The sequence below is a fragment of the Methylobacterium sp. 190mf genome, assembly GCF_900107945.1.
Lineage (GTDB): Bacteria > Pseudomonadota > Alphaproteobacteria > Rhizobiales > Beijerinckiaceae > Methylobacterium.
In genome coordinates, this window is sequence record NZ_FNVI01000002.1 from 226,850 (window position 1) to 283,504 (window position 56,655).

General features: G+C 71.0%; 50 protein-coding genes and 1 tRNA gene (1 of these 51 running past the window's edge). 27 read left to right on the top strand and 24 right to left on the bottom strand.

The features are described from left to right. Positions 1-144 precede the first annotated feature (144 nt). The 3 genes from galE (at position 145) to C4T42_RS03625 (ending at position 3,853) form a co-directional block, all read left to right on the top strand. Entirely contained in the window at positions 145-1,137 is a 993-nt protein-coding gene (gene galE / locus C4T42_RS03615; protein ID WP_020091419.1) for a UDP-glucose 4-epimerase GalE, read from the top strand. A 4-nt stretch (positions 1,138-1,141) separates the two neighbouring features. Then, the gene (locus C4T42_RS03620) at positions 1,142-2,329 is read left to right on the top strand and encodes a lytic murein transglycosylase (RefSeq protein ID WP_103984718.1); all 1,188 of its coding nucleotides are present in this window, start codon (positions 1,142-1,144) and stop codon (positions 2,327-2,329) included. A gap of 87 nt (positions 2,330-2,416) precedes the next feature. Further along, positions 2,417-3,853 carry an SGNH family hydrolase gene (locus C4T42_RS03625; RefSeq protein WP_026604665.1) on the top strand — a complete coding sequence of 479 codons (1,437 nt, stop codon included), beginning with the start codon at positions 2,417-2,419 and terminating at the stop codon, positions 3,851-3,853. Between the two features lie 35 nt (positions 3,854-3,888). Here the strand turns inward: C4T42_RS03625 and C4T42_RS03630 are convergent, their stop codons facing one another. Continuing rightward, a complete protein-coding gene (locus C4T42_RS03630; RefSeq protein ID WP_020091416.1) occupies positions 3,889-5,322 on the bottom strand; it encodes a glutamate synthase subunit beta in 1,434 nt (477 codons plus the stop codon). Between the two features lie 102 nt (positions 5,323-5,424). Then, positions 5,425-10,140, bottom strand: a complete 4,716-nt coding sequence (gltB, locus tag C4T42_RS03635; RefSeq protein ID WP_103984719.1) for a glutamate synthase large subunit — start codon at positions 10,138-10,140, stop codon at positions 5,425-5,427. A 549-nt stretch (positions 10,141-10,689) separates the two neighbouring features. Between gltB and C4T42_RS03640 the strand changes: the two genes are divergently transcribed. After that, complete coding sequence (locus tag C4T42_RS03640) at positions 10,690-11,550, top strand: hypothetical protein (protein ID WP_244435389.1); 861 nt, start codon at positions 10,690-10,692, stop codon at positions 11,548-11,550. A gap of 23 nt (positions 11,551-11,573) precedes the next feature. Here C4T42_RS03640 and fdhD read toward each other — a convergent pair whose 3' ends face one another. Next, a complete protein-coding gene (gene fdhD, locus C4T42_RS03645; protein WP_234083048.1) occupies positions 11,574-12,356 on the bottom strand; it encodes a formate dehydrogenase accessory sulfurtransferase FdhD in 783 nt (260 codons plus the stop codon). A 361-nt stretch (positions 12,357-12,717) separates the two neighbouring features. Between fdhD and coxB the strand changes: the two genes are divergently transcribed. The 10 genes from coxB to C4T42_RS03690 all read left to right on the top strand — a co-directional run bounded on the left by coxB (position 12,718) and on the right by C4T42_RS03690 (position 22,119). Continuing rightward, positions 12,718-13,557 (top strand): cytochrome c oxidase subunit II, encoded by an 840-nt coding sequence (gene coxB / locus C4T42_RS03650; protein WP_056522032.1) that lies wholly within the window; start codon positions 12,718-12,720, stop codon positions 13,555-13,557. A gap of 50 nt (positions 13,558-13,607) precedes the next feature. Then, a complete protein-coding gene (gene ctaD, locus C4T42_RS03655; protein ID WP_020091411.1) occupies positions 13,608-15,236 on the top strand; it encodes a cytochrome c oxidase subunit I in 1,629 nt (542 codons plus the stop codon). 215 nt (positions 15,237-15,451) lie between these two features. Then, positions 15,452-16,402, top strand: a complete 951-nt coding sequence (locus tag C4T42_RS03660; protein ID WP_020091410.1) for a heme o synthase — start codon at positions 15,452-15,454, stop codon at positions 16,400-16,402. A 5-nt stretch (positions 16,403-16,407) separates the two neighbouring features. Next, positions 16,408-16,572, top strand: coding sequence for a hypothetical protein (locus C4T42_RS31860; protein ID WP_020091409.1), 165 nt, complete (start codon positions 16,408-16,410; stop codon positions 16,570-16,572). Positions 16,573-16,582: 10 nt separating this feature from the next. Further along, positions 16,583-17,194, top strand: a complete 612-nt coding sequence (locus C4T42_RS03665) for a cytochrome c oxidase assembly protein (protein WP_026604661.1) — start codon at positions 16,583-16,585, stop codon at positions 17,192-17,194. Positions 17,195-17,341: 147 nt separating this feature from the next. Next, on the top strand, positions 17,342-18,205 hold the full coding sequence (locus C4T42_RS03670; RefSeq protein ID WP_020091407.1) for a cytochrome c oxidase subunit 3: 864 nt from the start codon (positions 17,342-17,344) through the stop codon (positions 18,203-18,205). Between the two features lie 115 nt (positions 18,206-18,320). Then, positions 18,321-18,731: a DUF983 domain-containing protein gene (locus C4T42_RS03675; RefSeq protein ID WP_170855114.1), complete on the top strand. Its 411-nt coding sequence runs from the start codon at positions 18,321-18,323 to the stop codon at positions 18,729-18,731. Beyond that, positions 18,728-19,492 (top strand): SURF1 family protein, encoded by a 765-nt coding sequence (locus tag C4T42_RS03680; RefSeq protein WP_020091405.1) that lies wholly within the window; start codon positions 18,728-18,730, stop codon positions 19,490-19,492. Before C4T42_RS03675 ends, C4T42_RS03680 begins: the two co-directional genes overlap by 4 nt. A 212-nt stretch (positions 19,493-19,704) precedes the next feature. Beyond that, positions 19,705-20,820 carry a dimethylsulfone monooxygenase SfnG gene (gene sfnG, locus C4T42_RS03685; protein ID WP_020091404.1) on the top strand — a complete coding sequence of 372 codons (1,116 nt, stop codon included), beginning with the start codon at positions 19,705-19,707 and terminating at the stop codon, positions 20,818-20,820. Positions 20,821-20,862: 42 nt separating this feature from the next. Then, complete coding sequence (locus C4T42_RS03690) at positions 20,863-22,119, top strand: SfnB family sulfur acquisition oxidoreductase (RefSeq protein WP_020091403.1); 1,257 nt, start codon at positions 20,863-20,865, stop codon at positions 22,117-22,119. A gap of 8 nt (positions 22,120-22,127) precedes the next feature. Here C4T42_RS03690 and C4T42_RS03695 read toward each other — a convergent pair whose 3' ends face one another. From C4T42_RS03695 to C4T42_RS03705, 3 genes are all read right to left on the bottom strand, one after another. After that, positions 22,128-23,015 (bottom strand): cation diffusion facilitator family transporter, encoded by an 888-nt coding sequence (locus C4T42_RS03695; protein WP_020091402.1) that lies wholly within the window; start codon positions 23,013-23,015, stop codon positions 22,128-22,130. Between the two features lie 97 nt (positions 23,016-23,112). After that, entirely contained in the window at positions 23,113-23,331 is a 219-nt protein-coding gene (locus C4T42_RS03700; protein WP_020091401.1) for a hypothetical protein, read from the bottom strand. Continuing rightward, positions 23,328-23,585, bottom strand: coding sequence for a hypothetical protein (locus C4T42_RS03705; RefSeq protein WP_020091400.1), 258 nt, complete (start codon positions 23,583-23,585; stop codon positions 23,328-23,330). The genes C4T42_RS03700 and C4T42_RS03705 overlap by 4 nt, the downstream gene beginning before the upstream one ends. A 98-nt stretch (positions 23,586-23,683) precedes the next feature. Between C4T42_RS03705 and queA the strand changes: the two genes are divergently transcribed. Both queA and tgt read left to right on the top strand, forming a co-directional pair. Next, positions 23,684-24,748, top strand: coding sequence for a tRNA preQ1(34) S-adenosylmethionine ribosyltransferase-isomerase QueA (gene queA, locus C4T42_RS03710; protein ID WP_020091399.1), 1,065 nt, complete (start codon positions 23,684-23,686; stop codon positions 24,746-24,748). Continuing rightward, the gene (tgt, locus tag C4T42_RS03715) at positions 24,745-25,881 is read left to right on the top strand and encodes a tRNA guanosine(34) transglycosylase Tgt (protein ID WP_020091398.1); all 1,137 of its coding nucleotides are present in this window, start codon (positions 24,745-24,747) and stop codon (positions 25,879-25,881) included. Before queA ends, tgt begins: the two co-directional genes overlap by 4 nt. Before the next feature lie 7 nt (positions 25,882-25,888). Here the strand turns inward: tgt and C4T42_RS03720 are convergent, their stop codons facing one another. After that, positions 25,889-26,845, bottom strand: a complete 957-nt coding sequence (locus C4T42_RS03720) for a hypothetical protein (RefSeq protein ID WP_103984746.1) — start codon at positions 26,843-26,845, stop codon at positions 25,889-25,891. 298 nt (positions 26,846-27,143) lie between these two features. Here C4T42_RS03720 and C4T42_RS03725 point away from each other — a divergent pair, with 298 nt between their 5' ends. Continuing rightward, on the top strand, positions 27,144-27,896 hold the full coding sequence (locus C4T42_RS03725) for a methyltransferase domain-containing protein (RefSeq protein WP_020091396.1): 753 nt from the start codon (positions 27,144-27,146) through the stop codon (positions 27,894-27,896). A 148-nt stretch (positions 27,897-28,044) separates the two neighbouring features. Next, complete coding sequence (locus C4T42_RS03730; RefSeq protein WP_020091395.1) at positions 28,045-28,755, top strand: restriction endonuclease; 711 nt, start codon at positions 28,045-28,047, stop codon at positions 28,753-28,755. A gap of 784 nt (positions 28,756-29,539) precedes the next feature. Here the strand turns inward: C4T42_RS03730 and C4T42_RS03740 are convergent. Together C4T42_RS03740 and C4T42_RS03745 are read right to left on the bottom strand one after the other, a co-directional pair. Further along, positions 29,540-29,616, bottom strand: a tRNA-Pro gene (locus C4T42_RS03740). 85 nt (positions 29,617-29,701) lie between these two features. Beyond that, positions 29,702-30,418, bottom strand: coding sequence for a 4'-phosphopantetheinyl transferase superfamily protein (locus tag C4T42_RS03745; protein ID WP_020091393.1), 717 nt, complete (start codon positions 30,416-30,418; stop codon positions 29,702-29,704). A gap of 130 nt (positions 30,419-30,548) precedes the next feature. Between C4T42_RS03745 and C4T42_RS03750 the strand changes: the two genes are divergently transcribed. The 3 genes from C4T42_RS03750 to C4T42_RS03760 all read left to right on the top strand — a co-directional run bounded on the left by C4T42_RS03750 (position 30,549) and on the right by C4T42_RS03760 (position 35,280). Further along, positions 30,549-31,841 carry an MFS transporter gene (locus tag C4T42_RS03750; RefSeq protein WP_103984721.1) on the top strand — a complete coding sequence of 431 codons (1,293 nt, stop codon included), beginning with the start codon at positions 30,549-30,551 and terminating at the stop codon, positions 31,839-31,841. Between the two features lie 64 nt (positions 31,842-31,905). Next, positions 31,906-34,338, top strand: coding sequence for an NAD-dependent DNA ligase LigA (gene ligA, locus C4T42_RS03755; protein ID WP_103984722.1), 2,433 nt, complete (start codon positions 31,906-31,908; stop codon positions 34,336-34,338). Positions 34,339-34,410: 72 nt separating this feature from the next. After that, a complete protein-coding gene (locus C4T42_RS03760; protein ID WP_042674654.1) occupies positions 34,411-35,280 on the top strand; it encodes a 3'-5' exonuclease in 870 nt (289 codons plus the stop codon). Positions 35,281-35,286: 6 nt separating this feature from the next. Here C4T42_RS03760 and C4T42_RS03765 read toward each other — a convergent pair whose 3' ends face one another. After that, positions 35,287-36,345 (bottom strand): GntG family PLP-dependent aldolase, encoded by a 1,059-nt coding sequence (locus C4T42_RS03765; protein ID WP_103984723.1) that lies wholly within the window; start codon positions 36,343-36,345, stop codon positions 35,287-35,289. Between the two features lie 15 nt (positions 36,346-36,360). Next, the gene (locus C4T42_RS03770) at positions 36,361-37,245 is read right to left on the bottom strand and encodes an amino acid ABC transporter substrate-binding protein (RefSeq protein WP_056522091.1); all 885 of its coding nucleotides are present in this window, start codon (positions 37,243-37,245) and stop codon (positions 36,361-36,363) included. Between the two features lie 185 nt (positions 37,246-37,430). Here C4T42_RS03770 and C4T42_RS03775 point away from each other — a divergent pair, with 185 nt between their 5' ends. Further along, positions 37,431-38,393, top strand: coding sequence for a LysR substrate-binding domain-containing protein (locus C4T42_RS03775; protein ID WP_244603160.1), 963 nt, complete (start codon positions 37,431-37,433; stop codon positions 38,391-38,393). Here the strand turns inward: C4T42_RS03775 and C4T42_RS03780 are convergent. After that, positions 38,363-40,564: a 3-hydroxyacyl-CoA dehydrogenase NAD-binding domain-containing protein gene (locus C4T42_RS03780; RefSeq protein WP_103984725.1), complete on the bottom strand. Its 2,202-nt coding sequence runs from the start codon at positions 40,562-40,564 to the stop codon at positions 38,363-38,365. The genes C4T42_RS03775 and C4T42_RS03780 overlap by 31 nt on opposite strands. 113 nt (positions 40,565-40,677) lie before the next feature. On the opposite strand from C4T42_RS03780, the gene C4T42_RS03785 reads away from it, so the two are divergent. Further along, positions 40,678-41,457 carry an EAL domain-containing protein gene (locus C4T42_RS03785; RefSeq protein ID WP_020091385.1) on the top strand — a complete coding sequence of 260 codons (780 nt, stop codon included), beginning with the start codon at positions 40,678-40,680 and terminating at the stop codon, positions 41,455-41,457. A gap of 30 nt (positions 41,458-41,487) precedes the next feature. Here the strand turns inward: C4T42_RS03785 and C4T42_RS03790 are convergent, their stop codons facing one another. From C4T42_RS03790 to ccmA, 6 genes are all read right to left on the bottom strand, one after another. Then, complete coding sequence (locus C4T42_RS03790; protein WP_056522105.1) at positions 41,488-42,003, bottom strand: hypothetical protein; 516 nt, start codon at positions 42,001-42,003, stop codon at positions 41,488-41,490. Positions 42,004-42,123: 120 nt separating this feature from the next. Beyond that, positions 42,124-43,332 carry an acetyl-CoA C-acetyltransferase gene (locus C4T42_RS03795; RefSeq protein WP_026604659.1) on the bottom strand — a complete coding sequence of 403 codons (1,209 nt, stop codon included), beginning with the start codon at positions 43,330-43,332 and terminating at the stop codon, positions 42,124-42,126. A gap of 279 nt (positions 43,333-43,611) precedes the next feature. Then, entirely contained in the window at positions 43,612-45,108 is a 1,497-nt protein-coding gene (gene dnaA, locus C4T42_RS03800; RefSeq protein ID WP_020091382.1) for a chromosomal replication initiator protein DnaA, read from the bottom strand. Positions 45,109-45,596: 488 nt separating this feature from the next. Continuing rightward, positions 45,597-45,863: a 30S ribosomal protein S20 gene (gene rpsT / locus C4T42_RS03805; protein WP_103984726.1), complete on the bottom strand. Its 267-nt coding sequence runs from the start codon at positions 45,861-45,863 to the stop codon at positions 45,597-45,599. A 311-nt stretch (positions 45,864-46,174) separates the two neighbouring features. Next, positions 46,175-46,843 (bottom strand): heme exporter protein CcmB, encoded by a 669-nt coding sequence (gene ccmB, locus C4T42_RS03810; RefSeq protein ID WP_012322650.1) that lies wholly within the window; start codon positions 46,841-46,843, stop codon positions 46,175-46,177. Then, positions 46,840-47,478: a heme ABC exporter ATP-binding protein CcmA gene (gene ccmA / locus C4T42_RS03815; protein ID WP_091980482.1), complete on the bottom strand. Its 639-nt coding sequence runs from the start codon at positions 47,476-47,478 to the stop codon at positions 46,840-46,842. The genes ccmB and ccmA overlap by 4 nt, the downstream gene beginning before the upstream one ends. A gap of 127 nt (positions 47,479-47,605) precedes the next feature. Between ccmA and C4T42_RS03820 the strand changes: the two genes are divergently transcribed. Then, positions 47,606-47,791 carry a hypothetical protein gene (locus C4T42_RS03820; RefSeq protein WP_020091379.1) on the top strand — a complete coding sequence of 62 codons (186 nt, stop codon included), beginning with the start codon at positions 47,606-47,608 and terminating at the stop codon, positions 47,789-47,791. On the opposite strand, the gene C4T42_RS03825 is transcribed toward C4T42_RS03820, so the two are convergent. Continuing rightward, positions 47,792-48,577: an RNA methyltransferase gene (locus tag C4T42_RS03825; protein WP_091980480.1), complete on the bottom strand. Its 786-nt coding sequence runs from the start codon at positions 48,575-48,577 to the stop codon at positions 47,792-47,794. A 206-nt stretch (positions 48,578-48,783) separates the two neighbouring features. On the opposite strand from C4T42_RS03825, the gene C4T42_RS03830 reads away from it, so the two are divergent. Continuing rightward, positions 48,784-49,998, top strand: coding sequence for an NADP-dependent isocitrate dehydrogenase (locus C4T42_RS03830; RefSeq protein ID WP_020091377.1), 1,215 nt, complete (start codon positions 48,784-48,786; stop codon positions 49,996-49,998). A 78-nt stretch (positions 49,999-50,076) separates the two neighbouring features. On the opposite strand, the gene C4T42_RS03835 is transcribed toward C4T42_RS03830, so the two are convergent. From C4T42_RS03835 to C4T42_RS03845, 3 genes are all read right to left on the bottom strand, one after another. After that, positions 50,077-50,256, bottom strand: a complete 180-nt coding sequence (locus tag C4T42_RS03835) for a hypothetical protein (protein ID WP_020091376.1) — start codon at positions 50,254-50,256, stop codon at positions 50,077-50,079. A 2-nt stretch (positions 50,257-50,258) separates the two neighbouring features. After that, a complete protein-coding gene (locus C4T42_RS03840; protein ID WP_026604656.1) occupies positions 50,259-50,882 on the bottom strand; it encodes an acyl-homoserine-lactone synthase in 624 nt (207 codons plus the stop codon). A 175-nt stretch (positions 50,883-51,057) separates the two neighbouring features. Next, positions 51,058-51,786, bottom strand: coding sequence for an autoinducer binding domain-containing protein (locus C4T42_RS03845; protein WP_020091374.1), 729 nt, complete (start codon positions 51,784-51,786; stop codon positions 51,058-51,060). A gap of 150 nt (positions 51,787-51,936) precedes the next feature. Here C4T42_RS03845 and C4T42_RS03850 point away from each other — a divergent pair, with 150 nt between their 5' ends. Further along, a complete protein-coding gene (locus C4T42_RS03850; protein ID WP_020091373.1) occupies positions 51,937-52,167 on the top strand; it encodes a hypothetical protein in 231 nt (76 codons plus the stop codon). Positions 52,168-52,198: 31 nt separating this feature from the next. Here the strand turns inward: C4T42_RS03850 and C4T42_RS03855 are convergent, their stop codons facing one another. Together C4T42_RS03855 and C4T42_RS03860 are read right to left on the bottom strand one after the other, a co-directional pair. Next, on the bottom strand, positions 52,199-52,636 hold the full coding sequence (locus C4T42_RS03855) for a DUF3429 domain-containing protein (protein WP_020091372.1): 438 nt from the start codon (positions 52,634-52,636) through the stop codon (positions 52,199-52,201). A gap of 138 nt (positions 52,637-52,774) precedes the next feature. After that, positions 52,775-56,044: a tetratricopeptide repeat protein gene (locus C4T42_RS03860; protein WP_020091371.1), complete on the bottom strand. Its 3,270-nt coding sequence runs from the start codon at positions 56,042-56,044 to the stop codon at positions 52,775-52,777. 301 nt (positions 56,045-56,345) lie between these two features. Between C4T42_RS03860 and C4T42_RS03865 the strand changes: the two genes are divergently transcribed. Beyond that, positions 56,346-56,655, top strand: the 5' end (the start) of a protein-coding gene (locus C4T42_RS03865) for an acyl-CoA dehydrogenase C-terminal domain-containing protein (protein WP_020091370.1). It continues 1,478 nt past the right edge of the window; only the first 310 of its 1,788 coding nucleotides appear in the window; the start codon lies at positions 56,346-56,348; its stop codon lies beyond the right edge, outside the window.

Consider the following 56,655-nt stretch of genomic DNA (forward strand, 5'->3'; position numbering starts at 1 on the left):
ACGACGTGGTCAGCTGTGCGGTCAGTGAGATAGCTTAACGCGAGCCGTCGCAAGCATGTACATCGTTAGTATGAGGCGGCGGGGCGTAAATTTCCCGTCTGCAAAGGCGTAAGCAGTTGCCGGGATGGCGGCAGTGAGGGCGAGATGGCGGTTCTGGTGACGGGGGGTGCCGGCTACATCGGCAGCCACATGGTGCTGGCGCTCCTCGACGCCGGCCATGAGGAGGTCGTCGTCCTCGACGATCTCTCCACCGGCTTCGACTGGGCGGTCCCAGAGGGTGTGAAGCTCGTCGTCGGCGACGTGGCCGACCAGGCCCTCGTGACACAGACCATCCTGCAGCACCGCATCGATGCCCTGGCCCACTTCGCCGCCAAGATCGTCGTGCCCGAATCCGTAGCCGACCCCCTGGGCTACTACCTCGCCAACACGGTGAAGACCCGCGCGCTGATCGAGGCGTCGGTGCGTGCCGGCGTCAAGAATGTCATCTTCTCCTCGACCGCGGCCGTCTACGGTGAGCCCGAGGCCTCGCCGGTTCCCGAGGACCTGCCGCTGAAGCCGATCAATCCCTACGGCCGCTCGAAGCTGATGAGCGAGTGGATGATCGCCGACGCCGCCGCGGCGCACGGCTTCTCCTACGTGGTCCTGCGCTACTTCAACGTCGCCGGCGCGGATCCGGAGGGACGGTCCGGCCAGTCGACGCCCAACGCCACGCACCTGATCAAGGTGGCCACGCAGGCAGCGCTCGGCCAGCGCGCCCGGCTCGACGTCTTCGGGACCGACTACCCGACCCCGGACGGGTCGTGCCTGCGCGACTACATCCAGGTCTCGGACCTCGCGGAGGCGCATCGCCTCGCCCTCGACCATCTGCGCTCCGGTGGCGAGAGCCTGACGCTGAACTGCGGCTACGGGCGCGGTTATTCGGTCCTCGAGGTCGTCGAGGTCGTGAAGCGGATCTCGGGCCGCGACTTCGAAGTGCGGCTGTGCCCGCGCCGGCCCGGCGATCCGGCCCAAATCGTCGCCGAGGCGGCGCGCATCCGCGATCGCCTGGGCTGGCAGCCCCGGCACGACGACCTCGACGCCATCGTCGGCCAAGCCCTCGCCTGGGAAGAACGCCTGGAGAAGCGCAATCGGATCTGACCGGATGCATTCCCGTCGATGGATCCTGGCCGCGGCGGCGTGCCTCGCGACCGGCCCGGCCCGCGCCGAGGACGCCTTCCGGGCGTTCGTCGAGGCCCTGCGTCCGGACGCGGCGGCGCGGGGCGTCTCCGCCGCGACCTTCGACGCGGCGTTCCGCGGGATCACAGGACCTGATCCCGGTATCCTGGCGCGAACCCGCCGCCAGAGCGAGTTCAGCCGGCCTGTCTGGGAGTACCTCGTCGGCGCGGTCTCGGCCGGCCGCATCGCGCGCGGTCGCGACCGCGCCGCCACCCTCGCGTCGACCCTGACGGCGATCGAGGCCCGCTACGGCGTTCCGGGTCCGGTGGTGATGGCGTTCTGGGGCGTCGAGTCGGATTTCGGAGCGAGTGCGGGCAGCGTCCCGACCGTCCGGGCGCTGGCGACGCTCGCCGAGGCGCGGCACCGCGGCAGCCTGTTCCGCGACGAGCTCCTCGCCGCCCTCACGATCCTGCAGCGCGGCGACATCGCGCCCGACCGGATGAGCGGCAGCTGGGCTGGCGCGATGGGTCAGGTGCAATTCCTGCCCTCCACCTACCTGGCCCACGCGGTCGACTTCGACGGCGACGGCCGGCGCGACATCTGGACCAGCGCGGCGGATTCGCTGGCCTCGATCGCCGCCTATCTCAAGGATCTCGGCTGGAATCCGACCTTTTCCTGGGGCTACGAGGTGCGCCTGCCGAAGGAGTTCGACCTGAGCCGCTACGCGGGCGATCTCGCGAGCTTCGCCGAGCGCGGCGTTCGCCGCACCGACGGGCAGCCGCTGCCGGGGGCCGGGCGCGCCAGCCTGTTCCTGCCCGGAGGCCTCGGCGGGCCGGTCTTCCTGATCACCGATAATTTCGAGGTGGTCCGGGGCTACAACACATCGGATTCCTACGCGCTGGCAGTGGGTCACCTTGCCGACCGCCTCGCCGGCGGTCCGCCGCTGGCCGCGCCGTGGCCCGCCGGAGCCCGCCTCGACGGGCCGGGCCTCCGCGCCCTGCAGACCGGCCTCGCGGCTTCCGGCTTCTCCGACGGGCCGACGGATGGACGCGCGGGCCCGAAGCTGCGCGAGGCGGTGCGGCGCTATCAGATCAGCGTCGGATTGCCGGCCGACGGGTACGCGACGCCGGCCCTGCTCGCCCGCGTGGCCGGGAAGGCAGCGCCGCGACGCTGAGCCCGGCGAGAGGTTTAGACCCGCGCGCGGCTTCCACCTATAGTGGCCGCGGTCCGAACGGGCCCGGTTCGGCGTAAAGCGTACGGGATGCGCATGGTCCTCGCTCGTCGGCGTCCTTCGGAACGCCCCCTCATCCTCGGGCTCTCGGTCCTGTTGGGGCTCGCGGAGGTGTCGACCTTCGGGGGCGGTCCGGCCTGCGCGCAGTGGGGCGACAGCTACCAGCAGCAGCAGGGCGGCACCTATTACCAGGCGCCGCCGCGCCGGCGGCCGCGGGACGCCTATTACCGCGACGACGGGACGTCCGGGCGCCAGCCCCGCTACGCACCGCAGCAGGAGGCGCCGCGCCAGTTCTACTGGCCCTGGGAGGACAGGCCGCAGCCGGTGGCGCCGCAGCCGGAGCGCACCTACCGGGCCCCGCGCCAGCGAACCAATCCCTACGCGACCGGAGAGGCGCAGCGTCCGCCTCCCGCGGTGAAGCGGCGGGTCCGTCCGGCCCGGGCGCCGACACCGCCGAAGCCCGCGGTCGCCAAGACCGAGCCGAACGTCCAGATCGCCGTCTTTGGCGATTCCCTCGCCGACCATCTCGCCAAGGGCCTCGACGACGTGTTCGAGGACAATGCCGACGTCGCCGTGATCGACCGCGCGAAGGGCGACAGCGGTCTGGTGCGCAAGGACGTGGTCGACTGGCCGAAGGTCGCGCAGGACTACCTCCAGAGCAACGCGAAGGTGCGCTACGCCCTGGTGATGTTGGGCGCCAACGATCGGCAGCCGATCCGCGAGGGCGACGAGACGGCCGATCCCCTCACGGACCGCTGGCGCGCCCTCTACCGCGCCCGGGTGGAGGCGCTGGCGAAAGTCTTCACCGACCGCAAGATCCCGCTGATCTGGGTCGGGCTGCCGCCGGTCCAGAGCGAGTCCCTGAGCCGGGACCTCGCTTCCCTGAACGACATCGTCCGGGACACCGTTACCAAGGCCGGCGGGACCTACGTCGATATCTGGCCGGGCTTCGTCGACGACCGGGACCGGTACGCCGCGTCGGGCCCGGATCCGGAAGGCCAGATCGCCAAGCTCCGTACCGCGGACGGTGTCCATTTCACCAAGGCGGGCGATCGGAAGCTGGCCCACTTCGCCGATGTCGAGCTGAAGCGGCTGATGGGCGCGGTGCCGGGCACGGCCGAGCCGTCGCCGACCGCGACCGTGGCGCCGACCGCACCGCCCGCGACACCCGGGCCGAGCCTCGACGGTACCGCGCCGGCCACCGATACCGCAGCGATCGATCGTCAGATCACCGCGATGCTGCCGAGCCTGCCGGAGCCGCCCGGCGTGCCGGCGCTCCCGGTGAAGCCCGCGGCCGGCCCCGTGGTACCGTTGAGCCGGAGCGAGGTGTCGCCCGGCGGCGCGCTGCTGAATGGGCGTCCGCGCGATCCGGACAATTCCGGGACCGTGGAGCGGACGCTGCTGCGCGGCAACGCGCCGATGCCGCAGCCCGGCCGAGCCGACGATTTCCGCTGGCCGCCGGGCTGAGCCGGGCGGGCCCTTCGCGCGCGCTCAGCAGGCCGTCAGCGCGGCAGGACGCTCGCGCCCATCAGCATCTCGTCGATGGCGCGCGCCGCCTGACGGCCCTCGCGGATCGCCCAGACCACCAGGGACTGGCCGCGCCGCATGTCGCCGGCGGCCCAGATCTTCGCGTCCGACGTGCGGTAGTCGTCCTCGTTCGCCTCGACATTGCCACGCTTGTCGACGCCGACCCCGGACTGCTCCAGCAGACCCTTCTGGACCGAGCCCGCGAAGCCGATCGCCATGAAGACGAGGTCGGCCGGCAGCACGAACTCGGTGCCGGCGATCGGCTGGCGCTTGGCATCGACGCGGGCGCAGACCACGCCGGTGAGCTGGCCCTTCTTGTTCCCCTCGAGCCGCAGGGTCGCGGCCTGGAACTCGCGCTCCGCGCCCTCCGCCTGGCTGGACGAGGTCCGCATCTTGGTCGGCCAGTAGGGCCACACGGTGAGCTTGTCCTCCCGCTCCGGCGGGCGCGGGCGGATGTCGAGCTGCGTCACCGACAGGGCCCCCTGGCGGAACGCGGTGCCGACGCAGTCGGAGGCGGTGTCGCCGCCGCCGATGACCACCACGTTCTTGCCGGCGGCCAGGATCGGCTGCTCGCCGTTGCCGCGCATCGGCTCGGCGCTCACGCGCCGGTTCGACTGGACGAGGTAGGGCATCGCGTAGTGGACGCCCTCGAGGTCCTGGCCGGGAAGCTGCGGGTTGCGCGGATCCTCGGCGCCACCGCAGAACATCACGGCGTCGAACTCGGCCTTGAGCTCGTCGACCGACTTCGTCACACCGATGTTCTGGTTGTAGTGGAAGACGACGCCCTCGGCCTCCATCTGGCGCACGCGCCGGTCGATGTGGCGCTTCTCCATCTTGAAGTCCGGGATGCCGTAGCGGAGAAGGCCACCCGCCTTCGGCTCGCGCTCGAACACGTGGACGTCGTGCCCGACGCGGGCGAGCTGCTGCGCCGCCGCCATACCGGCCGGTCCGGAGCCCACGATCGCGACGCGCTTGCCGGTGCGGGTCTGCGCCGGCTCGGGCTTCACCCAGCCCATGTTCCAGGCGCGGTCGGCGATCGCCTGCTCGATCGTCTTGATGGCGACCGGCTGGTTCTCGAGGTTGAGCGTGCACGCCTCCTCGCAGGGCGCGGGGCAGACGCGGCCGGTAAACTCCGGGAAGTTGTTCGTGGAGTGGAGGTTGCGGGACGCCTCCTCCCAATCCGACTGGAAGACGAGGTCGTTCCAGTCCGGGATCTGGTTGTGGACCGGGCAGCCCGTCGGCCCGTGGCAGAACGGGATGCCGCAATCCATGCAGCGCGCGGCCTGTTTCGTCAGGTCGTGCTCGTCGAGCGGGAGCGTGAACTCGCGGAAGTGCCGGACCCGGTCGGCGGCGAGCTGGTACTTCTGCTCCTGCCGGTCGAACTCGAGGAAGCCTGTGATCTTGCCCATTGGTCAGCCCCTGGGCCGGCCAGTCTCTGACTGCGCTGCCCGCGTCGTCGTCTCGTGTGGGTGCGTGACCGGGCGGGAGCCCGCCCGGTCTCAGGAAGTCGCCTACTCGGCGGCCACCGGCATCCGCGCCATCTCCATCTCGCGAAGCGCCCGGCGGTACTCCACCGGCATCACCTTCACGAACTTGGTGCGGTAACCGCTCCAGTCGTCGAGGATCGCCTTGGCGCGGGGGCTGCCCGTGTACTTGAGATGGTTGGTGATGAGCTGCGTCAGCCGCTCCTCGTCGTGCCCGGACATGTCGGCCAGGATGTCGACCCGCCCCTTGGTCTCCAGGTCGCCGTCCTGATGGAAGCGACGCATCAGGTCGTCCTCCTCCTCGACCGGCTCCAGGTCGACCATCGACAGGTTGCAGCGCGCCGAGAAGGAGCCGTCCTCATCGAGCACGTAGGCGATGCCGCCCGACATGCCGGCCGCGAAGTTGCGCCCGGTCTCGCCGATCGACACGACCACGCCGCCGGTCATGTACTCGCAGCCATGGTCGCCCATGCCCTCGACCACCGTGATCGCGCCGGAGTTCCTGACCGCGAAGCGCTCGCCCGCGGAGCCGCGGATGTAGCACTCGCCCGCGATCGCCCCGTACAGCACGGTGTTGCCGACCATGATCGTCCGGTCCTGCGGCGACTTCAGCGCGTCGCTCGGCCGGATGATCAGCTTGCCGCCCGACAGGCCCTTGCCGACGTAGTCGTTGCCGTGGCCAGTCAGCTCGACGGTCACGCCGGCCGCCACCCAGGCGCCGAAGCTCTGGCCCGCCGTGCCGGCGAGCTTCACCACGATCGTGTCGTCGGGCAGGCCCTCGTGGCCGTGCGCCTTGGCGACCATGCCGGAGAGCATCGCGCCCGCGGCCCGGTCCGAGTTCCGGATGGTGTCGGTGATGACCACCGGCTCCCCGGTCTCGATCGCGTGCTGCGCCTTCTCGATGAGGCGCCGGTCGAGGACCGTGTCGATCGGGTGGTGCTGCACCTCCACGTGGCGGATCGCCGTGCCCTCGGCCACCTTCGGCCGGTGGAACAGCTTGGTGAAGTCGAGCCCGCGCGCCTTCCAATGGGCGATGGCCTCGACCTTGTCGAGCACGTCGGAGCGGCCGACCGCCTCCTCCAGCTTCGTGAAGCCGAGCGAGGCGAGGATCTCCCGCACCTCCTCGGCCACGAAGAAGAAGTAGTTCACCACGTGCTCGGGCGTGCCCTTGAAGCGCTTGCGCAGCACCGGATCCTGGGTGGCGACCCCCACCGGGCAGGTGTTCAGGTGGCACTTGCGCATCATGATGCAGCCGGCGGCGATCAGCGGGGCCGTCGAGAAGCCCATCTGGTCGGCGCCGAGGAGCGCCGCGATGATCACGTCGCGCCCCGTCCGGATGCCGCCGTCGGCCTGCAGGGCGACGCGCCCGCGCAGGTTGTTGAGCACCAGCGTCTGCTGGGTCTCGGCCAGCCCGGTCTCCCAGGGTCCGCCCGCGTGCTTGAGCGAGGTCAGCGGCGCCGCACCCGTGCCGCCGTCGAAGCCCGAGATCGTGATGTGGTCGGCGCGCGCCTTGGCGACACCGGCCGCGACCGTGCCGACGCCGACCTCGGAGACGAGCTTCACCGACACGTCCGCCGACGGGTTCACGTTCTTCAGGTCGAAGATCAGCTGGGCCAGATCCTCGATCGAGTAGATGTCGTGGTGCGGCGGCGGCGAGATCAGGCCCACGCCCGGGGTGGCGTAGCGGACCTTGGCGATCTTGGCGTCGACCTTGTGGCCGGGCAACTGGCCGCCCTCGCCGGGCTTGGCGCCCTGCGCGACCTTGATCTGCATCATGTCGGAATTGACGAGGTACTCCGTCGTGACGCCGAAGCGCCCGGAGGCGACCTGCTTGATCGCGGACCGGCGCGAGCGCCCGTCCGGCAGCGGCTTGAACCGCTCGACCTCCTCGCCGCCCTCGCCCGAGTTCGAGCGGCCGCCGAACGAGTTCAGCGCGATGGCGAGCGTCTCGTGCGCCTCCTTGGAGATGGAGCCGTACGACATGGCGCCCGTGGCGAAGCGCTTGACGATCTCGGAGGCCGGCTCGACCGAGTCCAGCGGGACCGGCGCGCGACCGAGCTCGGCGGCGGACTTGATGCGGAACAGGCCGCGGAGCGTCTTAAGCTGGTGCTCCTGGCGGTTCACCAGCTCGGCGTATTCGCGGTAGCGCTCCGGCACGTTGAGGCGCACCGCGTGCTGCAGCGTCGCCACCGTGTCGGGCGTCCAGGTGTGGGTCTCGCCGCGCAGGCGGTAGGCGTACTCGCCGCCGACATCCAGGGCGTTCCGGTAGACCGGCGCGTCGCCGAAGGCGTCGCGGTGTCGGCGCGCGGTCTCCTCGGCGATCTCCGCCATGCCGACGCCCTCGATGGTCGTCGCCGTGCCGAAGAAGTCGCGGCCGACGAAGGTCGAGTTCAGGCCGACCGCGTCGAAGATCTGCGCGCCGCAATAGGACTGGTAGGTGGAGATGCCCATCTTGGACATCACCTTCAGCAGGCCCTTATCGATCGCCTTGATGTAGCGGTAGATGATCTCGTCGTCGGTGAGGTCCGGCGGGAACTCGTCCTTCATGTCGAGCAGCGTCTCGAAGGCGAGGTACGGGTTCACCGCTTCGGCGCCGTAGCCGGCGAGACAGGCGAAGTGGTGCACCTCGCGCGGCTCGCCCGACTCGACCACGAGGCCGACCGAGGTCCGGAGCCCCTTGCGGATCAGGTAATTGTGCACGGACGCCGTGGCCAGCAGCGCCGGGATCGGGATCCGATCCGGCCCGACCGCCCGGTCGGTGAGCACGATGATGTTGTAGCCGCCGCGCACCGCCGCCTCGGCGCGGTCGCAGAGGCGGTCGAGCGCCCCGTCCATGGCCGCCGCGCCGGTCTCGGCCGGGTAGGTCATGTCGAGGGTCTTGGTGTCGAACCGATCCTCGAAATGGCCGATCGAGCGGATCTTCTCCAGATCGGCGTTGGTGAGGATCGGCTGGCGGACCTCCAGGCGCTTGCGCCGGGACGCACCCTCCATGTCGAGCAGGTTCGGCCGCGGCCCGATGAACGAGACGAGGCTCATCACGGCCTCCTCGCGGATCGGGTCGATCGGTGGGTTCGTGACCTGCGCGAAGTTCTGCTTGAAGTAGGTGTAGAGGAGCTTCGACTTCTCGGAGAGGGCCGAGAGCGGCGTGTCCGTGCCCATGGAGCCGACCGCCTCCTGGCCGGTGACGGCCATGGGCTGCATCAGCAGCTTGAGATCCTCCTGCGTGTAGCCGAAGGCCTGCTGGCGATCGAGCAGGCTCACGTCGCCGCGGGACTCGCGCGGCTGAACCGGTCGCAGGTCCTCCAGGACGATCTGGGTGTTCTTCACCCACTCGGCGTAGGGATGCGCGGCGGCGAGCTCGCCCTTGATCTCCTCGTCGGAGACGATGCGGCCCTTCTGCAGGTCGATCAGCAGCATGCGGCCCGGCTGCAGGCGCCAGGACTGGACGATCTTCTCGTCCGGGATCGGCAGGGTGCCCATCTCGGAGGCGAGCACCACGAGGCCGTCGTCGGTGACGATGTAGCGCGCCGGGCGCAGGCCGTTGCGGTCGAGGGTGGCGCCGATCTGGCGGCCGTCGGTGAAGGCCACGGCGGCGGGACCGTCCCACGGCTCCATCAGGGCGGCGTGGTACTCGTAGAAGGCGCGCCGCTCCTCGCTCATGAGCGGGTTGCCGGCCCAGGCCTCCGGGATGAGCATCATCATCGCGTGGGCCAGCGGGTAGCCGCCCTGCACGAGGAACTCGAGGGCGTTGTCGAAGCAGGCCGTGTCGGATTGGCCCTCGTAGGAGATCGGCCACAGCTTCGAGATGTCGTTGCCGAACAGGTCGGAATCGACGCTCGCCTGGCGGGCCGCCATCCAGTTGACGTTGCCGCGCAGCGTGTTGATCTCGCCGTTATGCGCGACCATCCGGTAGGGGTGCGAGAGCCGCCAAGTCGGGAAGGTGTTGGTGGCGAAGCGCTGGTGGACGAGGGCGATCGCCGAGACGAAGCGGTCGTCCTTCAGGTCCAGGAAGTAGCCGCCGAGCTGCGTGACCAGCACCATGCCCTTGTAGACGATGGTCCGGGTCGAAACGGAGACCGGGTAGAACTCCTTCACCCGCGGGTCGTCGAGGCCGTAGACCTTGTTGGAGATCACCTTGCGGGCGACGTAGACCCGGCGCTCGAACGCGTCCTGGTCGGTGACCGAGGCGGGCCGGCCGATGAAGACCTGACGGTGGTGCGGCTCGGTCGCCTTCACGGCGTCGCCGAGATCCTCCGGATCCACCGGCACGTCGCGCCAGCCGAGGAGCGGCAGGCCCTCGGCGGCCAGGGACGATTCGACGATCTCCTGGATGATCGCCCGCGGCTCCTCCGCCTTCGGCGTGAAGAACTGTCCGATGGCGTACGAGCCCGCCGGCGGCAGCTCGAAGCCGAGGCGCGAGCACTCCTCGGCGAAGAAGCCGTGCGGGATCTGCGTGAGGATGCCGCAGCCGTCGCCCATCTTGGGATCGGCGCCCACCGCGCCGCGATGATCGAGGTTCTCCAGGATCTTCAGACCCTGCTCGACGATCGCGTGGGTCCGGCGGTCGTGCATGTCGGCGATGAAGCCGACGCCGCAGGCGTCGCGCTCGTGGGCCGGATCGTAGGAACCCTGGGCTTTCGGGAGGGCGGGGTCGCGCACGATGAGCGGCATCGCGCCGCCGCGCGGGGCGGCAGCCTGGGCCGTGGACGCAGCAAACTCTTCGGCGGGTCTGCGTTGTGACATGCTTCGTCTCGTCCTTCCCTCGAACCCGTCCGCAGCCAAGAACCCGCGAGCATGTTTCATGCCCGCAAGCCGTCGGCGCCACGCGCCCGGCCTCTTGCCGCAGGCCATCCGGCCGGTCCGGGAGGACACGTCCGTCGGCCTGCGTTCATCGAGGACCCGGACCGCTCGGAGAGCGGTGCGCTGGCGCGCCCGTGTCCGTCTGCCGAAACTTCTCGCCCGCGCGCGAGACGGCGACGGCCGGGATGCACGGCCGATGGGACAGTTGTGCTGTCCTAAGTCGCGAAACTGCCAGATTGAAATGTTTTCAGCAAGAGACTGCAGGCCGCGACGGTGTCGCCGCTCTGGATGATGGGCCGGGATCCGCTCCGCGCCTCCGCAATCTCGCCCGAATCGCGGGATCTACGGGTCGTGCCGAGCACAAGCGGCATGCGGGGCAACGACCTCGCCGGCATGGTCGAGGTCCGGGTCTACCGGCCCGGACCATGCCGGAACCGGACACGAACCGGACACTCTGCCGGGTCTCCAAACCCAGAACGCACAAGAGTGACGATGACGAGCAGAGCCGCTGCGCGCTTCCCACGCCCGATGAGCCGGACGCTTCGCGCCGCGTGCCTGTCGGCGCTCGCTCTCTTGGGCGCATCGGGCGGCGCGCGCGCGCAATTCGCCTTCGAGGAGGAGGTCCTTCCGCCTCGCGTCGTCGCTTGGCGCCTCGCAGATCGCGGGTTCAGCGGCCTGAGCCGCCCGCGCTTCGACGGGCGGGTCTACGTGGTCGACGCCGTCGGTCCCGCCGGCGCGCCCGTCCGGCTGTTCGTCGATCCCATGACGGGCGGGATCGTGGGCCGCCGGCCGATCGGTGCGCCCGAGACCGTCGCTCGGCTGGAGCGACCCGCACCGGGCTTCGGCTGGACCGAGGACGAGGTCGTGCCCCGCCGCGCGATGCGTCCGGTCCCGCCCGAGGACGGTCCGATGGCTCGACCCCAGCGCCGGCCGGGCACCGAGGCCCTGCGGCCCGAGGCCAATCCCGAAGGCGTGAATCCCGACAGCGTCGGCCGGACCGCTCCGCCCAACGCTCCGCCAAAGCGGGTCGCGCGCGGAGCGCTCGCCCGGACGCCGGAGCTGAAGCCGCCGCCCCGCACGTCTCCCGAGGCACCGGCCCCCAAGCTCCCGCCGGCCGATACGGCCAAGGCGGATCCGAACGCCGGTCCCGCGCCCGAGACCAAGGCGGCGGCGATCGAGAAGGCCCCGGCCCCGGTTCCCGCTGCGCGACCCGCCGCGCCGTCGAAGCCGGCCGACGCCGCCGTGGCCGAGACGGCCAAGCCGGCCGCGAAGGATTGGAAGGATCCGCCCACGGACAAGAAGCCGGTTCGGGTGATCGGCGGCGCGACCATCGTCCCCGGCCAGGCCGAGTAAATTCGGCGGACGGAACCGGCGCGTCACGCGCCGTCCGTCAGCCGCTCGGCTCCCGTGAACACCGTCACGGTGTCGGCCCGCGCGATGGCGCAGAGCGTCATGCCGTAGGACCGGGCTCGGTCGAGGGCCAGCGACGTCGGCGCCGAGATGGCGACGATCACGGCCGCGCCGAGCCGCGCGGCCTTCTCGACCATCTCGTACGAGCAGCGGCTGGTGATGACCAGGAAACCCGAGTCCGCGGGCGTCCCGGTCCGCATCAGGGTGCCGATCAGCTTGTCCAGAGCGTTGTGGCGGCCGACATCCTCGCGCACAGCCGCGAGGCCGCCGTCGAGGCGCGCCCAGGCCGCGGCGTGGACCGCGCGCGTCTCCGCGCCGAGGCGCTGGGCGCTGTCGAGATTCGACAGGGCGCGGGCGATGGCGGGCAGCCCGACCCGGACCTCGGAGTCCGCCCGCTTACCGGCCTGCGGCAGTTGCGCCAAGTCCTCGATGCCGCAGACCCCGCAGCCGGTGCGGCCGCTGATGGCGCGCTTGCGCGCCAGATGCTCGCGGAGCCGGCCCGGCGCGAGATCGACGTGAAGGCGCAGGCCGTCCGGCGCCGTCTCGACGCGGGTCGCGCGGATCTCCTCCGCGCTGTCGACGATGCCCTCCGTCAGGCTGAAGCCGTAGGCGAAATCCTCGAGGTCGGCGGGCGTCGCCATCATCACGGCGTGCGGCACGCTGCCGTAGACGAGGTTGACCGGCGCCTCGACGGCCAGCGCCCGCGTGTCCGGCCTCGGCGCCGAGCCCGTATAGGTCATCACCTGCATCGGCGCCGGCACTGCGCAGGGCAGAGGACCGGAGGTGGGGCTGCCGGTTTGGGTGGACATCTCGAACTCCGCAGGCGTGGCACGAACGCGTCGCGACGCTTCATCCCCGGCGCGACGTGACAGGGAACGATTTCGCCGGCCCCTAGTGCGCCGACGCCACGAGGCGCCGTCAACTGGCGGGAAAGCGCGCGATGCGACGCTTGTGCGGTTGCACGTGGCCGGCCCTTGTGGTCTGAAGCGCCGGTCGGATAATGCCGGGTGACACAACCGGTACTCCGTCACGTCGGTACAATCCCGCACGCGTTCAAGACGGGGAGGTCCGGCGGCAGCCAGACAGTTTCAGGGGAGCCACGAGAGGCAGATGCGGACGGTGCGGACGATCAACCGGTCACTCTGGAGCCTCGCCGCTCTCGGCGCCCTGCTCTTCCCGATATCCGGCGCGCAGGCCGCGGGCTTCGGTCAGCCCGTGCCGTGGGAGATGGACCGGCAGATCCCGGTCACCGAGAACGCGCGCGACATCCTGAACTTCGAGATCGGCCTGCACTGGCTGTCCCTCGCCATCTCGGTGTTCGTCCTCGGGCTCATCCTGTGGTGCGTCTACCGCTTCGGCGAGAAGCGGAACCCGACGCCGTCGCGCACCACGCACAACACCGCCATCGAGGTCGCCTGGACGATCGTGCCGGTGCTGATCCTGGTCGCCGTGGCGATCCCGTCCTTCCGCCTGCTGCGCACGCAGCTCTCGGACCCGAAGGCCGACATGATCGTCAAGGTCGTCGGCCACGCCTGGTACTGGTCCTACGAGTACCCGCAGACCGAGGCCGGCGGCGGCTTCACGTTCGATGCCAACATCGACGAGGACAAGCAGCCGCGCCTGCTCCAGACCGACAACGAGATGGTCGTTCCGGTCAACAAGATCGTGAAGATCCAGGTCACCGCCGCCGACGTGCTGCATTCCTGGGCGATGCCGGCCTTCGGCTTCAAGATCGACGCCGTCCCCGGCCGCCTGAACCAGATGTGGTTCAAGGCCGACAAGGAGGGCACCTTCCACGGCCAGTGCTCCGAGCTGTGCGGCCAGCGCCACGCCTACATGCCCATCGTGGTCCGCGTGGTCAGCGAGCAGGCCTACGCCGACTGGCTGAAGGAGGCGAAGACCAAGTACGCCCGCATCGACAACGGCACGAGCTTCGCCGAGGCCCGCTGAGCCCCGGCTGATCGAACAGACCCCATCAGATCCACAAGGCATTCGAATCCATGGCTACAGCCGCAGCCCATGCCGGGGCCCATGAGGTCCACGACCACAAGCCGTCGTTCTTCGCCCGCTGGTTCCTGTCGACGAACCACAAGGACATCGGCACCCTCTACCTGCTGTTCGCCTTCTGCGCCGGAATCATCGGCGCGTTCCTCTCCTTCGGCATCCGGATGGAGATGGAGGCGCCCGGCCTGCAGTATTTCTCGAACCCCGCGACCTACAACGTGTTCGTCACGGGCCACGGGCTCATCATGGTGTTCTTCATGGTGATGCCGGCGCTGATCGGCGGCTTCGGCAACTGGTTCGTGCCCCTCATGATCGGCGCGCCCGACATGGCATTCCCGCGCATGAACAACATCTCGTTCTGGCTGACGGTGGCGGGCTTCTGCTCCCTGCTCTGCTCGCTGTTCGTCGAGGGCGCGCCCGGCGCGTCCGGCGCCGGCACCGGCTGGACCGTCTACCCGCCGCTCTCCACCGCCGGCCATCCCGGCCCGGCCGTCGACTTCGCGATCTTCGCGCTCCACCTGTCGGGCGCGGGCTCCATCCTCGGCGCGATCAACTTCATCACCACGATCCTGAACATGCGCGCCCCGGGCATGACGCTGCACAAGATGCCGCTCTTCGCCTGGGCCGAGCTGGTGACCGCGTTCCTGCTGCTGCTCTCGCTGCCGGTGCTCGCGGGCGCCATCACGATGCTGCTGACCGACCGCAACTTCGGCACGACCTTCTTCGACCCGGCCGGCGGCGGTGACCCGATCCTGTACCAGCACCTGTTCTGGTTCTTCGGTCACCCCGAAGTGTACATCATGATCCTGCCGGCCTTCGGCATCGTGTCGCACATCATCGCCACGTTCTCGCGCAAGCCGGTCTTCGGCTACCTCGCGATGGCCTACGCCATGGTGGCGATCGGCGTCGTCGGCTTCGTCGTGTGGGCGCACCACATGTACACGGTCGGCCTGTCGCTGCAGACGCAGTCCTACTTCGTGTTCGCCACGATGGTGATCGCGGTCCCGACCGGCGTGAAGATCTTCTCGTGGATCGCCACCATGTGGGGCGGCTCCATCCGCTTCACCGCCGCCATGCACTGGGCGGTGGGCTTCATCTTCCTGTTCACGGTCGGCGGCGTCACCGGCGTCGTGCTGGCCAACTCGGCGGTCGATAAGTACCTGCACGACACCTACTACGTGGTCGCGCACTTCCACTACGTGCTGTCCCTCGGGGCCGTGTTCATCATCTTCGCCGGTGTCTACTACTGGTTCCCGAAGATGACCGGTCACATCATCCCCGAGTGGGCCGGCAAGCTGCACTTCTGGCTGGCCTTCATCGGCGCGAACGTCCTGTTCTTCCCGATGCACTTCCTGGGCCTCGCCGGCATGCCGCGCCGCTACGCCGACTACCCGGACGCATTCGCCCAGTGGCACAAGGTGTCGACCTACGGCGGCCACATCTTCGCGCTCGGCATGTTCGTGTTCGTGATCGGCGTGATCCTCGCCTTCCGCTCGAAGGAGCGGGCCGCGGACAACCCGTGGGGCGAAGGCGCCACCACCCTCGAGTGGACGCTCTCCTCCCCGCCCCCGTTCCACCAGTTCGAGACGCTGCCCCGCATCGTCGACGAGCCCGGCGCGCACTGATAGAGATCCCGCGAGGGCCGCGTCCGCGGCCCTCGCCCTTCCCCGGAGGCCGGTCGGCCGACCTCCCGGCAAGGGCGAGCGATGAGGGCGACCCGCACGGGCCGAGGGAGAAGTCCCGGGCCCCGCTCACGCCGATCCTTGGAACACGTCGATTTCGAGACACGACTCGGCCGTGACGCGCGCGGCCGGGCGCCGACACAGCAGCGGCAGACGCGATGACGAGCCTGACGAACACGATCGGACCGGACGTTCCTGCCCCGGCACTCACGACCGCCGGCGGCGACGTTCCGGACTACTTCGCCCTGCTGAAGCCGCGGGTGATGGTCCTCGTGATTTTCACCGCACTGGTCGGAATGGTGGTCTCGCAGGGCCACGTGCAGCCGGCCATCGGCGCGATCTCGCTCCTCGCCATCGCGGTCGGCGCCGGTGCGTCCGGCTGCCTCAACATGTGGTGGGACGCCGACATCGACGCGGTCATGAGTCGGACCGCCACCCGGCCGATCCCGTCGGGCCGGATCACCTCCCAGGAGGCACTGGGCTTCGGACTGTTCCTCTCGGTCGCCTCCGTGGTGGTGCTCGGGCTCGCCGCCAATCTCCTGGCCGCCGCGCTCCTCGCCTTCACCATCGTGTTCTACGCCGTGGTTTACTCGATGTGGCTGAAGCGGGCGACCGCGCAGAACATCGTCATCGGCGGCGCCGCCGGAGCCCTGCCGCCTGTCATCGGGCAGGCGGTGGTGACCGGGTCGGTCGGCGTCGAGTCGCTGATCCTGTTCGCCATCATCTTCATCTGGACCCCGCCGCACTTCTGGGCGCTGGCCCTGATCAAGGCCGACGAGTACGCCCGCGCCGGCATCCCGATGATGCCGAACGTCGCCGGTCCCGCCTCCACCCGCCGCCAGATCGTCTGGTACTCGCTGCTCCTCGCACCCCTCGGCCTCGTGCCGGTGGCCCTGGGCTTCGGCGGCCTCGTGTACGCGGTGGTCGGCCTCGTGGGCGGCCTCGGCATGGTAGCGTTCAGCATCCGCGTGCTGCGGAACCGCGAGGGCGATGCCGAGCGGCGCGCCGCCATGGGCATGTTCGGCTTCTCGATCCTCTACCTGTTCGCGCTGTTCTCGGCGCTCCTGGCCGAGCAGAGCTTCGGCCTGTTCCGCCCGGTCCTGGGTTGAGCGCCATGGCGGATCCCGAGATCCAGTACCGGCCGCTCACGCCCGAGCAGGAGGCGCGCCGCCGCAAGCGCTCGATCGCGATCGCGCTAGCGCTGGGAGCCTGGGTCCTGCTGTTCTTCGTGCTGACGATCGTCAAGCTCGGCCCTCAGATCCTGACCCGGCCGCTCTGAGGCGCTCCCGATGACAGTTCCTCCATCAGGATCGAACCGAGCCGCCACGCGCACCGCCCTCGCCTGCGCGGGTCTCGCCGTGGGCATGATCGGCCTCGCCTTCGCGTCGGTGCCGCTCTACGACGCCTTCTGCAAGGCGACCGGCTACGACGGCACGCCCCGGCAAGGACCGGCCCTCTCGGCCTCCGCGGCGCGGACCGACGACAGCATGGTCGTCCATTTCGACACCAACGTCGCGCCGGGGCTGCCCTGGAAATTCATCCCGGAAGTGAGCAGCGTCGAGGCGAAGCTCGGTGAGACCAAGACGGTCTTCTTCCGCGTGCAGAACACCGGCAGCACGCCCTCGGCGGGTGTGGCGACCTTCAACGTCCAGCCCGGGTTGATGGGTGGTTACTTCGTCAAGATCGCCTGCTTCTGCTTCAATGAGCAGACGCTCCAGCCGGGCGAGACGCTGGACGTGCCGGTGGTGTTCTACGTCGATCCGGCCGTTCGGGACGACTCGAACACCGCGCATCTCTCGGAGATGACGCTGTCCTACACGTACTTCGCCTCCAAGAACGGTCAGCCCGTGAAGGCGGCGGTGGCGAAATCGTCTTCCTCGGGAACGAAGGGCGATTTCTGATCGCGGACCCGTGACAACACGGGGCCGCAGCGACTAAAGCTGCGAGCAAGCTTGGGTGTGGTGCGTGCCGCGCCCGGCCTAGGGCAAGCAACGAACAGCGTTAGGCCGGGAACGGTGCAGGGCGCGAGGGTGAGGAGCGACGGGACGATGGCCGAGGCGCACGCCAAGAATCACGACTACCACATCCTGAATCCGAGCCCGTGGCCGTTGATCGGGGCCTTCTCGGGCTTTCTCATGGCGTTCGGCGCCGTGTTCTGGATGAAGAGCCTCACGATCGGCACCCTGGCTCCTGGTCCCTACATCTTCGGGGCCGGCACGATCGGCGTCCTCTACACCATGTTCTCGTGGTGGAAGGACGTCGCGCACGAGGCCAATTCCGGCGACCATACCCGCGTCGTCCAGCTTCACCACCGCTACGGCATGATGATGTTCATCGCCTCCGAGGTGATGTTCTTCGTCGCGTGGTTCTGGGCCTACTTCGAGGCCGCCCTCTACACCGCCGACCCGATCCAGGTCTCGCGCGTGGAGTTCACCGGCGGTGTCTGGCCGCCGAAGGGCATCGAGGCGTTCGATCCCTGGCACCTGCCGCTCCTGAACACGCTGATCCTGCTGACCTCGGGCACCACCGTCACTTGGGCGCACCACGCGCTGATCGAGGGCGACCGCAAGGGCCTGAAGTACGGCCTGTGGCTGACGATCATCCTCGGCGTTCTGTTCACCGCCTGCCAGGCCTACGAGTACAGCCACGCCGAGTTCGGTTTCTCGGGCAGCATCTACTCGTCGACCTTTTTCATGGCGACGGGCTTCCACGGCGCCCACGTCATCATCGGCACGATCTTCCTGGCGGTGTGCCTGTTCCGCGTCTACGCGGGCCAGTTCACCCCGCGTCAGCACCTCGGCTTCGAGTTCGCCGCTTGGTACTGGCACTTCGTCGATGTCGTGTGGCTGTTCCTGTTCGCCGCCATCTACGTGTGGGGTTCGGGGGTCTTCCACGGCGGCGGCGCTCACTGAGCGGAACCATCCCGTCGCCGCATGGCGGATCTGCGAAGGGCGGCTCAGGCCGCCCTTCTGCGTTTCCGACGCCGCGCGAACCCCGTATCGACGAGAGCGACCCGCGCGCGGGTCGATGGGGTCCCGCACGGAACAGGTCTGGAGTGTGCCCGTGAACAACCGAACCTACTCGCCGCCGCCGCCGATCCCGACCGGCCTGCGCGGCCGGTGCCCGCGCTGCGGTGAGGGTCACCTGTTCAAAGGGTTCCTGAGCCTGCGCCCCTCCTGCGAGGCGTGCGGGCTCGACTACGCGCATTTCGACTCCGCGGACGGGCCGGCCTTCTTCGTCATGTCGATCGTCGGCCTGATCGTGGTCGGTCTCGCCCTCTGGCTGGAGATCACCTACGAGCCGCCGATCTGGGTCCACGCCCTGGTGGCCTTGACCCTCTCGGTCGGGCTCAGCCTGATCCTGGTGCGGCCCCTCAAGGGCCTGCTGATCGCCCTGCAGTTCAGCAACCGGGCGGAGCAAGGGCGCTTCGAGCCGTGACCGCGAGCGGACCGCACCGCGCTGGCTGGCGCGACCTCGTCGCGCCGGGACTCGCCTCGCTGATCGCCCTGGCCATCCTGCTCGGTCTCGGGACGTGGCAGCTCGAGCGCAGGGCCTGGAAGGAGGATCTCATCGCCCGGATCGTGCGCCAGAGCCGCGCGGAGCCGGTGGCGCCTCCGGCCGCGGATGTCTGGGATCCGGCGCGCGACGAGTTCCGGCACGTCCGGGTCAGCGGTCAGTTCCTCAACGACCGGGAAACCCTCGTGCACGGGCTGGCGCCCGGCGAGACGCCGGGCCGCGCCCTGCAGGGCTACTACGTGCTCACGCCGTTCCGCCGGGACGACGGGAGCATGGTGATCATCAACCGGGGTTTCGTTCCCACGGAGCTGAAGGCGCAGGGCGATCGCCGGGACGGCCTGATCGACGGGTCGACGACGGTCACCGGCATCCTCCGCGCGAGCGAGGCCCGGGGGATGTTCGTGCCGGAACCGGATCCCGCCCGCGGGGAGTGGTTCAACCGGGACATCGCCGGCATCGCGGCGGCGCGCGGCCTCGGAACGGTCGAGCCCTACCTGATCGAGGCCGACGCCGTTCCCGGGCAGACGACGTGGCCGCGCGGCGGCCAGCTCCGGGTCGATTTGCCGAACAACCACCTGCAATACGCATTCACGTGGTTCGGCCTCGCCGCCTGCCTGATCGGCGTGTTCTCGGTCTTCGCGTGGCGCCGCCTGCACGATTCGCCCGCGGCCCGCGCCGCCTAGGACAAAGCCGCGCGCGCAGGATCTCGGCGAAGAAGAGTCTCGCCGAGATCGGCTTAAAAACGGCAACCCGTTCCTTTGACCGACGGCCGTCGCCCCGGAATACTTTCGGTGTTCTTGAGCGATCGGTCGCGTTCTGCATAGTGTATTCAGTTCGCGGCGATCATCCGAAGACGACACGGCGCCCGACCGCCGTGCAACTGAGGTAACGCCGGATGACCAGCCATATCGCCGACGCGGCGGCGCGCGAGCCGATCCGCTTCGCCTACTGGGTGCCCAACGTCTCCGGGGGGCTTGTCATCAGCAAGATCCCCCAGCGAACGAGCTGGGATGCCGAGTACAATCGGAAGCTGGCGCAGATCGCCGAGGAGGCAGGGTTCGATTATGGGCTGACGCAGATCCGGTTCACCGCGGGCTACGGCGCCGAGTACCAGCACGAATCGGTCGCCTTCAGCCACGCCCTGCTGGCCGCGACCACCAAGCTCAAGGTGATCGCCGCGCTCCTGCCCGGTCCCTGGCATCCGACCCTGGCCGCCAAGCAGATCGCCACGATCTCGCAACTCACCGAAGGCCGCATCGCGGTGAACATCGTCTCCGGCTGGTTCTCGGGCGAGTTCCGGGCGATCGGCGAGCCCTGGCTCGACCACGACGAGCGCTACCGCCGGTCGGAGGAGTTCATACGGAGCCTGCGCGGGATCTGGACGCAGGACAGCTTCACCTTCCGCGGCGACTTCTACCGCTACAGCGACTACACGCTGAAGCCGAAGCCGGCCCAGCCGCTGCCCGAGATCTTTCAGGGCGGCTCGTCGCGCGCCGCGCGCGACATGGCGACCCGCGTGTCGGACTGGTACTTCACGAATGGCGGCACGCCGGAGACGATCCGCGCCCAGGTGGACGATATCCGCGCCAAGTCGGCCGAGACCGGCAATCATCCCCGGATCGGCGTCAACGCCTTCGTCATCGCCCGCGACACCGAGGAGGAGGCCCGCGCCGTCCTTCAGGAGATCATCGACAACGCCGACCCGGACGCCGTGAAGGCCTTCGGTCACGAGGTCAAGAATGCCGGCAAGGCCTCGCCGGAAGGGGAAGGCAACTGGGCCAAGTCGAGCTTCGAGGATCTCGTTCAGTACAACGACGGCTTCAAGACCGACCTGATCGGCACGCCCGACCAGATCGCCGAGCGGATCCTGGCGCTGAAGGATGCGGGAGCGGACCTCGCCCTGCTGGCCTTCCTGCATTTCCAGGAGGACGTCGCGTATTTCGGCGCGCACGTGATCCCGCGGGTCCGCGCCCTCGAGGCCGCCCGCGACCGGCGCGCCGAGGCCGCCTGAGCGCCGCCCGCCGAACCGTATCCCGACTGATCGGAGTGAGCCATGAACATCGCCGTCGATGCGCGCACGCTCGAGCCGGAGCACCGCCCGGGCGCTCCCGGCCCCGCGCGGCCGCCCTCACCCGCCCACGTGATCCGTGACGACGCCGAGGCGCTGGCCGTGGCCCACGGGCTCGCGGCCGAGTTCCGGGCCGGCGCGTCGGAGCGGGACCGCCACGCCGTGCGGCCGCTCAAGGAGCTCGACGCCTTCTCGCAGAGCGGCCTCTGGTCGATCAACGTGCCGCGCGCCTACGGTGGCCCCGAGGTTTCGTACCGGACGCTGGCGCAGGTCATCGCCATCGTGGCGGCCGCCGATCCCGCCATCGCGCAGATCGCCCAGAACCACCTCGGCATCCTGGCGGCCATCCGGACCGTGTCGGACGAGGCGCAGAAGCACCTGCTGTTCGGCGAGGTCTTGCGCGGAACGCGGTTCGGCAACGCCTTCTCGGAGCGCGGCACCAAGCGGGCGGCCGATTTCGACACGCGCTTCACCGATCACGGCGACCACGTCGTGGTGCGGGGCCGGAAGTTCTACGCCACCGGCGCCCTCCTCGCGCACCTGGTCCCGATCGTCGCCCTCGATGCCGAGGGACGCGCCTGGTACGCCATCGCCGAGCGGGACGCGCCCGGACTCACGGTGATCGACGACTGGTCGAGCTTCGGCCAGCGCGGCACGGCGAGCGGGACCGTGCTGATCGACGACGTGCGCGTGCCCAAGACCCATCTGGTGCCGGCCTGGAAGGGCTACGCGGCGCCGACCGCCGACGGCGCCGTGTTCCAGATCATCCAGGCCGCGGTCGATGCCGGGATCGGCCGCGAGGCCCTGGACGACACCATCGGCTACGTCCGCGAGAAGGCCCGGCCCTGGATCGACAGCGGGCTGGAGCGGGCGGCCGACGATCCCTACACGATCCAGGCGGTCGGCGACCTGACCATCCGGCAGCACGCCGCCGAGGCGCTGCTCGACCGGGCCGGTCTCGCCCTCGACGCGGCGGTCGCGCGGCCGGACGCCGAGACGGTCGCGGCGGCCCAGATCGCGGTCGCCGAGGCGAAGGTGCTGACCACCGAGGTCGCCCTGGCGGCGTCGAACAAGCTGTTCGAGCTGTCGGGGACCCGCTCGACTCTGGCCGCCGAGAATCTCGACCGTCACTGGCGGAACGCGCGCACGCACACGCTGCACGATCCCGTCCGCTGGAAATACGCGATCGTCGGCAACCACGCCCTCAACGGCGTGAACCCGCCGCTCCACGCCTGGAGCTGATCGGCGGCCTACAGCACCGGCAATCCCCGCGCCTTGGCCTCCTCGCCGGGCTCGACGTGGATGGTCACCACCGCCCCGGGGATCGTCGTCTCCAGGGCGGATTCCAGCCGGTCGCAGATCGCGTGCGAATCCTCGACGGTCATCGCGCCGGGGACGACGAGGTGGAAGTCGATGAAGGTTGCCTGACCAGCGGAGCGCGTGCGCACGTCGTGCGCCTCCAGCGCGCCCTCGCCGTGCTGGGAGATGAGCGACCGGATCTGGCTCACCATCTCGGCCGGGGCGGCCCTGTCCATGAGGCCGTCCACCGATTCCCGGACCATGCGGAAGCCGGACCACAGGATGTTCATGGCGACCAGCCCGGCCACCACGGGGTCGAGGACCGGGTAGCCCGTCACCACCACGGCGCCGACGCCGGCCAGGACGCCGCAGGACGTGACCACGTCGGCGAAGACGTGGCGCGCGTCGGCGATCAGGGCCGGCGACCGCCACCGCCTTCCCCAGCGCATCAGTGCCGCCGCCCAGACCGCGTTGACGATCCCGGCCGCGAAGTTGATCGCGAGGCCGACCGCGGGCGCGTCGAGGGCCTTCGGGGCGAGCAGCCCGAAATAGGATTCGCGCAGGATCAGCAGCGCCGCCACCACGATCAGCGCGCCCTCGATCACCGCCGAGAAGAACTCGGCCTTGTGGTGACCGTAGGGATGGTCCTCGTCCGCCGGGCGCGCGGCGACCCGCAGGGCCACGAAGGCGCCGATTGCGGCGACCACGTTGATGATGCTCTCCAGCGCGTCGGAGTACAGGGCGAGGCTGCCGGTGAGCCACGCCGCGTAGAACTTCATCGCCGTGACGGCGAGGCCGATGCCCGCGCTGAAGAGGGCGGCTTTCTGGGTGCGGTCCATGGTTCGCGCCGTTGGGGTGACGCCGCGCCCATACGGCACCGGCCGCGGCCAAGGCCACGGCAAAGGTTCGACGCCGCCGAAAACGTGTTAGCCGCGGCTAAGTCTCCGACGCGCCGCCGTTGTCGCGGGCGGCCTCGCGCCGCCGGCTCGGCTCCGCCTTGGCACGCGCTGCCTCCGCCTTGCGCAGGAAGCGACGGCGCTGCCAGGCGAAGCGCGCTCCGGCGGCGAGGGTCTCCAGCCGGGCGGCCTCGCGCTCCCAGTACCCGAGGAGCTGCCCGTCGAGGGTGACCCGCCGGGGGCGACCGCGGGGCGTCACGCGTCGCTCCCCCGCGGCGCCGGCGGCTCGCCCGTCTCGGCCACGACCAGGGCGTCCGGATCGCCGCGGAAGCTGCCGGCGCCGGTATTCGGCACCGGGATTCCGGGGCTGCCGAAGGGCTGGCTCGGGTAGGCCGATTCGAACTTCGCGCGGGCGGTGTCGGGATCCTCGGCCTTCAGCACGATCTCGGACGTGCCGGGGAGCGGCCAGCGGGGATCGGCGGCGTCACGGGGGCGAACGGCGTACCAGGGCATGGATCGGGAGCCTCGCGTCTCGGTGACGCTGGAAACGGACGCGCTCCCCGGCGGTTCCGCGGTTGAAACCGCGTGCCGTTCGGTGCAGGCAGCCGGCGATGCGCGTGGACCTCTTCGATTTCGATCTGCCGGAGACCAGCATCGCCCTGCGCCCGGCCGAGCCGCGCGACGCCGGGCGGATGCTCGTGGTCCGACCTGGCGCGCCGCTGGCCGACCGGACCGTGCGCGACCTGCCCCAGGCCCTCCGGGCCGGCGACGCCCTGGTCTTCAACGACACGCGGGTGATCCCGGCCCGGCTGAACGGCGTGCGCACACGGCCCGGCGCCCCCGGCCAGCGCACCGAGGTGATGCTCCACCTGCGGGAAGCCCCCGACCGCTGGCGCGCCTTCGCGCGTCCGGCCAAGCGGCTCGCGGCGGGCGACGCGCTGCGCTTCGGCGATCTGGCGGCGACCGTTCTCGAGAAGGCCGAGGCCGGGGAGATCGTCCTCGCCTTCGACCGGGCCGGGCCAGACCTCGACGCGGCCATCGCCGCGGAGGGTGCCCTGCCGCTGCCCCCCTACATCGCGGGCAAGCGCGCCACGGATGACCGCGACGCCACCGATTACCAGACGGTCTACGCCCGCAATCCGGGGGCGGTCGCGGCTCCCACGGCCGGCCTGCACTTCTCCGACGCGCTGCTGGCCGATCTCGACGCCGCCGGTCTGCGGCGCCACCACGTCACGCTGCATGTCGGCGCCGGGACCTTCCTGCCGGTCAAGGCCGAAGATACCGAGGCCCACCGCATGCACGCGGAGATCGGCATCCTCGACGCCGCCACGGCCGAGGCCCTGAACGCCGCGCGGGCCGCGGGCGGCCGGATCGTCGCGGTCGGGACCACGGCGCTGCGGCTGCTGGAGAGCGCGGCCCGACCGGACGGCACGCTCGCGCCCTTCTCGGGACCCACCGAGATCTTCATCACGCCGGGCTACCGGTTCCGCGCGGTCGACGCCCTCGTGACCAATTTCCACCTGCCGCGCTCGACGCTGTTCATGCTGGTCTCGGCGTTCTCAGGTCTCGCGACGATGCGCGCGGCCTACGCGCACGCGATCGCCGCCGGGTACCGGTTCTACTCCTACGGCGACGCCAGCCTGCTCTTCCCGGGCCCGGGCGCGGACACCCCATGACCGACAGCGCACACTTCCGCTTCGACCTGCTGGCCCGGGACGGCACCGCCCGCACCGGCGTGATCGGGACGCCGCGCGGCGAGATCCGGACCCCGGCCTTCATGCCGGTGGGCACGGCCGCGACCGTCAAGGCCATGTATCCTGGCCAAGTCCGCGATCTCGGCGCCGACGTGGTCCTGGGCAACACCTACCACCTGATGCTGCGGCCCGGCCCCGAGCGTATGGCCCGGCTCGGCGGCCTTCACCGCTTCATGAACTGGGACCGGCCGATCCTGACCGATTCCGGCGGCTTCCAGGTGATGTCGCTCTCCGCATTGCGGAAGATCGACGAGCAGGGCGTGACCTTCCGCTCGCACATCGACGGCACCGCGCATCACATGAGCCCGGAGCGCTCCATCGAGATCCAGGGTCTGCTCGGCTCCGACATCCAGATGCAGCTCGACGAGTGCGTCCGCCTGCCGGCGGACCACGGGGCCATCGAGAAGGCCATGCACCTGTCGCTGCGCTGGGCCGAGCGCTGCCGCGTCGCGTTCGGCGAGCAGGCGGGACGGGCCCTGTTCGGCATCGTCCAGGGCGGCGACGTGCCGGCCCTGCGCGTCGAGAGCGCCCGCGCGCTGACGGATCTCGATCTCAAGGGCTACGCGGTGGGCGGCCTCGCCGTCGGCGAGCCGCAGGCGGTCATGTTCGCCATGATCGAGACGGTCGAGCCGCACCTGCCCGCCGGCAAGCCCCGCTACCTGATGGGCGTCGGCACGCCGGACGACATCCTCGGCGCGGTCGCCCGCGGCATCGACATGTTCGACTGCGTGATGCCGACCCGCGCCGGCCGGCACGGCCTCGCCTACACGCGCCACGGACGGGTCAACCTGCGCAACGCCCGCCACGCCGAGGACACCGCGCCGCTCGACGAGACCTCGACCTGTCCGGCCGCGCGGGACTATTCCCGTGCCTACCTGCATCACCTCGTGCGCTCGAACGAGATCCTCGGGATGATGCTGCTGACCTGGAACAACCTCGCCTACTACCAGGACCTGATGGCCGGCGCGCGCGCGGCGATCCGGGACGGCCGCTACGCGGAGTACTGCGCAGAGACCCGCGCCGGCTGGGCGAGCGCCGAGCGCGCCGCCGCCTGACCGGGCGTCACGGGTGCGCGAGCACCCGGTAGATTCCATCCGGATCGTCGCGGCCGGTGGCGACGGCGCGCGCGAGATCGGAGACGACGCGCCCCGCCACGGGCAGGCGGTAATGCAGCGCGTCCCAATAATTCGCGTCCCGGGTCGTCAGCGGCGAGATCCGGCGAAAATCCACCACGACCGCGCCCCGGCGCTTCCCGATCGCCGCGGCGCGCGCCTTGCAGGCTTCCTCGCGACGGCCCGCCGCCGATCCCGGTGAACCCTGCGCCCCCGCATGCACCGGCATGAAGGCCACGATCTTCAGGGCCTCGGCGGGCACGCGACCGAGGAGATCGTCCAGGCGGTCGAGGGCCGGCATCGGCAGCTCGGGGGCGTCCGCCGCCGCCGAGTCCACGCGGCCTGCGCGGATATGGGCCTGGGCGCGTGCGAGGTCGTAGCGCGCCTCGGGCGGCGTGAAGACCGCGTAGCCGTCTCCGCGAATCCGCGCCCGCGTCAGCCCGAGATCGGCGAGTCCGGCCCGGACGGCCGTCGTGACCGAGCGCAGGCTGACCTGACGCAGGACATCGCCGGGCACGCGGTCCGCGTAGAGCCAGTCGGGAAAGGCATGGGCGGTCCGGGCCGGCGGATCGGCGGCGCACCATGGGGCATCGAGGCCGAACAGGACCGCGCGGATCGGCCGGCGGGCCAGGAACAGCGCGGCGAGCCGACCCTGCTCGTCGGGCGTCGCGGCATTCACCGCCAGATTGGCGAACCGGACACCGAAGGCCGCGTCGAGAGCCTGCGGGTCGAGCAGTCGCGCCGTCGAGGTGCCGAAGACCGCCGCGTCGAACGGCCCCCCGCGGGCGATCTGCGGATAGGAGAGCCGCTGATTGGCATCCATGATCGGTCCCGGCGGATGCCCGGGCGCGGCCCGCAGTCCGTAGGGATCGACCGCGGCCACGAAGCCGATCAGCGCCAAGCCCATGAGGGTGGCGCAGACGAGGAAGCTGCGCGCGAAGCCGACCCATCCAGCGGGTCGCCGGCCGGCTCGATGGTGAGAGGACGGATCCATCGGGCGGCTACATACGCCGTTCGACGGGCCCCGTCGCGGGCATCGCGTGCCCGGCCGCACCGTGGAGGCGGCGGTCGCGCCGACCTGACCCATCCCGCCGGTCGACCGTTCGATACGGGCGGATCGACAAAGCGCGTGAACCGATCGGCCGCCGCCCGTATAGACGGACGAAGGCGTTGCCCGGCACGAGTGGGCGGCGTGGGGAGGCGGCATGACGTTCACGGCACACAACATCCGCCTCGCGGACGGGTCCGAGACCTTGCCCGAGGCGGGCTGGCTGATCGGCGACAGCCCCTGGACCCAGGCGGCCCTGCGCTCGCTCCGGCTGTTCTACGGGCACAGGCTGGCCGGCCGGTCGATCGTCGATCTGGGCTGCCTCGAGGGCGGCTACACGCTCGAATTCGCCCGCGCCGGGATGCGCGCCACCGGTGTCGAGGTGCGCCGCTCCAACTTCGAGAACTGCCTGCGGGTCAAGGAGGGGACGGGCGTCCCCGACCTCGCCTTCGTCAACGACGACGTGTGGAATCTGGCGGCCCACGGCCCCTTCGATGCCGCCTTCTGCTGCGGACTGCTCTACCACCTCGACAGGCCGGCCGCCTTCATCCGCCTCATGGCCGAATGCGTCCGCGACGTGGTCATCCTGCACACGCATTTCGCGACCGAGACCAACGAGGCCCTGTTCCAGCTCTCTCCGCCCGCCGAGAACGAAGGTCTGCCGGGTCGCTGGATGCACGAGCACGATCTCGACGACACGAGCCAGCTCGAGGCGCACAAATGGACCTCGTGGAGCAACAAGCGCTCCTTCTGGCCCACCAAGCCGGCCCTGATCCAGCTTCTCAAGGAGTGCGGCTTCGACATGGTCTACGAGCAGTACGACATGCTGGGACACGACATCCGCGGCTCGATGGAGAGCGGCTACTACCACCAGCAGGGCCGGAGCATGTTCGTGGCCATGCGGACCTGAGCGGCTGCGGGGCGGACATAAATTTAGAATTCACCATCTCCAAAGACTTGCACTGGTCGGCTCAGTACGCATGTGACCGGCAATGTCCGCTTAATTCCTGCGGCGGATAAATGGCGACATAGGCCTTATTTCGCAAAGTCCCGCCGCCATGTTCGCGACGAGCCTCGCCCTGTGGGTGATAGCCATCCTGCTTCTGCTCTCTTGGTTGCATCTGCAGGAGCGGCTCACCGAGCGGTGTCGCCGCGCGATCCGACCGCAGATCGAGCGCCTGATCATCGAGAACCGGTGGATGGAGCACCACGCGCGCGGAGCGGCAGCGTTCGAGGCGCTCTGGGACCGGGAACTCGTCAGGCTGCACCGCGCCCATCTCTCGCGCCCGCTCCGCGCCGTCGTCCGGTTCCGCGGCTTCAGGCGCCTGGTCAGCGCGGAATTCGCGTCGATCCTGCCGGCCGAGGTCGCGTCCTGGACCTTCCTCGACCGCGTGAGCGCCTCGCAGGCGCATTACGAGGCGCTGATGCTGCGGTGCCTGAAGGCGGCCGGCTGGCGCCTGGATTACCAGGATCAGGACCACTTCGTGCTCCTCCGGGCCCGAACGCGCGTCGTCGTTTGCCTGCATTGGGCGGACCGCGACGTCGCGTGTCTCCCGATCTCCGACGTCGCGGCGGCGGCGGAGCGCGCCGGGTCGACCACGGCGTGCGTGATGACGAATGGTCGGTTCAGCGGCGCGGCGCGCGCCATGGCGGAGGAGCAGAACGTCCTGGCGCTGCACTGCTCGCAGATCGACCTGCTGCTGCCCCGGGACAAGTCGACGGTCGCGCCCCGCACGGCCCGCGGAATCGGTTTCCGGCTCGCCGCCTGACCGCGCCCGGACCCCGCGTCGTGCGATGAGGGCCCATGAGAACGACGACATCCCGCACGGCCGCGCGCCGGGTCCATTCCTCGACGCACCTCCCTCTGTCCCGCCGATGAACTGACCGGCGCGCACGCTTTCGTCAGGGACAGGCGCGATGCTCCTCTACGCATCGAGCGCCCCGGGCCTCGCCCGCCGGTCCGCCGATGCGGGCATCGTCTTCCGCGATCGGACTAACGCTCGCTTCACCATCACGGGCGGAGGCTGAGGCCGAATCGTGGTTCGAGCCGTTGAGGCGCATGGATCAGTCCGCAGCCCTCAGAACGGACCACCCCGCGACCGAACAGGACGCTCTCGCCGAGTTGCCGGCGGGCGATTTCGTCAGGCGATGGCGGCAGATCACCGGCGAGCCGCCGGCCATTCTCCTGAGCTCACGGTCCGAGATGATCGCGCTGCTCGTGGAGAGCGTGCCCATGGCGCCCCTGATCCCGCAGGGCGAGAGCCCCGGCACGGCGGGGTCCGGGGAGACTCCGTCCCAGGATCACGGCTCGGACGGGCCAGACGGGGCGGCCTCAGGATCCTCCACGCGCAGTGATCAGCGGGGTGCGAGACAGGGACCGGCCTGATGCGGAGCCGGGATGGCGCGACGGCTTCGGTCCGGTCGAGGTGGCCGCATTCGCGAGAGTCTGGGAATACGCGGACGCTGACCAGCGAAGTCACGCGTCATGCGTCAACGAGGTCCCTTGCGAAGGGTGACCGTCCGTTCTCGCTGAACTTGAGATCGCGGGAATTTTGGTCGGAGTGGCAGGATTTGAACCTGCGACCCCCACGTCCCGAACGTGGTGCGCTACCAGACTGCGCTACACTCCGAAGGCCGTCCCGCGTGTCCGCCACGGCCGGCGAGCGGGTGTATAGCCGCGCCTTTCCCGCACCGCAAGCGCGCTGTTGCGCCTTTTCAGCCCAGATGATCGGGCCAGTCGTCCGGGAGACGGTGGCAGGTGATCTCCGCCTCCGCGGATCGGGACGCCACCGTGGCGACGTGATCGCGCCCGCAATCGACCTCGGCGAAGCTCCAAGGACCGTCCAGGTTCCAGGACGCGTCGCCGTCGGCCCGGAGAAGGCGCGGCGCTTCGGGCGGAACGCTGACGCTGAACCGGTCGAGGGGCAGCGACAGGCCGCTGCCCAAAGCCTTCACCACCGCCTCCTTGCGGGTCCACAGTCCGAAGAAGCGCCGCTCGACCGCGCTTCGCGGGGCTCCGGCCAGGGCCGTCACCTCGTCGGCGGCGAAATGGGCCGCCGCGATCCGCAGCGCGTCCGCGATCGGCCGCACGGCCTCGACATCGACGCCGATCGCCGCGCCGCGGGTGAGCCCGATCAGCGCGCGCGCCCCGGAATGGGAGAGGTTTAATTCGGCGGCGCCCCGTGCCGGGCCCGCGAGCTCCGGCTTGCCGCCGGCTCCGGCGGCGAACTCGACGTCGGCCGGCGCGAGACCGAGCGCGTCGCCGAGGACCAGCCGCAGCGCGGCGTGGCTGGCGCGGAACCGCGCCCGATCCGCCGGGCGCAGGAAACGGTCAGCTCGCGCGCGCTCCGCGGCGTCGAGGACGGCATCGCACCGGTCGACCTGGCTCGAAGTCAGGGCGAGGTCGACGATCCAGACCTGCACCGCGCTCACGCGACACCTCGCGAGGCGGGAGCTGGGGCGCTAGCGTCGGGAGAGCGAAACGGCACGGGCGACGATCCGATGGGGCAGGAATGAGCAGCATCGGATCGCGGCCCGTCTCCTGCAAGAAGCGCCGCGCGCGGTGACGCGGTCCAGCGCGGATCTCCGCGTCGGCCTCCTGGGTAGACCGAGCCTCGGCCAGCGGTCCGTCCGCTACGGCGTCTTCTTCGCCACCTACCTCTACCAGGGCCTCGTCGCGGGTTTCTCGCTGACGGCGCTCGCCAACCACCTCGCGGCTAGGGGCGTCCCGGCAACCGAGGTCGGGCTGCACTTCGCCCTGGCCGGCCTGCCCTGGACGCTGCAGCCGCTGCTGTGGGGGCCCTGGGTGGACCGGGCCGGGGACACGCGGATGGGACGGCGCCGGCCCTTCGCGGTCGCCGCGCTGGTCGGATGCCACGCGACGCTGGCGCTGCTCCTCGTCGCCGGGGGCGACGCCGTCGGCGCGCTCGGTCCGGTCTTCCTCGTCCACAGCCTGTTCGCCTCGCTCCTCGATACCGCCTGCGACCGGATGATCATGGACCACGTCCCCACCCGGGAACTCGGCCGGGTCAGCGCCTGCACCCGCGCGGGCTTCGTGGCCGGAACGAGCCTCAGCGCCGCCGTCCTCGGATGGACGCTCGCGAATTGGGGTTTCGCCGCGAGCGCCCTCTGGCTGCTCGTCGCCGCGATCGTCGCGAGCCTGCCGATGCTGCTGGTCCGCGAGGCGCCCGCCGATCCGCTCTGGTCGCTCGAGCGCCGGGGACCGGCGCCGCGGCGCCTGCCGTTCCGCCGCTTCCTGCGCCGCACCGTGATCGCCCTGCGCCGCCCGCGCGCCCTGCGGCTGCTCGCTCTGTGCTTCGGCCTCGACGCGGCGCTCGGCCTGTTCGAGCTGCCCTTCTCGATCGACCTCCTCCAGCGTCAGGGCTGGGAGGCCGCGAGCCTGTCGCGTCTCCAGGCTTTCCTGACCCTGGTGAGCGGCACGGCCGGTGCGGTCGCGGTGGGACTCTGGTCGGACCGCGCGGGCGCGGCGTCGCCGCTTCGCGCCCTGCTGCTGGGCAGTGCCCTCACCTTCGTGCTGGCCGGGATCCTGATCGGCGCCGGCCTCGTCGGGGCCGCGGCGCCGGCGATCCTGGCGCTCACCAGCGTGCTGCCCGGCCTGCTGATCGTCGCCCTGATGCCGGCCCTGCTCGCGGCGAGCCGGGGCCGCCCGGGCGCGGCCACGCAGTTCGAGGTCTACATGGCGGCCATGAACCTCGGCTCGGTCGCCGGGACGGCGGTCGCGGGCTGGCTGGCCCCGGTCCTGCCTCTGCAAGCAATCGCCGCCCTCGTCGCCGCGACGTTCTTCGCGGCCTTCCGGATGGCGGGGCGCGGCGATCTGCTCGGTGCCCGCCGGTGAGGGAATCGGGGATCGCGCGCCGTGGCCGGCTCCCCGCCGGCCGCCGATGCGTTAGAACCCCGGCATGGCCGCCACGAAATCCGAACCGCTCGATCTCGACCTCAGCGCCGAGGAAGCGCGCGCCGAGTACGCGCGGCTGTCGGACGCGCTCCTGGAGGCCGACCGCCTCTACTACCAGGAGGACGCGCCCGAGATATCGGACGCCGAGTACGACCGGCTGCGCCGCCGCCTGGAGGACATCGAGGCCCGCTTCCCCGATCTCGCCGGCACGGGCGCCGCCAGCACGTCGGTTGGCGCCAAGCCCTCGGAGAAGTTCGCCAAGGTGCGGCACGCCGTGCCGATGCTCTCGCTGGGCAACGCCTTCGACGACGCGGAGGTGGCCGAGTTCGTCGCGCGCGTGCGCCGCTTCCTCGGCTGGCCGGACGACGCCCCCCTCGCCTTCACGGCAGAGCCGAAGATCGACGGCCTGTCCCTGTCCCTGCGCTACGTGAACGGCCGGCTCGACACCGCCGCCACCCGCGGCGACGGCGAGGTGGGCGAGAACGTCACGGCCAACGCCCGCACGGTGCAGGACATCCCGGCGGTGCTCGCGGGGTCCGGCTGGCCGGAGATCTGCGAGGTGCGCGGGGAGGTCTACCTGTCCCACGCCGACTTCGCCGCCATCAACGCCCGGCAGGAGGCGGCCGGCAAGCCGCTCTTCGCCAACCCGCGCAACGCCGCCGCCGGCAGCCTGCGCCAGCTCGATCCCGCGATCACCGCGTCCCGGCCGCTGCGATTCTTCGCCTATGCCTGGGGCGAGCTGTCGGCGCCGATCGCCGACACGCAGACCGGCGTGCTGGAGCACTTCGCGGCCTGGGGCCTGCCGGTGAACCCGCGGACCCAGACCTTCACCGACACGGAAGCGATGCTCGCCCATTACCGCGGCATCGAGGCCGACCGCGCCGGGCTCGGCTACGACATCGACGGCGTCGTCTACAAGGTCGACGACCTCGGGCTCCAGAAGCGGCTGGGCTTCGTCTCGCGCTCGCCCCGCTGGGCGCTCGCCCACAAATTCGCCGCCCAGGAAGCCACGACGGTGGTCGAGGACATCGTCATCAATGTCGGCCGCACCGGCTCGCTGAACCCGCTCGCCAAGCTCCGTCCCGTGACCGTCGGCGGCGTCGTCGTGTCGAACGCCACCCTGCACAACGAGGGCTACGTGAAGGGCGTCGGCGCCGACGGCGAGCCGATCCGCGACGGCCGCGACATCCGCGTCGGCGACACGGTCACGGTGGTCCGGGCGGGCGACGTCATCCCGAAGGTCATGGATGTCGACCTGACGAAGCGCCCGGCCGACTCGCGGCCCTACGCCTTCCCGGAGACCTGCCCGGCCTGCGGCAGCCGCGCCGTCCGCGCCATCAACCCCCGCACCGGCCGGCCCGACGCGGTGCGCCGCTGCACCGGCGGGCTGATCTGCCCGGCGCAGGGCGTTGAGCGGATGAAGCACTTCGTGTCGCGCAACGGCTTCGACATCGAGGGCTTCGGCGAGACCTATATCGAGGTCCTGTTCGAGGCCGGGCTCGTGCGCCAGCCCGCCGACCTGTTCCGCCTCGACTTCGAGGAACTCAAGGCCGCAATCGTGGCGCGGCGCGAAGCGCTGTTGGCCGAGCGGCGCGCGGACTCGGGGACGAGCGAGCCGCCGAAGAAGGCCGCCAAGAAGAAGGGCGACGAGGACGACAAGGCGATCCGGAACCTGCTCGCTGCTGTCGAGGCGCGGCGCGCCGTGCCGATGAACCGCCTGCTCTTCGCCCTCGGCATCCCGCAGATCGGCGAGGCGACCGCCAAGGCGCTGGCGAAGCGCTTCGCCGACATGCCGACGCTGATCGCGGCGATCCGCGAGGCCGCGGCGGCGCAGCCCGGTCCCGACTGGGTCGAGCTCACCGCAGTGCCGCGCGTCGGGGGCACGACCCGGGACCGGCTCCTCGATCTCGGCTTCCCGGAGGACGACGCGGCTCCGGCCAAGGAGCGGGCGCGCCTGAGCGCCGTGCAGCGCGAGAACCTCCTCGCCCATTACGGCGACGTCGACGCGGTGCGCGCGGCGATCGCGCGGGCTGCGGCGCAGCGTCCCGGCGACGCCTACCGGGTCTTCGCCGACGACGGCGAGATCGGCCCGGTGGCGACCGACGCGCTGCTCCTGTTCTTCGCCGAGCCGCACAATGCCGACGCCGTCGCGGCCCTGCTCGACGCGGTGGCGGTGCAGCCGATGGAGCGGGCCGCCGCGGCCTCAGCGTTCGCGGGAAAGACCGTGGTCTTCACCGGCACCCTGGAGAAGATGACCCGCAACGAGGCCAAGGCGGTGGCCGAGCGCCTGGGCGCGAAGGTCTCGGGCTCGGTCTCGGCCAAGACCGACCTGGTGGTGGCCGGCCCCGGTGCGGGCTCGAAACTGAAGGACGCGCAGAAGCACGGCGTCCGGGTCGTCTCGGAGGACGACTGGCTGGCGATGGTGGCGCAGGGTTGATGCCCGAGTCCGGGCGGCCTAGACCTCTCGGGGAACACCCCGAGAACTTCCACCCGGCATGGTTGAACCGCGATGACGGTCCTGGCCCTCGACTTCGAGACGGCCAACGAGCGGCGTGACAGCGCCTGCGCGGTGGGTCTGGCCTGGATCGCCGACGGCCGCGTCGTGCGCCGCGCGAGCCACCTGATCCGGCCGCCCGAGATGCGCTTCGCACCGGGCAACATCCGCGTCCACGGAATCCTGCCGGCCGACGTCGCCGACAAGCCCGACTTCGCCGCCGTCATGGCGCCCTATCTCGGCGATCTCGGGCGGGGGCTGATCCTGGCGCACAACGCGAGCTTCGATATCGGAGTCCTGCGCGCCGGGCTGACACGGGCCGGCCTGCCGGTCCCCGATCTCGCCTATCTCTGCACGGTCCAGGTGGCACGCCGGGTCTTCCCGGCGCCGGAGGGCTGCGGGCTCGGCAAGGTCGCGCGGCGCCTCGGCATCCGCTTCGAGCACCACGACGCCGGCGAGGACGCCTTCGCCTGCGCGGAGATCGCGCTCGCCGCGATGCGCGAGCGGGCGGTCGCGGACGTGCACGCCCTCGCGGCCGCGCTCGGCCTCCCGGTCGCGCGGGCGGTCGGCGGTCCCGCCGTGCCGCGCCGCGTGCCGGGTGCGATCAGCGCCCGGGCCGTGGCAAGCTTCCCCGACGCGCCGGCGGCCCTGCGGTTCGCCATGCGCGGCTCGACCGGCAACCGCTACCACGTCAGCCTGGAGGAACGGCCGGGGGGCCCGGAGCTGCGCTGCACCTGCACGGCCGGCCGCTACGGCATGCGCTGCCGCCACGTGAAGGCGCTGGAGGTCGGCGACATCACCGACCTGCTCTCGGACAATGCCGGCGACGTCGTGTTCCTCGCCCGCATGCTCGGCGCGAAGACCCGGGTCGCGGGCGCGGCCTGACCGGGCTCAGGCCGCGTCGAGGCAGGCGCGGAAGGCCGCGACGGCGCGGTCGATGTCGGCCGCCGCGATGTGCCGGTGCGTGACGAGCCGCAGCCGCCGCGGGCCGAGCGTGCGCGTGCGGATGCCGGCCGCGTCGAGATCCGCGACCCAGCGCGCGCTGTCCCGCCCGGTCCGAGAGAGGTCGACCTGCACGATGTTGGTCTGCGGCAGGTTCGCCGCGAGGCGCGGCAGGGCGTTCAGCCCGGCGCTCAGCTGCCGGGCCCGGTCGTGGTCCTCGACGAGGCGCGCGCCCATGACGGTGATCGCCTCGAGGCCGGCGGCCGCCACGATCCCGACCTGCCGCTGCGTCCCGCCGATCATCTTCCGCAGGCGCCGTGCCGCCGCGATCACCGGTCCGTCGCCGGCGAGCACGGCGCCGACCGGGGCGCTGAGGCCCTTCGAGAGGCATAGAGACACGGTGTCGACATGGGCCGCGAGGTCCGCCGGCGCGACCCCGAGATGGGTGGCGGCATTGAACAGGCGGGCCCCGTCGAGATGGACCTTAATGCCGCGCGCGCGGGCGATCTGCGCCACCGCGGCCATGTGGTCCGGCGGCAGCACGGTGCCGCCGGCGGCGTTGTGCGAGGTCTCCAGCGCGATCATGGCCGTGCGCAGCGGGCTCGCGCCGGGCCGGAGGGCGTCCTCGAGCCGGTCGAGGTCCATGGCACCGTCGGTCCCGGCGATCCCGTCCAAGAACGCCCCGGTCAGGGTGGCGGCCCCGCGCTCGGTGTGAAGCATGTGGGCCTGGGCCTCGAGCAGGACCTGCTCGCTGCGCTGAACCTGGGCCAGGATCGCCAGCAGGTTGCCCATCGTGCAGCTCGGCACGAACAGGGCCGCCGCCTTGCCGAGCATCGCGGCGGCGGTCTCCTCCAGCGCGCGGGCGGTCGGGTCGGCGTCGAGCCCGTCGTCGCCCAGCGGCGCCGACCGCATCCGGGCGTACATCGCCTCGGTCGGACGGGTGACGGTGTCGCTCCGCAGGTCGACCGCGGACGGCGCGTCCGTGGCTTCGCCGTGATCGTCTCGCATGTCGGTCTCGCCGCCCTACCGGTAGGCCGCCTCGTCGCCGGAATCGGTCGGGTTGGCGAGCGCCCGCTTGAGCACGTCGCTCATCGGCAACTCCAAGTTGATACCCTTCGGCGGGATCGGCTGCTCGAAATACTTGCCGTAGAGCCGCGCCACGGTCCCGTCCTGGATCAGCTCGACCACCGCCTTGTCGACCGCAGCCTTGAAGGCCGCGTCGTCCTTCGGCTCCAGGATCCCGTAGGGCGCGAATTCCAGGCCCTTGGTGCCGATCTTGTAATCCGCCGGCCGCTTGGCGCCCGCCACCGTGGCGTGGGCCAGGGCATCGTCGTTGATGGCGCCTGCCGCGCGGCCGGTCTCCACGAGCAGGAACACCTCGGCGGTGTCCTTGGCTGGCATCACCTGGATGTCGAGCTTGTCGCGGACGTTGATCCGGGTGGCGACGCGCTGGGTCTCGCCGCCGGCCTGGGCCGAGATGGCCTTGCCGCGGAACGACGCGATGTCGTCGACATCCACCGGCGTGTCCTTCTTGGCCACCAGCACCACCTGCGCCACGAAGGTTGTCGGCGCGAACGAGACCAGCTTGTGCCGCTCGGGCAGGTTGCTGGCGGTGCCGCATTCCAGGTCGATCGTGCCGTTGTTGATCAGCGGGATCCGGGTCGCCGACATCACCGGCACGTGGCGCACCTCGAGCTTGGGCAGGCCGAGCGCGGCCTTGAGCTTCTGCGCGACGTGTTCGCATATCTCCAGCGAATAGCCGACCGGCTTGGCGTTCTGGTCGAGGAAGCCGAAGGGCGGCGACGCGTCCGGGAAGCCGAGGCTGATCTGTCCGGTCGCGCGGATCTTGTCGAGGCGTCCCTCGGCGACCGACGGCGCGGCGAGGCCGGCCCAGCACAGAGTGGCCAACAGAAGCGGCAGCGTCCTCGACACGATCCGAACCCCCTCGCTATGTCTGAACCGGCGCAGCGCCCGGCCGCCCCGACGGGGAGTCGGCCCGAAGCTTTGCCGACCGATCCTAGGAGCGGCCGCGCGCGGGCGTCCAATGCCGATTCACCTGCCGAGCATACGGATCTGATATGGCCGAGCGGCGCATGACCTTCCGGCACATCGAGGCCTTCCGGGCCGTGGTGGCCACCGGGTCGATGACCGAGGCGAGCCGCCGGCTCCACACCTCGCAGCCTCAGGTCAGCCGGCTGATCGCGCAGCTGGAGGCGATCACCGGCCTGCCCCTGTTCGACCGGAGCGGGAGCCGGGTCGTGCCCTCCCTCGACGGGACGCGGTTCCACGCGGAGGTCGAGCGCGCCTTCGTGGGCCTCACGAGCCTGGAATCGGCGGCCGCGCGCATCCGCGCCTTCGGGGCGGAGCGCCTGCGGGTGGCGGCGATGCCGCGACTGGCGGGCGGGCTCCTCGCGCGCGCGGTCGTCCGCTTCCGGGCCGCGCATCCGGACGTGATCGTGGCGATCCATTCCGGCGACGACGAGACCGTGAACCACTGGCTCGCCACCGGCTCCTGCGACGCCGCGCTGACGATGCTGTACGGCGACGCCCCGGAGGCGCGCGCCGAGCATGTCGAGACGCGCGCCTGCGTCGCCGTCCTGCCGCAGGACCACGCCCTCGCCGCGCGGGAATCTCTCGCGCCCGTGGATTTTCAGGGCGTGCCCTTCGTCGCCGCGTCGCTCGGGAGCGCCCTGCGCGACCGGACCGAGGCCGTCTTCGAGGCCGCCGGCATCGGCCTGACCATCACCGCCGAGGCCGGCCTCGGCGCCTCGATCTGCACCCTCGTCTCGGCCGGGCTCGGGGTCAGCGTGATGAACCCCCTGGCCGCCCACGAGGAGGCGAAGGTCTCGCCGATCGCGATCCGGCCCTTCGCCCCCGCCCTCCCGGTGCATTTCGCGCTGCTCTTCCCCCCGGACCACGCCCGGGGGCGGCTGATGCGGGCCTTCGGTGCCTGCGCGCGCACGGTCCTGCTGGAGGAGCTCGCCCAGCTGCCGGACGCCGCGAGCGGGCGTCCGGCCGACGTCGCTCAGGCGGCGCGCTTCTCGGCGCCGGCGTAGAAGGTGCCCCCGCGCTCGGCCATGGCGGCCAGGTTGTCGGGCACGTGGAAACGGGGCCCGTGCTTGGCCTCGAGCGTCCGCGCGAGGTCGACGAAGGCCGCCGCGCCCATGAAGTCGATGTACGACAGGGCCCCCCCGGTGAACGGCGCGAAGCCGAAGCCGAGGATCGAGCCGACATCGGCCTCGCGCGGATCGGTGACCACGCCCTCGCCGACCGTGCGAGCGGCCTCCAGCGCCTGGACCACCAGGAGCCGCTGCTTCAGCTCGGTGAAATCGACGGCGTCGGGGTCGAGGCGGTTCGGCTGCAGGTCCTTCAGGCCGGGCCAGAGACGCTTCGGCGCGCCCTCGGGATAGTCGTAGAAGCCCTTGCGGTTCTTGCGGCCGAGCCGGCCCTGGTTCTCGACCATCTCGGCGAGGATCGCCTTCTGCGCCGGGTCGACGGCGCCCTGCCCGACCTGCGCCTCGGTGGCCTTGGCGATCTTGAGCACGAGGTCGAGGGCGACCTCGTCGTTGAGCGACAGCGGCCCGACCGGCATGCCCGCCTGGCGGCCGGCGCTCTCGATCATCGCCGGCGGCACGCCCTCGAAGAGCATCTTGTGGCCTTCGAGGATGTAGGCGCCGACGCAGCGGTTGGCGAAGAAGCCGCGGGCGTCGTTGACGACGATCGGGGTCTTCTTGATCAGCCGCACGTAGTCGAGGGCGGCGGCGAGCGCCGCGTCCCCGGTCGCCTCGCCCTTGATGATCTCGACGAGCATCATCTTCTCCACGGGCGAGAAGAAATGGATCCCGACGAACTGCGCGGGCCGCTGCGAGGCCTTGGCCAGCCCGGTGATCGGCAGGGTCGAGGTGTTGGACGCGAAGATCGCGTCGGGGCGGATCACCGCCTCGACCTTCTGGATCACCTCGGCCTTCACCCGCGGATCCTCGAAGACGGCCTCGATCACGAGGTCGCACTCCGCGAGGGCGCCGTAATCCGCCGTGGCCTGGATCCGGCCGAGCAGCGCCTCCCGGTCGGCGGTCTTGGCGCGGCCCTTGTTGATCTGGCCGGTGATGAGCGTGTGGGCGTAGGCCTTGCCCTTCTCGGCCGCCTCGACCGACTGGTCGACCAGCACCACCTCGATCCCGGCCTGGGCGGTGACGTAGGCCACGCCCGCGCCCATGAAGCCGGCGCCGATCACGCCGACCTTGCGCAGGTTCGTGGCCGGCACGTCCTTCGGACGGCGCGCGCCCTTGTTCAGCTCGCCCATGGAGATGAACAGCGTGCGGATCATCGCCGCCGCCTCGGTCGAGCGCAGGATATGCGCGAAGTACCGGCTCTCGACCCGCAGGGCGAGGTCCATCGGCAGCTGAAGGCCCTCGTAGACGGAGGCCAGGATCGCCTTGGCAGCCGGGTAGTTGTCGTGGGTCTCGCGCCGGTAGATGGCGTTGGCCGGCGGCCAGATCATCATGCCGGCGGGCGAGTAGACCTTGCCGGACGGCGCTTTGAACTTCGGCACATCCCAGGGCGCCACAGCCGAGCCGCCCTCGCGGATCCAGGCCTTGGCGCGCTCCACGATCTCGGCCTGCGGCGCCACCGCGTGGATCAGCCCCATGCCCTTGGCCATGGGCGCGCGGATCTGCTCGCCCTTGAACAGCATCTGCAGGGCGTCGCCGGTCTGCATCAGGCGGGCGACCCGCTGCGTGCCGCCGCCGCCCGGGAACAGCCCGACCTTGATCTCCGGCAGGCCGACCCGGGTCTTCCCGTCGTCCGAGGCGACCCGGTGGTGGCACGACAGCGCCAGCTCGAAGGCGCCGCCCAGGCACAGGCCCTGGATCGCCGCCGCGAAAGGCTTGCCGCAGGTCTCCAGCCGCCGGAACAGCAGCGACAGGCGTCGGGAGGCCTCGAAGAAGTGGCGCATCGCCACTTCCTCGCCCTGCTCGGCCTTCAGCTGCTCGTAGGCCCGGCCCAGGCCCTGGAGCATGGTGAGATCGGCGCCGCCGGAGAAATTGTCCTTCCCGGTGGCGATGACGCAGCCCTTGATCGCCGGGTCGGACGCGACCTGCTCGATGATCTGCTGGAGCTGGTCCATCACACCTTCGGTGATCACGTTCATCGAGCGGCCGGGCATGTCCCAGGTCGCCAGAGCGACGCCGTCGGGATCGGTCTCGAAGCGGAAATCGGTCAGCGTCACGGTGCCGTCCTCCCTGGGTTCCGCCGACGATCCGCCGGCGCATTTGCGTTAAGGTTGTGTTGAGCGCGTCCGGCCATTGTCTGCCGGCCGGGGTCACTCACCGAAAGCCGCACATGACGAAGGATTCCGGCTGCCGCGCCTGTCGCGCCGGCACCAAGCTCGACTTCGACTTCACGATGGCGTTCCAGCCGATCCTCGACCTCGCGGACGGCAGCGTCTGGGCCTACGAGGCGCTGGTGCGCGGCCCGAAGGGTGAGCCGGCCTACACGATCCTCGACCGGGTGACCGACGAGACCCGCTACCAGTTCGACCAGGCCGCCCGCGTCAAGGCGATCGAGCTCGCCGGCACGCTGTTTCCCCGCGACAGCGCCACCCGGCTGTCCATCAACTTCATGCCCAACGCGGTCTACGAGCCGAACGCCTGCATCCGCGCGTCGCTCGAGGCGGCGCGGCGCATCGACTTCGCACACCGGCGGATCATGTTCGAGTTCACCGAGCAGGAGCGCTTCCGGGACATCGATCACGTCAAGGGCATCGTCGCCGCCTACCGGAAGCAGGGGTTCCTGACGGCGCTCGACGATTTCGGCGCCGGCTTCGCGGGCCTGAGCCTGCTCGCCAATTTCCGCCCCGACCTGATCAAGATCGACATGGACGTGCTGCGCGGTCTCGACAGCGATGCCGGGCGCTACGCCATCGTCTCGGGCGTGGTCGCCATCGCCCGAGCCCTCGACGTGGCGGTGCTCGCCGAGGGCGTGGAGACCGCGGCGGAGCTCGACGCCCTGCGCAGCATCGGGATCACGCTCGTCCAGGGCTACCACTTCGCCAAGCCCCTCCTGGAGGGGCTGCCCCCGGTCGCGGGCTTCACCCCCATGGTGGCCGCGCGCGCGGCCTGACACCCGACCGACGCGCGCGGCGCTCATCGCCTACTTCGGCGCCGGGGCCGGAGCCGCGGCCGGCGGAACCGTCGGCGCCGGCGGGGCGCCGGGCTTCGGTCCGTTGTCGGTCGCCGCGGCCACCGCCAGCATGTTGAGCAGCTTGGTGACGGAGTTCTGCGAGATCGCCGTCACCGACGAGTTCGGATCGGCGTTCATCGTCTGGAACTTGAGGTAGGTCGGGTCCGAGTAGATCTCGTCGAGGTGCTTGAGCTCGGCGAGGCTGAACTTCTCGGCGTAGTCCTTCGAGAGCCCCTGGACCATGAGGGTCCGCTGCTTCTCGAACTCGTCCAGCAGCTCCTTGCGCACGGCCTCGGCGCGGGCCTCCGGCATCGGCGCCACGGTCTTCTCGAGGGCGACGTTGAACCCGGTCTGGAGGTTCTTGATCAGGGTCTTGTTGACGAGGTTGGTGGCCGCGGCGACGCGGTCCGCCGCGTCATCGGCGCGAGCGGCCACCGGCAGGCTCAGGGTGACGCCCAGACAGAGCGTCGCAATCAGGCGGTTCAAGGGCTTGTCTCCCGTTGTTTTATCGTCCGGACCACGAAAGGGCCGAGCGTCGCCCGCGCCTCTAGCAGCGTTCCCGGACTTTGGGGAGCGGCGCGGCGCCGCTCCCGGGCGCGCGGGGGTTCACACCCGCTCGATGATGGTCGCGGTGCCCATGCCGGCGCCGATGCACAGCGTGACCAGCGCGCGCTCTTTCCCGGTCCGCTCCAGCTCGTCGAGCGCGGTTCCGAGGATCATCGCGCCGGTGGCGCCGAGCGGGTGGCCGAGGGCGATGGCCCCGCCATTCACGTTGACCGCCTCCGGGTCTAGGTCAAAGGCCTGGCAGAAGCGCAGGACCACGGCCGCGAAGGCCTCGTTGACCTCGAACAGGTCGATGTCCGAGAGGCTCAGGCCCGACTTCGCCAGGACCTTGCGGGTGACGTCCACCGGCCCGGTGAGCATCAGGGCCGGGTCGGACCCGATATTGGCGAAGGCGCGGATCCGGCCGCGCGGGCGCAGGCCCGCAGCCTCGCCGGCAGCGCGGGAACCGATCAGCACGGCGGCGGCGCCGTCGACGATGCCGGAGGAGTTGCCGGCGTGGTGGACGTGCTCGACGCTCTCCACGTCCGGATGCGCGTCCGTCGCGACGGCGTCGAAGCCGCCCATCTGGCCCATCTGCACGAACGAGGCCTTCAGCGCGGCGAGCGACTGCATGTCGGTGCCTGGACGCATGTGCTCGTCGCGGTCGAGCAGCGTGATGCCGTTCACGTCGCGGACCGGAACCACCGAGCGGTCGAACAGCCCCTCACCCCAGGATTTCGCGGCGCGCTCCTGGGAGCGGACCGCGTAGGCGTCGCAATCGTCCCGTGTGAAGCCGTACTTGGTGGCGATCAGGTCGGCCGAGACGCCCTGCGGCATGAAGTAGGACTTGATGGCGATCGCCGGGTCGACCGGCCAGGCGCCGCCCGAGGCGCCGATGCCGATGCGGCTCATCGATTCGACGCCGCCGCCCACCGCCATCTCGTGCTGGCCGCTCATGACCTGCGCGGCGGCGAAGTTCACCGCGTCGAGGCCGGAGGCGCAGAAGCGGTTGATCTGCACGCCCGGCACGTGCGCGCCGTAATCCGCCACGAGGGCGGCGGCGCGGGCGATGTCGCCCCCCGCCTCGCCCACCGGATCGACGCAGCCCAGCACCACGTCGTCGACGAGGCCGGTATCGAGTCCGTTGCGGTCCTTGAGGGCGCGGAGCGCCGTCTCGGCAAGCCGCAGGGCGGTGACTTCGTGGAGGGAGCCGTCCGCCTTGCCGCGCCCGCGCGGCGTGCGAACGTGGTCGTAGATGAAGGCGTCCGTCATCAGCACTCCCCCGGGGCGTCGATCTTCGCCGGTCGGCGACGCGGCCTTACAGGGCCGTCTCGGTTCGCGCCAGTCTGCCACGGCGCGCGCGCCCTCGGCCAGCCCCGATAGCGGGGAGCCGGCGAAGGGCGCGTGACAGCGGGGGTGGTTTGGTCGTGCTCGTCCGGGCTCGGCCAGATCAGCCGGGTGCCCGGCCGTCCCCGCGCCCGCCCGGATCGAACCTGCTCCTGAAAGAGCAAACTCAGCCCGGACGCGATGCGGGAAATCTCGCGCGTTCGACTAGTCCTGAAGCATCCGCTTCAGCAGCTCGACCTCGTCGCCGAGCACCGAATCTTCGCCGATCTGCTTCTCGATCTTGCGCACGGCGTGCAGCACCGTGGTGTGGTCGCGGCCTCCGAAGCGGCGGCCGATCTCCGGCAGCGAGCGCAGCGTCAGGACCTTCGACAGGTACATGGCGATCTGACGCGGCTTCACCACCGCGGCGGTGCGCCGTTCCGACAGGATGTCGGACCGCGAGACGTTGTAGCGCGAGGCGACCAGCTTCTGGATGTCCTCGATCTTGATCCGCTTCGGCTCGCGGTTCTTCACGAGGTCGCGGATCGCGCTCTCGGCCGTCTCCATCGTCACGGCGGTGCCGGTGAGCGTGGCGTGGGCCAGCAGGCGGTTGACCGCGCCCTCGAGGTCGCGGCCGTTGGCGGTGATCGCGCGGGCCACGTAGGCCGCCACCTGCGGTGAGACGTCGAAGCCCGGATGCGCAGCCCGCACGGCGGCGAGGCGTGCCGACAGGATCGAGACGCGCAAAGCCTCGTCGAGGGCCGTGATCTCGACCACGAGGCCGCCGCCGAGCCGCGAGCGCACCCGCTCGTCCAGGGCCTCGAGTTCGGTCGGGGGCCGGTCGGAGGCGACCACGACCTGACGGCCGGCATCGATGAGCGCGTTGATCGTGTGGCCGAACTCGGCCTGAATCGACTTGCCCTGGATGAACTGGACGTCGTCCAGGATCAGCAGGTCGATGCCCCGCAGCCGCTCCTTGTAGGCAAGCGCCGACTGGGTCTTCAGGGCGTTGACGAAGCCGTACATGAAGCGGTCGGCGGTCAGGTAGATCACCCGGCGGCCGGCCTCGCGGGCGGCGTGGCCGATCCCGTGCAGCAGGTGGGTCTTGCCCAGCCCGACGCCCGCGTGGAGGTAGAGCGGGTTGTAGAGCGCGCCCTCCCCCTGGTGATTGGCGACCCGCTCGGCGGCGGCGTGCGCCAGCGCATTCGAGCGCCCGATCACGAAGCTCGCGAAGGTCAGCCGCGCGTCGAGCGGCGTGCCGCTCAGGTCACCGCCGGCCTCGGCGCCGCGCGCCTCGGGCGTCGGCGCGACCGCGGCGACCGGCATCGGCGCGCTGGTCGCGTGGAGGCGGGCGAGCGGGCCGCTGACCGGGCCTGCCTTCGCGGCTCCGACGGCGACCGGACGGACCGGGGCCCCGGTCCCGCGCACGCCGACCTCGATCCGCGCGATCTCCTCGACCTCGGCCTTGAAGGTGTTGAGCACGCGGTCGAGGTAGTGCGACTCGATCCAGCTCTTGAGGAAGCGGGTCGGGACCGTCAGGCGGGCGGTTCCGCCGGCCACGGCCTCAAGCTCCAGCCGGGCGAACCAGCTGGCGAACACGTCCTCGCCGAGTTCGGCCCGCAGCCGGCGCTTCACCCGGGCCCAGGCAGACCCATAATCCGTGTTGCCGCCGCCGTTGCGGCCCCCGTCGTCGTCGCTCGCCACCGTTCCGTCGACACGCATCACTGGCTCTCCCGACGCTGCCCACGGAATCCCGCAGGCGGCGCGTACGCACGAATTACGCCCTCAGCGTCCCGCAAGAACGGGCGGGACAGAGTCCTCTGGACGGAGTCAACCCCACCGCGAGGAACTTTTGCCGATTGGGAGAGCCTATCAACAATTACCTACGGTTCCTTTAACAGTGGGACTTGTGGGGACGGCGCCGATTCCCATTCGCAAGTGTTCCCGCGGGAGCTGAACACGGCGGCTAGAGTCTTGGCGAATCAGATCGATTCGCTGGAGTCCCGAAATCGTCGTGTTTTGCTTGCCCGGTGTCAGTTTCTGTTAAGCTACACGCCGTTTCCGGGAACCGCAATCGTGCCGATTCTTGGATAGGGTTAACGCTTTCGACTCATGCGCCGCCGGCAGCGCGCAGCCCGATCCGGACAGCGCGCACGAAAAAGCCCGGCGCGAAGGCCGGGCTCAAGACCGTCTCGGTTGTGCGTGGCGTCTTAGGCGGCGAGCGCCTTAACGCGGGCGGCGAGGCGCGAGACCTTCCGCGAGGCATTGTTCTTGTGAACGATGCCGTGCTGTGCAGCGCGCATCATCTCGGGCTCGGCGGCGCGGAGGGCGGCCAGCGCGTCCTGCTGGTTACCGATGGCGATGGCCTCCTCGACCTTGCGGACGAAGGTCCGCATGCGCGAGCGGCGCGAGCGGTTGATCGCCGTGCGCTTGGCGATCTTGCGGGTCATCTTCTTGGCCGAAGCGGTGTTGGCCATGTACGTCCTCGTGTTTCTCGTCGGGCGATGCCGACGGGCCGGCTGTGCCGGAAATCGGTCGTCGCGTCAGGTTGTCTGGCGATGGCCGAGACGCAACGCGCGCGAAAGCGCGGCCCCTCGGCGAAGCGGCTTCTATAGTCAGGGGGGCGCCGCGCGTCAACGCGCTCGGGGGCGAAACCGGATCGCGGGCCTCGGCCTCAGTCCGGGCGCCGGGACGCATCCGGCAGGCTTCTTTGAAGACGTCGGATCACGGGAGGCCGCATCGCCGCGACGATGACGGGCGCCGGCCGGCTCTCGCAGGAGCGTTCCGGCTATTCGGGCCAGCGCAGGGCCGCCGCCGCCGCCAGCGTCCCGACCACGGCGGCGATCAGCGTCAGCGCCGCCAGCACCGCCAGCGGCACGAGGAACGGCACCGTGCCGCCGCTCGCCGCCTGCGCGGCCGAGACGCCGAAGATCAGCGTCGGGATCATCAGCGGCAGGACCAGAACGGCCAGGATCAGGCCGCCCCGGCGAATCGAGGCGGTGAGCGCCGCGCCCACCGCGCCGATGAAGCTCAGGGCCGGGGTGCCGGCGAGCAGCGTCAGGGACGTCGCGCCCATGGCGGTGCCGTCGAGGGCCACCAGCAGCCCGAAGAGCGGCGCGGCCAGGGCGAGCGGCAGGCCCGTGGTCAGCCAGTGCGCCGCGACCTTGCCGAGCACCACAAGCTCGAGGGGCACCGGCGCGGCGGTCATCAGGTCGAGGGAGCCGTCTTCCTCGTCGGCCTGGAACAGGCGGTCGAGGCCGATCAGCGTCGCCAGAACGGCGGCGAGCCACAGGATCGCCGGGCCGATCCGCGACAGCAGGTTGAGATCGGGCCCGAGGGCGAAGGGCACCAGCGCGACGATCATCAGGAAGAAGACCAGCGACAGGGCGCCGGAACCGCCGACCCGGCCGGCGAGGCGCAGGTCGCGGGCGATGAGGGCGAGGACCGCGCGAATCACGCCCACTCCTCCAGCGCGTCCGCGACCGGTGCCGCGGCCGCGGTCTCGATGCGCAGCTCCGCCGCCCCGGCGAGGCCGAGGGACTGGTGGGTGGCGGCGATCACGAGGCCACCGCCGGCCCGATGGCCCTCCATCAGCGCGGCGAGCACCGCCTGCGAGGCCGTGTCAAGGGCGGCGGTCGGCTCGTCCAGGAGCCAGAGCGGGCGGGCGCAGACGAGGAGCCGCGCCAGGGCCACGCGCCGCCGCTGGCCCGCCGAGAGATAGGCCACCGGGAGGTCGTGCGCGTGGCCGAGGCCGAGCCGCTCCAGCGCGGCGCGCGGGTTCAGGCGCGGCGCGCCCAGGAGCCGCTGGGCGAACAGGAGGTTCTCTCCCGCCGTGAGCGAACTCTTCAGCCCGTCGCGGTGGCCGACCGCGTGGAGGCACTCGGGCAGGCTCGCCTCGCCGACGTCGGAGACGTCGACCCGCCCGGCATCGGCCCGCAGCCGGCCCGACAGGATGGCGAGGAGGCTCGACTTGCCCGCGCCGTTCCGCCCGGTGATCGCCAGGGCGTCGCCGGGTCCGAGGGCGAAGGACAGGTTGGCGAAGATGCGGCGGCCGGAGCGGCGGCAGGCCAGATTGTCCACGCTGAGCCGCACCCGATACCCCGCCCTCGTCCCGCCACCGCGCGGCCGCTCGGCCAATCGCCGACTCCATGCCCGATTGCGCCGCGGAACGGAACCGCACGGCCCAGCTGCGCTTTCGTTCTGCAACGGAGGATTGCCCATGGCCGAGGCGAGAAACCCGAGCGAGACCGAGGTCGCCGCGACGCCCGACGCGGTGGCCGGACGCGCCAAGGTCGAGGCGCGCATGGCGCAGTGCACCCCCGAGGAGCAGACGGCGTTCTGGGAGGCGGTCGGCCGCTGCTTCGGCGGCGGCAAGCCGCCGGAGATGAAGCCGGCCTCCGGCTGATCAGCCGCCCTTCCGCGCCAGGGCCCGCAGCGCCCCGCGAAACGTCCGCACATCCTGCTCGGTCAGGCACATGCGGTGAAGCATGTCGCGCATGTTGCGGGCGATGATCTCCTTCTTCTCCGGCGGGTAGAAGCCGGCCCCGTCGAGCGCCGCCTCCAGGCTTCCGAACAGCGCGATGAGCGCCTCGCGGGTCGCCGGCGGCGACAGGAGTTCGCCCGTGAAGGGCAGGCGCGCCCGGCCGCTCGCCTGCCGCCACGCGTAGCCGACCAGCAGCACCGCCTGGGCGAGGTTGAGCGAGGGAAAGTCCGGGGAGACCGGGAAAGTGACGATCGCGTCGGCGAGCGACACCTCGTCGTTGGTGAGGCCGACCCGCTCGCGGCCGAACATCACCGCGGTGCGCTGGCCCTCGCGGGCCGCGAGCTCGCCCATGGCCTCCTCGGGCGCGAAGACCCGCTTCATCTGCCCGCGCTCCCGCGCCGTGGTCGCCAGCACGTACCGGCAGTCGGCGATGGCCTCGGCGACGCTGCCGTAGATCGTGGCCGCGTCCAGGACGTGCGTCGCGCCCGAGGCCGCCTCGCGGACGCCCTTCTTGGGCCAGCCGTTCTTCGGGTTGACGAGGCGCAGCTCCGACAGGCCGAAATTCGCCATGGCACGGGCGGTCATGCCGATATTCTCGGCGAGTTGCGGCTCCACCAGGATCACCGCGGGGGCGATCCCGGGCGGCAGTTCGGTGACCTTCCTCGGGGAAACCTCGGGGGCGTCGCCCTGTGCGTCTCGGCTCGTCATGGCGGCCGTCTGGCACGGCGGGCCCGCGCCCGTCGAGGGCCGAGTGACGATGCCGCCCGGATGACAGCGCCCGCCTTCCGTCGCCGGAAGGGCCGCGCTATGTCGCGGGGCGATTCCGGCCCGGGGCGCCCGTCAGGCCACCCGGGACAACGACCGCACGGCCCTTGCATGCCGTGCGCGGGGACAACGCGGGAAGGCATCGGTCCATGGCGAAGATCAAGGTAGCGAACCCCGTCGTCGAGCTCGACGGCGACGAGATGACCCGGATCATCTGGGCCGAGATCAAGAACAAGCTCATCCACCCCTATCTCGACGTCGATCTCGAGTATTACGACCTCGGCGTCGAGCACCGCGACGCCACCAACGACAAGGTCACGGTCGACGCCGCCGAGGCGATCAAGCGCCACGGCGTCGGCGTGAAGTGCGCCACCATCACCCCCGACGAGCAGCGGGTGCAGGAGTTCGGCCTCAAGGAGATGTGGCGCTCGCCCAACGGCACGATCCGCAACATCCTGGGCGGCGTGATCTTCCGCGAGCCGATCATCTGCAAGAACGTGCCCCGCCTGGTGCCCGGCTGGACCCAGCCCTTCGTGATCGGCCGCCACGCCTACGGCGACCAGTACCGCGCCACGGACTTCAAGGTGCCCGGCAAGGGCCGCCTGACCATCAAGTTCGAGGGCGATGACGGCACGGTCATCGAGAAGGAGGTGTTCAAGTTCCCCGAGGCCGGCGTCGCGATGTCGATGTACAACCTCGACCAGTCGATCATCGACTTCGCCCGCGCCTCGATGAACTACGGCCTCGCGCGCAAGTACCCGGTCTACCTGTCGACCAAGAACACGATCCTCAAGGCCTATGACGGCCGGTTCAAGGACCTGTTCCAGAAGGTCTACGAGGAGGAGTTCGAGTCGAAGTTCAAGCCGCTCGGCATCACCTACGAGCACCGCCTGATCGACGACATGGTGGCCTCCTGCTTGAAGTGGTCGGGCGGATACGTCTGGGCCTGCAAGAACTACGACGGCGACGTGCAGTCCGACACGGCCGCGCAGGGCTTCGGATCCCTCGGCCTGATGACCTCCGTGCTGATGACGCCGGACGGCCGGACCGTCGAGGCCGAGGCCGCGCACGGCACCGTCACCCGCCACTACCGCGAGCACCAGAAGGGCCGCGAGACCTCGACCAACTCGATCGCGTCGATCTTCGCCTGGACCCGGGGCCTGTCGCACCGCGCCAAGCTCGACGGCAACGACGATCTGGCGAAGTTCTCCGCGACCTTGGAGAAGGTCTGCGTCGACACGGTCGAGGCCGGCCACATGACCAAGGACCTCGCCCTCCTCGTCGGACCGGACCAGAAGTGGCTCTCGACCACCGGCTTCCTCGACAAGGTTGACCAGAACCTGAAGACCGCGATGGGCGCCTGAGGCTCCAGCCTCGACGCGAAAAGCGGCGGGCGCCCTCCGGGACGGCCGCCGCTTTCACATCCGCGTGCCGCCGGCGCCTCAGGCGCCGCTCGCCTGGTCCTGCGGACCCGTCTGGGCGAGGGCCCGGGCGACCTCGAGAAGCAGGAGGTCGATGGCGGCCCGCATCAGCGGATCGCCGACCGAGTCGATGAGTTCGCGAACCCGCAGGCACTGCGCGGCGAGCGCGTCCAGCGCGGTATCCTTGCTGTCGAAGATCATGTTCAGGCCACCAGGTAAGCGGGTTCGGAGACGAGGACCGAGCGACTGTCGCCGCGGACGGCGCGGAGCTTGGCCAGGGTGCGGGCGTCGAACCGGGCGGTCGCGGCCATGATCTCCTCGCCGGCGATCTGGACGGGCAGGCCGAGCGGCTGCGGGCGGAAATGCAGCTGGATGACGTGGATCATGTAGAGGGTCGGCATCTGCAGCAGCAGGCTGTTGACCCCGTGGGCGAGGCCCCACTCCACGATCCCGGTGAGCAGCGCGATCGAGACCGGATTGACGACGCGGCCCTTGGCCCGGTGCGAGCGAGCGACGCCCTGGCGGGTCCACTCCCAGATCTGGGGGCCGACTGGCCGCTCGCCCTCGCAGAGCTGCGGCAGGACGTCCGACAGGAGATGCGGGCGCGTGGTCGGCAGGAGCCGGCTGTAGCCGACGACGGTGTCGTCCTCCATGGCGAGGAAGTGGATCGCGTGCGGCGTGTCGAACTGGTCGATCTCGCGGCCGTCCGGCCTGGCCAGCTCGCTCCAACCCTTCTCGGCGACGAAGATGTCGTGGCGCAGGCGCCAGGCCTGCTCCATCGCGTCGGCGTAGCGATCCGCGTTGGCGGGGGTGACGATGTGGATCACGAGCAAACCTCACGTTGGTCTGGCGTGAGTTTTCGTCGTTTCACCGGGGGCTGTGTACTACGAGAAACCGTAGGGTCCGCGAGCGCAGCCGGCAGCGGCGCCAAGGACTTGCCGCGGTGCGAACCGCGTTCACCGATGCCGGGCCGCGGAATGTGCGGACTGCGTGGCGCGTTCTCTAGGTTATCAGACCCGCTCGGAGCGCCTGCGCCACGGTGTGGGCGCGGTTGACGGTGTCGAGCTTCGCCCGGGCCGAGCGCAGATGGTAGTCGACGCCGGCGGCAGTGATGCCCATGACGATGCCGATCTCGACGTCGGTCTTGCCCTCCGCCGCCCATTGCAGGGTCTCGCGCTCCCGCGGCGAGAGGCGCACCGGCGCGCGCCCAGCCGGCCGGCTGTTCATCAGCAGCAGCTGACCGACCGCGTAGGTCGCGACGAGGTTGAGGGCGACGCGCTCGGCCGGATCGATCTCGATCCGCTCCCCCGAGACGCTGATCCCGCCCGGCTCGCCGTCGAGGGTCACGAACGGGATCGTGATGCCCGCGCGTATGCCGAAATCGCCGGCCTCGTTCATGACGCGCCCGGCCGTCGGGGTATCCGGCAGCACGGCGCTCCAGTCGAACGGCGTCGCCGTGGTGCACAGCCGCCGGACCGTGGGGTCGTGGAGCGCGTAGCCCTGCGTCACGTACCGGCGGGCCCAGCCCTCCGGCATGGTGCTCGCGAGCACGAACCCGGCGTGCCGCCGCTTCGGCAGGCCGGGTTCCGGGACGATCCCGGCCATGATGTACGAGACCCCGTAGCGGGTGAAGGCGTCGACCAGGAGCCGCGCGATCTCGTCGGGCGATGCGGCCCGTTCCAGATCGCGCAACACGCTGAAGGTCCTGTCGAGGTGCTTCGAATGCGGCATGCCCTAGCTCGAAATTGATGCACGCACTGCGACAAATGATGAGTCGAACGCAACCTGAGGATGGCATCGCCGCCGCTGAAAGGCTAGGGTAGCCGCGGAAAGCTCTGCCGTTTGAATCGGTCCAGCGGGCGGAGTGCGAGTTTCAACGGTATGACTGACGACGCGACCCCGCCGACGACGCGCTGGCTACTGGAACGGATCGCAGCCACGCTGAATGTTTGTCCGACCTATTTCCTCCAGACGGAGCGGCCCGACGAGACCGCGGCGGACCAGGACGCGCGCGACTGCGCGGAGGTCGCCGCGCTGTTCCAGGCGATCAAGTCGCCGGCGCGGCGCACCGCCGTCCTGAACCTGCTGCGCGAGATGAGCCGCGAGACCTGACGGCGCGTGCCGCACGCCCGCCGCTCCGCGGTCAGGCCGCCACGAGGAGCGCGGCCCCGGCGACGCCCGAGAGGACCAAGCGCAGGCGGCCGAGCCAGAGGGGCGTGAGCCCGCGGCGGGGCAGATCCTGATCGATGAGGCCCCAGGCGAGCACGAGGCCGCCGAGGATGCGCAGGTCCCACGGTGCGGGGGCGGCCATCGCGGCCCAGGCGACCAGGGATGGCACGATGGCCACGAGATAATCGCCGTTGCCGCCATTGCGCGCCGCGGCGGCGCCCCAGCGGATCCCGCCGAGGAACGAGGCGATCACGGCGCCGTAGGCCGACAGGATGGTGCGCGGCGACAGGCCGATGCTGCTCAGGCCGCCGTCCGTGCCCGACACCGCAAGGGCAGCGAAGCCCAGGAACGGGATGAGTCCGGCCACGCCGAGAACGATTGCGCCGATCGGGACAGAGTTCCGGTGCGCCATCCATCCTCCGGGCATCGGCAAGGGTTGGCGACCCGCGCGATCCGACCCCGGTCCGACGCCGCCCTGCCGCAGCGTTCCCGCATCGCGGCGTGGCGGTCAAGGTCGGACCCGCGGCCGGGCCGCGGGCCCGCAGCGGCGTCAGCTCCGGCGCGGCGGCGCCGTGAACGGGACAGCGCCGGGCATCGGCGCGCCGAGGAGGGACATCGGCGCGCTCGCCGGCATCTTCGGCGCGGGCGGCTCGTTGACCGCCGCGTCGATCTTTCGCGGCTTGAAGTTCGCCGCGAGGCTCTTGGCGCTGGCGAGATCGGCGGGGCTGAGCTTGTTGGCCACGTCGTCGCGCTTCTTGCCGGCATCGTCGTCGCCTTGGCTCGCGGCGGCGGAGAACCACGCGTAGGACTGGATCAGGTCCTGCGTCAGGCCGAGGCCGCGCGCGTAGAGGACGCCGAGATTGTACTGGCTGTCGCGGACGCCGAACTCGGCGCCCTGCCGGAACCACGAGGCCGCGGAGGCGAAATCCGGCTTGCCGTTGGCGGCCGGGTTCTCGGCGTAGAGCACCGCCAGATTGTGCATGGAACGGGCGTGGCCCTGCTCGGCGGCGCGGCCGTACCAGAGCTTCGCCTTGTCGAGGTCGCGGACGACGCCCGAACCCTTCTCGTAATGGCCCGCGACCTTGTACTGGGCGGGCGCGTAGCCGGCCGCGGCCAGCTTCTCGAAGAGCTTGGCGGCGATCGACAGATCGCGCGGCATGCCGCGGCCATCGGCCTCCCGCGTGGCGAGGTCCCAGATCGACGCGCCGTCACCGTCGAGGGCGGCGAGCTTCACCTTCGCCAGCGCCGGCGGCAGGTTGCCGAACTCGGCCTGCAGGCTGTTCATCCCCGAGACCTGCGGCACCGCCGCCTTGGCATTGGGCCGGGCGTCCGGGGGAACGGAGTTGGGCAGAGACTGGGTCGTCGTCGGATCAGCCGGCGCCGGCTTCGACTCCGCGCTCTCTTTGGCGGCGTCCTTCGAAGCGTCCTTCGAAGCGTCCTTGGAGACGTCCGCATTGTCCTTCTGGACCTCCGCGGCATCGCCGCGGGACGGCGCGACCTGGCTCGTCGGAGCCGCCGGCCGCGGCTCGTCCGCGCCGCGCATGGTGATCGCCTGGAGCGCGCCGAGAGCCAGCACGATGGCCGCGAGGCCGAGCAGCAGCGGCCGGCGCCGGCGATCGATCTCGGCGCGCAACCGTCCGAGGCGGCCGGTCGCTGCCCCCTGGAGAGCGGCGACCCGGTCACTCCGGGCTTCCCGGCGCTCGGCGGGCGCCTCGGTGGCCAGCTCCGCCTGGGCAGCCTGGGCCGCCCGGCGCGCGGCCGCGATGAAGCTGGTCTTGATGTCGGTCTCGGACTTGGAGTCGGCCGCGGATCGCGCGGCGACGACGTCGCCGAGGCGCTCCTGCGCGGCCCGGCGGGCGGAGGGCTCGCGGGCCGCGCGCGGCTCGCGCGGCGGCCGGCCGCTGCCGGGCTCCAGAAGGTCGTCGGCGAGGCGGGATGCCTCGGCATTGTCGCGCCGCGACCTTGCGCGCGCCTCGACGGGCGCGAGGGCCACATCCGGGCTCGTAGACGACATCAGGCGCTCGTCGAGGGACGGCCCCCGCGCCGGGACGGTCTCGGCGGGCCCGAGCCGGACGAGGAGCCGCTCCAGGGCCGACTGAACCCCGTCGAGGGTCGCGCCGAGGCGCTGATCGGAGGCCACCTGCCGGGCCTGCATGTCCGCGAGGCTGGCGCGCAGGAGGCCGATCTCGCCCGACTCGGCGGCACCGAGGCCGGATGTCTGCAGGCTCTGCGCGACGGCGTTGCGGGCGGCGCGCTCCATCGCGGCCTCGCTCGGCGCCGATTCCCGGAGCGCCGTGACCTGCCGCAGCAGGTCGCTCATCGTGCGCTCCAGCCCGGCCAGCGCCGGATCGGCGCTGTGCGGCGCGTCGAGGCGGCCGGCCAGCGAGACCACCTGCCGCTCCAGGGCGTCGAGGCCCTCGTGCTCGGACCTGGTGCCGACCTGATCGACCTTGTCGGCGAGGCTGCGGAGCATGGCGTGGATGGAGGCCATGTCGCCCGAGCGGGCCACGTTCACGTCGCCGGTGCGCTCGGACCAGTCGTCCCGCGCGCAGAGCACGTCGACCTTCTCGGCGAGTGCCTGGATCTGCTCCGCCAGCGCCGCCGGCGCGGCGATCTTCACGTCGCTGCGGATCTCCTCCAGGATCGGCCGGAGGTCCGGGCCTGCGGCCGTCCGCTGCAGCTGGGCGATCTGCGCGCTCACCGCCTGCAGGCTCTGCGCGAGACCCTGGATGCGCTCCGGGCCGGCGAGCGCGGCGATCTGACGGCGGATCTCCTCGAGTTCGGCGAACAGGCCTGCGAGGGTCCGGTCGTCCGGACCGGCGGCGCCGGTCGCGGCGGCGGTGTCGAGGCGCTCGGCGAGGCGCCGGACGTCCTCCGCGACGCGGCTGTGGACGTTCTCGGCCACCTCCTCGGCGAGGCGCTCGACCTGGGCCCGGACCTGCTCGATCGGCACCGCGATGGCGGTGAGATCGGTCCCCGCCTGGGCGCGCTCGATGCCGCTCGCTAGGGTGACGACGGCCTGCTCGAGGGCGCCGATGTCCCGGCTCGTCGCGAGCTGGTTGATCGCCTCCCGCAGGCGCGTGGTCTCCTCCTGAAGCTCGATCAGGGCGGTCGACGGGGCGACGCCCTCCTCGATCCGCGCCTCCAGACGGCGGGCGAGGTCCAGGCGCATGCTGGCGACGACGCCGCCATCGGCCGCGGACGCGGCGAGCGCCGGCTCGGCGCCCTGTGCCAGCTCGCGCTGGCGCTGGCGGATGTCCTGGACGGCGCTGCGGATGTCGGCGGCGGCGGGACGCGGGCGACGGCCGGGCGGCCGGGTCGCGGCGACCTGCTCGCCGAGCTGCGACATGCGGCGCTCGATGTCGCCGAGCCGCTCGGTGACCTGCTGGACGGGGGCCGACTTCAGGGCGCGCTCGATGCGGGCCTCGATCTCCGCGAGGCGGCGCGCCTCGGCGTCCTGGGCGGCGCGCCGCTCGTGGTCGAGGGCGCGGTCGAGACCGTCGAGGCGGTCCATCAGAGCGGCGATACCGTCGCCATAGCCCTCGGCGCGCGGCGCTGTCCCGTGGGCCCGCTGGTCGGGCGAGGCCGGCGGGAGGGCGCGCTCGGCCGAGGCCTCCGGCCGGTTGCCGCCGAGGGCGAGCTGCTCGGCGCGGTGGCGCCGCCGGTGCCGGCGATTTCCCTGACCGGCCGATTGCTGCTGCGGCACCACCGACGCGATCCAGGTCTCGAGCGGGACCCCGGCCCGCGCCGCCACGTCGCGGGCCGCGTCGAGCACCTCGGGATCGAAACTGTCGAGCTGCGGCATCGCGTTGCGGGTCATCGGTGGCCTGTCGTCGGCAGCGTTCGGCGTCCGTTTCCTCGGCGCAGAGCGGGACCGGAATTCGGTATCCACGGACGCACGCGTCGGATCGTTCGAGCGTGACCATTAACTTTCTTGGTAAACACGAAGTTAAGGTTTGATGGGCCCGGTAATGGCCGCGACCACGCGGCTGCTGAGGAACGGCCGCGCCTGTCGCGCTCCGGGCGGGCGAAGCCGTTGCTCCGGGAGCGGCGCGGCGTTTACATGCGGCCAACGCGGCGGGCCGTTCCGAGAGGCCCGCACCAGACGGGGGAAGCCAGAGATGCCGCAGTATCGCGCTCCGGTCGAGGATACGCTGTTCTTGCTCACCGACGTCCTCGGCTTCCATGCCCGGGACAACCTAGCGGGCTTCGCCGACGCCTCGCCCGACGTGGTCGAGGCCGTCCTGCGCGAGGGGGCGAAGCTCGCCGAGGAGGTGCTCGCCCCGCTCAACCGCACGGGCGACGTCGAGGGCTGCCGCCGCGAGGCCGACGGGACGGTGCGCACGCCGACCGGCTTCAAGGCCGCCTACGACACCTACGCCAGCGGCGGCTGGATGGGCCTGTCGGTGCCGGAGGCCTATGGCGGCCAGA

Bases quoted from the DNA above. Each gene is read 5' to 3' on its own strand.
- galE (WP_020091419.1), top strand. From the start codon at position 145: ATGGCGGTTCTGGTGACGGGGGGTGCCGGCTACATCGGCAGCCACATG.
- C4T42_RS03620 (WP_103984718.1), top strand. From the start codon at position 1,142: ATGCATTCCCGTCGATGGATCCTGGCCGCGGCGGCGTGCCTCGCGACC.
- C4T42_RS03625 (WP_026604665.1), top strand. From the start codon at position 2,417: ATGCGCATGGTCCTCGCTCGTCGGCGTCCTTCGGAACGCCCCCTCATC.
- C4T42_RS03630 (WP_020091416.1), bottom strand. From the start codon at position 5,322: ATGGGCAAGATCACAGGCTTCCTCGAGTTCGACCGGCAGGAGCAGAAG.
- gltB (WP_103984719.1), bottom strand. From the start codon at position 10,140: ATGTCACAACGCAGACCCGCCGAAGAGTTTGCTGCGTCCACGGCCCAG.
- C4T42_RS03640 (WP_244435389.1), top strand. From the start codon at position 10,690: ATGACGAGCAGAGCCGCTGCGCGCTTCCCACGCCCGATGAGCCGGACG.
- fdhD (WP_234083048.1), bottom strand. From the start codon at position 12,356: ATGCAGGTGATGACCTATACGGGCTCGGCGCCGAGGCCGGACACGCGG.
- coxB (WP_056522032.1), top strand. From the start codon at position 12,718: ATGCGGACGGTGCGGACGATCAACCGGTCACTCTGGAGCCTCGCCGCT.
- ctaD (WP_020091411.1), top strand. From the start codon at position 13,608: ATGGCTACAGCCGCAGCCCATGCCGGGGCCCATGAGGTCCACGACCAC.
- C4T42_RS03660 (WP_020091410.1), top strand. From the start codon at position 15,452: ATGACGAGCCTGACGAACACGATCGGACCGGACGTTCCTGCCCCGGCA.
- C4T42_RS31860 (WP_020091409.1), top strand. From the start codon at position 16,408: ATGGCGGATCCCGAGATCCAGTACCGGCCGCTCACGCCCGAGCAGGAG.
- C4T42_RS03665 (WP_026604661.1), top strand. From the start codon at position 16,583: ATGACAGTTCCTCCATCAGGATCGAACCGAGCCGCCACGCGCACCGCC.
- C4T42_RS03670 (WP_020091407.1), top strand. From the start codon at position 17,342: ATGGCCGAGGCGCACGCCAAGAATCACGACTACCACATCCTGAATCCG.
- C4T42_RS03675 (WP_170855114.1), top strand. From the start codon at position 18,321: ATGGGGTCCCGCACGGAACAGGTCTGGAGTGTGCCCGTGAACAACCGA.
- sfnG (WP_020091404.1), top strand. From the start codon at position 19,705: ATGACCAGCCATATCGCCGACGCGGCGGCGCGCGAGCCGATCCGCTTC.
- C4T42_RS03690 (WP_020091403.1), top strand. From the start codon at position 20,863: ATGAACATCGCCGTCGATGCGCGCACGCTCGAGCCGGAGCACCGCCCG.
- C4T42_RS03695 (WP_020091402.1), bottom strand. From the start codon at position 23,015: ATGGACCGCACCCAGAAAGCCGCCCTCTTCAGCGCGGGCATCGGCCTC.
- C4T42_RS03705 (WP_020091400.1), bottom strand. From the start codon at position 23,585: ATGCCCTGGTACGCCGTTCGCCCCCGTGACGCCGCCGATCCCCGCTGG.
- queA (WP_020091399.1), top strand. From the start codon at position 23,684: ATGCGCGTGGACCTCTTCGATTTCGATCTGCCGGAGACCAGCATCGCC.
- tgt (WP_020091398.1), top strand. From the start codon at position 24,745: ATGACCGACAGCGCACACTTCCGCTTCGACCTGCTGGCCCGGGACGGC.
- C4T42_RS03720 (WP_103984746.1), bottom strand. From the start codon at position 26,845: ATGGGCTTGGCGCTGATCGGCTTCGTGGCCGCGGTCGATCCCTACGGA.
- C4T42_RS03725 (WP_020091396.1), top strand. From the start codon at position 27,144: ATGACGTTCACGGCACACAACATCCGCCTCGCGGACGGGTCCGAGACC.
- C4T42_RS03730 (WP_020091395.1), top strand. From the start codon at position 28,045: ATGTTCGCGACGAGCCTCGCCCTGTGGGTGATAGCCATCCTGCTTCTG.
- ligA (WP_103984722.1), top strand. From the start codon at position 31,906: ATGGCCGCCACGAAATCCGAACCGCTCGATCTCGACCTCAGCGCCGAG.
- C4T42_RS03760 (WP_042674654.1), top strand. From the start codon at position 34,411: ATGACGGTCCTGGCCCTCGACTTCGAGACGGCCAACGAGCGGCGTGAC.
- C4T42_RS03765 (WP_103984723.1), bottom strand. From the start codon at position 36,345: ATGCGAGACGATCACGGCGAAGCCACGGACGCGCCGTCCGCGGTCGAC.
- C4T42_RS03775 (WP_244603160.1), top strand. From the start codon at position 37,431: ATGACCTTCCGGCACATCGAGGCCTTCCGGGCCGTGGTGGCCACCGGG.
- C4T42_RS03785 (WP_020091385.1), top strand. From the start codon at position 40,678: ATGACGAAGGATTCCGGCTGCCGCGCCTGTCGCGCCGGCACCAAGCTC.
- C4T42_RS03795 (WP_026604659.1), bottom strand. From the start codon at position 43,332: ATGACGGACGCCTTCATCTACGACCACGTTCGCACGCCGCGCGGGCGC.
- dnaA (WP_020091382.1), bottom strand. From the start codon at position 45,108: ATGCGTGTCGACGGAACGGTGGCGAGCGACGACGACGGGGGCCGCAAC.
- rpsT (WP_103984726.1), bottom strand. From the start codon at position 45,863: ATGGCCAACACCGCTTCGGCCAAGAAGATGACCCGCAAGATCGCCAAG.
- C4T42_RS03820 (WP_020091379.1), top strand. From the start codon at position 47,606: ATGGCCGAGGCGAGAAACCCGAGCGAGACCGAGGTCGCCGCGACGCCC.
- C4T42_RS03825 (WP_091980480.1), bottom strand. From the start codon at position 48,577: ATGACGAGCCGAGACGCACAGGGCGACGCCCCCGAGGTTTCCCCGAGG.
- C4T42_RS03830 (WP_020091377.1), top strand. From the start codon at position 48,784: ATGGCGAAGATCAAGGTAGCGAACCCCGTCGTCGAGCTCGACGGCGAC.
- C4T42_RS03835 (WP_020091376.1), bottom strand. From the start codon at position 50,256: ATGATCTTCGACAGCAAGGATACCGCGCTGGACGCGCTCGCCGCGCAG.
- C4T42_RS03845 (WP_020091374.1), bottom strand. From the start codon at position 51,786: ATGCCGCATTCGAAGCACCTCGACAGGACCTTCAGCGTGTTGCGCGAT.
- C4T42_RS03850 (WP_020091373.1), top strand. From the start codon at position 51,937: ATGACTGACGACGCGACCCCGCCGACGACGCGCTGGCTACTGGAACGG.
- C4T42_RS03855 (WP_020091372.1), bottom strand. From the start codon at position 52,636: ATGGCGCACCGGAACTCTGTCCCGATCGGCGCAATCGTTCTCGGCGTG.
- C4T42_RS03860 (WP_020091371.1), bottom strand. From the start codon at position 56,044: ATGACCCGCAACGCGATGCCGCAGCTCGACAGTTTCGATCCCGAGGTG.